Here is a 55,319-nt window from a genome sequence, read left to right as displayed (position 1 = left end):
CCCAGCAGCCGCCCTTGCGCGTCGGCATCCGATACCCAGCGATGCGCATGGCGGGACACCCTGTCCTGGTCCAGAAGCGGACACGACAACGTCGCGAGTTCATACAGCATTTCTGTCCTCCCTTTTTTGCTTGCATATCCCAATCTATTTCCAAACCGGCGGCTGATAAACGCGCCGCACCTTGAAACAGAATCCAGTACCATTGCGCAATGGATCTCCTCAAGGCGATGGCCGTATTCGTCCGTATCGTGGAAACGGGCAGCCTGACGGCGGCGGCGCAAGCGTCCAATCTGTCGCCGACCATGGTCGGCAACTATCTTCAGGCGTTGGAAAGTCGGCTAGGCGCGGTCCTCCTTCACCGCACGACCCGTAAGCAGAAAGTCAGCGCGTTCGGCCATGCTTACTACGAGCGATGCGTCGAAGTCCTCGGTCTGGTCGACGACACGGAACAGCTTGCGCTCGATCACCTCAAGCAGCCACGAGGGCGTTTGCGCGTGACTGCGCCCGTCGTGTTCACGAACGAGTGCCTGATTCCCGCGCTCGCGGACTATTACCGGCGCTACCCCGAGATCAAGCTCGATATCGTCGCAACCGACTCGCTCGCCGATCTGTTCGACGAAGGTTTCGAGGCAGCCATTCGCATCGGCGCGCTCGCCAACCCGGATGTGGTGGCGCGCCCGCTGGCGCCATATCGGCTGGTGCTGTGTGCGTCGCCCGCTTACGTTCGCGAACATGGAGCGCCGACTACGCCGCACGCGCTGGGCGAGCATCAATGCCTGACGTACGCGTATCCGCCCCGTTCGGAATGGCACGCGGCGCAACCTCAATGGATGCTGGAAGGTCCGGATGGGCCGATGAGCATCGCCGTGGACGGCCGACTGAAAATTGACAGCGCGGAAGCGTTGCGCCGAGCGGCATTGAGCGGGCTGGGTATCGCGATGCTTCCTTCCATGTTGATAGACGAGGACATTCGCGAGGCGCGCCTCATCGAGATCATGCCGGACTTTGCCGGCCCCGAACGACCGATGAATCTGCTTTATCTGCAAGAGCGGCGAAAATCACCGAAGCTTCGTAGCTTTACTGAATTCGTGGTCGACCGGTTCGGTGCCGAAACGGCCTACCGGACGTAACGCGGCTGCCGTTCCTGTTCAAAGCCGATCGACTTGCGGGCGCGACCGGATCGGTAACGCCCGAATGCCGCGACACCTCCGGCCTCCATCGCGAACGCCGACGCCACTGGTCAATGCGAAGCACCGAACAATCGAATCACGACACCGCGCAGCCACCGGTTGCCGGCCTCGTGGTGATAGCGCGCATGCCAATGCTGCCGCACCGCAAACCCGTCGACCGGGATCGGGCAAGCATGAACCGCCAAATCGCTGGCCTGGGCCAGCGTCTCGCCGATATGACGAGGTAGCGTCGTGATCAGGTCGGTCGTCTGGACAATCGCCCCCAGACCGAGAAAGCCCGGCAATTCCAGCACCACGTCCCGCTCGATGCGCGCCTGTCGCAGCGCCTGTTCGAGGAGCTGCGCCCCGGTGCCGGCCGTGATGGCGACATGCCCTTCCGAACGATACTGCCTGGCCCCGAGCCGGCCGCGAATCCTCGGGTGATGCCGATTCACCAGACAAATCCAGTCCTGGTCATAAAGCTTCTGCTGATAAATACCGCCACCGAGCCATGGCACATAGCCGATCGCGAGATCGGCTTCGCCGGATTCGAGCGCCCGCTCCGTATTGCCGTCGATCCGTGCGGCTTCCAGCCGGACGCCGGGCGCCTGCGCGCGGACATGGGCCAGTAGCCGCGGCAGCAGCGTGACGTGGCTCGCGTCGGTCATGCAGATGCGAAAGCGTCGCTGGGCGGTCGCGGGATCGAACGCGATCTCCCACGCAGTGAAACGTCGCAGCGATTCGAGAATTTCCCGGCATGGCCCGATCAGCGCGTCGGCCTGCGGTGTCGGCGCCATGCCGCCGGGCGTCCGGATGAAGAGCGGATCGTGCAGGTGCTCCCGCAAGTGCCCGAGCCAGATGCTGACGGTCGGCTGGCTCTGGCCGAGTTGCTCGGCGACGCGCGTGACGCTGCGCACGTCGTACAGGAGATCGAATAGCTGAAGCAGTTTCAGGTCCGGCAGATCGGCGGGCATCGTCGCATTATTGTGCTGGACAATGACGCCATTGTATCCATTGCATTGCCGATATGAGCGGCGGCTCCTATCGTGAGGCCATACGTCAAGGAGACACCGTTGAAAATTGCGATTCTGGGTGCCGGCGCACTGGGCTGTGCGATCGGCGCCACCCTCACCGAAGGCGGTCACGAGACCTGGTTGATCGACCGCTCGCCCGCGCACGTCGATGCGATGCGTCGCGACGGCCTGCGGGTCGACGACGCCGGCGGCTCCCGGCACGTACGCGTCCACGCGACGACGCAGGCCGCCGAAGTCGGCGCGGCCGACCTGGTGGTGGTGCTGGTCAAGTCGTTCCACACCGACGCGGCCATCCGCGGCGCCCGATCGCTGGTGGGGCCCGATACCGTCGTGCTGTCGCTGCAGAACGGCCTCGGGCACGAGGACATCCTGAGCGAGGCCGTCGGCCGCGAGCGCGTACTCGCGGGCAAGACCTACGTCGGCGGCGTGCTTCGCGGGCCGGGCCATATCGAATCCGGCGTCATCGGCAAGGCCACCTACATCGGCGAACTCGACGGCCGAATCACCCCGCGTGTCCGGGCGATCGCCGACGCGTTCGATACCGCCGGCCTCGCGACGACGATCAGCGACAACATCGTCGGCACGATGTGGGACAAGCTGCTGGTGAACGTCGCGACCGGCGCGCTGACCGGCCTCACCGGCCTCACCTACGGTCAGCTTTACGACGAGCCGTTGCTGAAGGCGACGTCGCTCGCGGCCGTCGCCGAGGCGATCGCGGCGGCGCAGGCCGCCGGCGTGACGCTGTCGATGACCGATCCGGAACAGGCATGGGCGCTCGCGGCCGAGGGGCTGCCCGCGGCCTTCAAGACCTCGATGCTGCAAAGCCTGGAGAAAGGCTCGATCACCGAGATCGACTTCATCAACGGTTCGGTCGTGCGCTGCGGGCAGCGCTACGGCGTGCCGACCCCGGTCAATGCCACGCTCGTCGCCTGCATCAAGGGGCTGGAGCGCGCGATGGCCGATCGCGCACGCGAGGAGACTGCCGCATGAACGCCACGAAAGCCTATCTCGAACACGTTGCGATCTGGGTGAAGGACATCCGCTGGCACATCCGTTTCTTCGAGGACGTGCTGGGCATGACGCTGCGCGAAGTGGACGGCACGCTCGACGCACCGCGGCAGTACTGGACGCTCGGCGGCCTGCAGTTCATTCACGCGCCGGAACACGACGGCCCGGAAGGCCGGCTCGCCCATCTCGGCGTGATGTGCGAAGACCTGGAGGCCGCGCTGGCCGCGGCGCGGCGGTTCGACGTGACGGAGATGCCGCAGGGGCGCAACTGGCTTCGCCTGCCCGACGGGCTCGCCGTCGAACTGATTCAGGCCAGGCCGGCTTCCTGTGTCGCACAGGCGTTGGCGATCGACCCGCGCGCGGAGGCATGACCATGACGATCGTCGAGAAATACTGGGACGACGCCCGCGAGGGCGATGCATGCACGAGCCCGAGCTACATCGTGACCAAGGAGCGCATTCTCGCGTATGCCGACCTCACCGGCGACCATACGCCCGTGCACGTGGACGAGGCGTACGCGAACGCCAGCCATTTCGGCTGCCTCGTCGCGCACGGGCTGTTCGGCCTGTCCGTTGCCGACGGCCTGAAGACCCAGAGCGACTATCGCTTTCTGCCGGGCATGTCGCTCGGCTGGACCTGGGATTTTCTGCTGCCGATCAAGGTCGGCGACGTACTGCACGTGACGTTCCGCGTCGGTTCGATGCGGGCCAGCAAGAGCCGTCCGGACTGGGGCATCGTCGTGCTGCCGTCGGAACTGATCAATCAGGACGGGCAAATCGTTCAGCATGGCGAACATCGTCTGATGGTCCCGCGCCGTCCGGAGGCATCGTGATGCAGGCACGTCCCCTCGAAGGCATCCGCGTCGTCGACTACAGCCATTTCCTCGCCGGCCCGTATGTCGGGCGCTGTCTCGCGGCGCTCGGCGCAGAAGTCATCAAGGTCGAGCGTCCCGGCGCCGGCGACGCCGGGCGCCAGCACGCGACCGTGCTCGACGACCAGCAAAGCGGCTACTTCCTGCAGCTCAACATGGGCAAGCGCGGCGTGAGCGTCAACATGAAGGACCCGCGCGGCAAGGCGTTCATGCAGCGGCTGTGCGACTCCGCCGACGTCTTCGTCGAGAACTATCGGCCGGGCGCGCTGGACAAGCTCGGGCTCGGCTATGCCGAACTGTCGGCGCGCAATCCGGGCCTCGTCTACTGCTCGATTTCGGCGTACGGGCACACCGGTCCCGACGCCCATCGCGCGGGCTTCGGGCTGATCGCCGAAGCGAAGAGCGGGATCATGCAGATGGTCGGCACGCCCGGCGAGCGGCCGCCGCTGCTGCGCATTTCGCTCGGCGACATGTACACCGGCATTCATGCGGTCGCGGCGATCAACGCCGCGCTGCTGGGGCGCGTGAAGAGCGGTCGCGGGCAACACGTCGACATGGCGCTGTACGACACGCTGGTGTCGATGCACGAATACGCGGTGCAGTGCTACACGCTGCAGGGCGTGCTGCCCGAGCAGACCGGGCACGACATGCCGACCTCGACCCTCTATGGCGTGTTCCGTGCCGCGGACGGCGATCTCGTGATCGCCGCGCAGGTGGACGACGCGTGGAAGCGCTTCGCAGCACTGATCGCGACGCACGGCGGCCCGGCGGGTTTCGGCGCCGACCCGCGCTTTCACGACGGCACCGGGCGCAACGCGCACCGCGCGGAGATTCTGTCGGTGGTCGAGCCGTGGGTGGCCGCGCGTTCCGTCTCGTCGGTACTGGAATTGCTGGACGGCATCGACGTTCCCTGCGCGAAGGTGCAACGCATCGACGAGGTGTTGAACGATCCGCAGATCCAGGCCAGAGGCATGGTCGTCGAGCAACAGCATCCGCGCTACGGGACGCTGCGTCTGCCCAACCTGCCGTTCCGGTTTTCCGATTGCGATACGACGATTCGCGACGTCGCGCCCGATCTCGGGCAGCACAACGCGGAAGTCGCGCGTTCCCTTGGGTTCGATTCGGCCGAAATCGACGCGATGCAGGCCGACGGCGTCCTCTATTCAAAAGCGAGCCAATGATGACCGACCGATACGCGGTGATCGGCAATCCGATCGGGCATACGAAATCCCCGTTGATTCACGGCCTCTTCGCGCAAGAGACGCGGCAGGACATTCGCTATACGGCGATCGAGGGCCCGCTCGAGCCGGCAGGCGCCTTCGCCGCCGCGGTTCGCGCGTTTTTCGACGGTGGCGGCAAGGGCATCAACGTTACCGCGCCGTTCAAGCTCGATGCGTTCTCGATGTCGGACGAATGCAGCGAGCGTGCGCAGCTCGCGGGCGCGGCCAACGCGCTCAAGTTCGACGGCGGCCGCATCCTGGCGGACAATTTCGACGGAATCGGGCTGGTTCGCGATATCGAAGCGAACCTCAATCTTCCGATGGCCGGCAAGCGTGTCCTGGTGCTCGGCGCGGGCGGCGCGGCACGCGGCGCGCTGTTGCCGTTCCTCGAAGCAGGCCCGGCGGAACTCGTCATCGCGAATCGCGACGTCGACAAGGCGTGCGCCCTGGCCACGCAGGTCGCCGGGCGCGGCCCGCTGGTGGCCGGCAGCTACGCGGACCTCGCGCGGATGGGACGTTTCGACCTGGTCGTCAATGCGACATCGGCCAGCCTGACCGGCGACCTGCCGCCCGTCCCGCCGAGCGTGTTCAGTCCGACGGGAACCGCCTACGAACTCGCCTACGGCAAACGTCTCACGCCGTTTCTCCGGCTCGCGAAAAACGCGGGCGTGCACGGGATCGCGGAGGGCGTCGGCATGCTGGTCGAGCAGGCGGCCGAGGCGTTCGCATGGTGGCGCGGCGTGCGCCCGGCGACCAGTTCGGTGATCGATCGGCTGGCCGTGCCGTTCGACTGAACGCCGGGATCGTTGCGCGGCTAGCCAGCGATCGACGCGGCGGCGCGTTCGGCGCCGCTTCCGCCAGGGCGCTCAACCACGCGTCGTCAAATGAAGCATGGTGTAGTGTTCGTAATGACCCACGCCGTTCTTCACGATCGGATCTTCCGATGTCAGCGCGGAAATATCCTGATCGTCGGCAATCTGGTAGAGCGATACGCCGTAGCCGCCAGCGTCATCGATCACGGGGCCATGAGCGACGATCAGCCCCTTGTCGAGGAGCGCGTTCTGGAAAACTCCGTGCTGCCTCATCCATTCCTTTTCGTCGGCAGACATCGTCGCGAGGAAATTCGCACGCGGCGGAATGAATTTGCAAAGATAATATTTCATCGTTTAATCACCTCATTTATAGAACCGACTGCCATTCCGGAATGAACAACGGCTTTACCAACTGACATCCTTACGTAACGTTTCCGTAAGTTGAAAGATCAATGGCCGCCGGAAGCTTCATTTCGCCGTTCTTACGCTTTTAAGTATCGAACCTTCGAACATTTTTGGCACGTAGTTTTGAAGGAAAAGAATCATGCCCGTCATCTTCCCTACAGGATTGCTGAATTTCGGCTCGTGGGTATTGATCAGCCGGGTAATAGTATTGACGACCGCATCCGGCGCTTCCGCTTCGTCAATGCCTTTTTGCGTCGCGGCCGTTACCTGTTTCCGGTACGCGTCGTAGTCGGCGATGTTGCCGCTGCCCGCCGACACGGCATTGTGGCCAAGATTCGTTTTGAACCAGACCGGCTCCACCATGCTGATCTTGATGTTGAACTGATTCAGTTCGAAACGTAACGACTTGAAGAAACCCTGAACCGCATGCTTGGAAGCAGTGTAATACGACAGGTTCGGCGGACCGATCAGCCCCACGATGGAACTGATGGTAATGATATGCCCGCGCTTCTGCGCCCGGAGCTTCGGCAGCAACGCAGTTGTCACCTTGACCGTGCCCCAGAAGTTGGTCTCGAACTGTTGCCTGCCCAGTTCGATCGGCGTCTCTTCCGCGATGCCGGTGACCATGTAACCCGCATTATTGACCAGTACATCCAGCTGCTTGACGTGTCTGAACAATTCGTCGGCAAACGCCTCGATGGAGCCATCTTCATCGATATTCAGGCGCAGCAGTTTGAACGGCACCTTACCGGCGCATTTTTCCGGCGTACGGCTGGTGCCTATCACGTCGAAACCTTGTTGATGGAGGTGATTGGCAAGCATCAACCCAAAACCCGACGATGCGCCCGTAATCAGGACCGCTTTTTTCATGTGCGCCTTCCAAAAGATGTTGTCACTCATGCAGGCCGGGATGCGCAGTTCGCGTCCGGAGCTGGCAGGATCCGACGACTGCCGCAACAGCCCCGCAAAAGCATCGAACCGACGCACCGCCGTGTCTGCAATGGTGAATAACCGCCTGGCACACGTGAGTTGACGGCACCGCTGGCTTAAGCAGCACTTTGCCGTTGAGCCGCGTCACGCGCACTCGCCGAACGCGCCAATGAAACTGCCGAACGCGCCAAAGATCGCGTACGCTGTTGGCGCGTTCAGCGAGTGCGCTGTCGCTGTCCACCGCGTAAACTTCGCCCATGTCCACAGAACCCAGAATCCCGCTGAATGGCTACCGCGGCTCCCAGTTGATGTATGCCGTGTGGCCCGGTTGGCGGTTACTGATGCATGACGCAGGATTGGCAACGCCGAGCGTGCTGGGCCGCGCACAGCTGCCGGGCGATCTGTTCGCCCGCGAGAACGTGCGGCTGAACTCGGCAGACTTCTTCAAACTTTGGCGGGCCATCGAAGCCGAAGGCCAGGCCGTGCGGGCAGACTGCCCGGCACCGTTGCAGGTCGCGCAGGTGATGTCGTCCGACTGGTTCGACCCCGAACTTTTTGCTGCACTCTGCAGCTCGAACATGGAAGCGGCACTTCACCGCATCGCAAAGTACGTCAGGCTGGTCGCGCCGATCGAGATCAACGTGGCGCGAACCGCGACGCAGTGCACGGTCACCATCGATTTCCTGGACCGCACGGAGTCTGCGCCGAGCGTGTTCCTGGCGTTCAAGCTGGTGTTCTTCGTGCAGCTCGCACGACTCGCCACGCGCAGCCACGTGCGCCCGTTGCGGGCAAGTTGGCCCGTGCCGCAAGGATCGGAGTCGGACCTCCGTGCATACGAGGCGTACTTCGGCGTACCGGTCGACCGCAGCGCATTGGCCACGCTGGTTTTTGCCGCCGCGGACGTTGAACGCCCCTTCCTGACCGAGAACCACAAAATGTGGTCGTATTTCGAGCCTGCCCTGCGCACGCGGCTGGCGGAGTTGGACCGCGCCGCCAGCATGGTGGAGCGCTTGCGCGGCGTGCTACTCGAGGCACTGCCGGCTGGTGAACTGTCGATGGATGCCGTTTGTCGAAAACTCGGCGTCAGCACTCGGACCCTGCAACGCAAGCTGAAGGCTGAAGGTACCGGTTTCCAGGAGACGCTGGACGCCCTGCGCGAGTCGCTCGCCAAGCATTACCTGACGAATTCGTCGATGTCCGGCGCGGAGATCTCGTTTCTGCTCGGCTTTGAGGATCCCAATTCGTTTGCGCGGGCGTTTCAGGTGTGGACGGGGAAGACGCCACAGGCGGCGCGTTTGGCGCTCAAGAAAACCGGCTCCTGAATCGTTTCGCAATCGGTATCAGGTTTTGGCGGCGGCTTGCGCCGCCCTCCCCGGTCACGCCTGACAGGGCTCACCGTGTTGCATCGACGGGCTCGATCGGCTTTGCGCGCCGGTCGGTGCTCGCCGATCACGGTGTCACGCCGACCCTGCCGACGCGCCACCACCTTCATTGCGCGGAGGTTCGCCCGCGGTCACCGACTGGCTCATTGACGCCAGAATCGCGTCGCGGCAAACCGCAAGAATTTCGTCAGCCAGTGGCGAATCGTCCGGACACGCGCGCGACATGACGATGGCCCCGACCGCGTGCGCCAGCATGTCGAGCGACCTGGCTCGCGTCCGGGCGGCGTCCACATCGTCCAACGCACCGCCTTCAGGGCTCAACGCAGCCAGCAGGCTCTCGATACCGGCCGCAAACGTAGCTCGAACCGCTTCCGGCTGACGGGCGGCATCCGCGCCTAGCGCTGCCATCGTACAACCGGTCGCACGGGTGTCGCGGTGCGTGCGAGAAAGGTAATACCGCACGAACTCGGACGCGTTCGCGCCCGCGCTCAGCGCCGCGGTCTGCGCGATGCCGCACGCCGCCGATTCCGCCATCAGATCGGCCTTCGAGCGGAACTGTTTGTAAAAGCCCCCGTGCGTGAAGCCGGCGGCAGCCATCAGATCGGCAACGCCAACCCCATCATAGCCACGCTCCCGAAACAGCTTCGACGCCGTCTCGACGACGTGCTCCCGATTGGCCTGCGCCTGTGCCTTGGTGATCTTCATTTCCTGACGACCGTGAGTGCATGCCTGCGAAGGCTCCATCATACATTGATGTCGATCGTCATCAAAACCTTGACAGATTAGATTACGACCATCATCATTGCTCCGCGTTCCCCACCCCGAAAACCGGCGCAACATGACCGACAAGACGCTTTTCGAGCCTGCGCCCTTGGCCGCGTGACCCTCGCCAATCGCGTTGTCACGACACCGCTGACCCGCAATCGCGCGGGCAGGCACTGGCTGGTACCCAACCTTGAATCTGGAACACCATGAAAGCACTTATCTTCAGACGCTATGGCAAGTCCCCCGAGATCGGGTTCGCCGAAGTGCAGCGACCCGCGCTAAAGCCTGATGAACTGTTGGTCCAGATCCACGCGGCGGGGTTGAATCCGGTCGACAACGTGATTCCGACAGGAACGTTCAAGCCCGTCCTCAAATTCGAATTGCCGGCCACGCTCGGCAGCGATATTTCCGGTGTGGTGACCGAGGTCGGCAGCCGTGTCACGCGTTTCAAGCCGGGTGATGCCGTCTTTGCCAGCCTCTTCGATCTCGGCCGAGGCTCGCTCGCCGAATTCGCGGCAGTGCCGGAGCGCGTTGCGGCGCCGAAGCCGGTCAATCTGGACTTCGTGCAGGCTGCCGCCGTCCCGATGGTCGGGCTTACCTCGTGGCAGGCATTGAAGGAGCGCGCCAATATTCAAGCCGGCCAGAAGGTGTTCATTCCTGCCGGGTCCGGCGGTATCGGCACGTTCGCGATTCAGCTGGCAAAGCACTTCGGCGCGACGGTCGGAACGACCACCAGTACGGGCAACGTCCAACTGGTAACCAGCTTGGGCGCCGACGAAATCGTCGACTACAAGAAGCAGGAATTCGAAAACGTGCTGCGCGGCTACGACGTCGTGCTTGGCACGATCAGAGGCGATGCGATTGAAAAATCCGTAGGCATCCTGAATCCAGGCGGCAAGATCGTATCTCTCGTCGGGCCGCTGGACGCGGCGTTCGCCCGTGCTCGCGGGCTGAACGTCGTGCTGAGGTGGGTATTCGGGCTCATGAGCCGCAAGATCATCCGGCTTGCGGAAACACGAGATGCGACCTATTCGTTTCTCTTCGTACGTCCGGATGGAGCCCAGCTCGCCGAAATTGGCGCACTCCTCGAGTCGGAACACGTTCGTCCCGTGATCGACAAGGTGTTTCCTTTTGACCAGGCGAAGGAAGCGCTCGAATATCTGGCCCAGGGACGCGCCAAGGGCAAGGTCGTCGTGAAAATCAAGTGAGCGGCCAATCCGTTGACGACTGACTGTGCGGGTTCTTGCCCTGGCTTTTGAAGAGGCGCAGCGGCGGCCAGGGCCGGACTCGATGGAAAACCTGAGGGCCGCTTAGGACTACGATTCGCCCAACGGCCATCAACCGATCGTTTCCGCGAACGACTTCAGATACTTCATGCCCGTGTCGCACATGATCGTCACGATCGTGGCGTCCGGGCCAAGCCGTTCGGCGAGTCGCAATGCGCCGGTTACGTTGGCTCCGGTCGACGTACCGCAGAACAGCCCCTCCTCCGCGGCCAGTCGGAACGCCATGGCTCTCGCTTCCTCCGTGGAGACACGCTCGAGTTCGTCGGCGATGCCGTCGTGCCATAGCGGCACGACATAGCCCGCGCCGATTCCGTCGATCTTGTGCGCCCCGGTCGGGCCACCCGACAGCACCGCCGATTCTGCCGGCTCGACGCCGGCGATCCGGATGCGTGCATCGTGTTCGCGCAAGCGCCGCGCAATCCCGCGTAGCGACGCCGCCGTGCCGACGCTCTGGACGAAGCCGTCGAGACGGCCGCCGGTCTGCTCCCAGATCTCGTCGGCCATCTTCGTATAGGCGTCGAACTGATCGGTATTCTCCATCTGCGCGGTGAGGTATGCGCCCGTCTCGCCGACAATTCGATTCGCTTCGCGAATCATGTCTTTCGTCAGCTTCTCGGTTTGCTTGCCGCCGTCGCTCGGGACGATCGTCAGCGTCGCGCCAAGCAGGCGCATGTGATCCAGTTTCTCCTTCGAGAACGCGTCCGACGAAACCAGATGCAGCGGATGCCGCTTGACGGCGCATACCAGCGCGAGCGACACGCCCGTGCTGCCGCCGGTGTACTCGACCACCGCGCCACCCGGCTTCAGACGCCCATCGCGCTCAGGCGCTTCGATCATCGCGAGCGCGATCCGGTCTTTCATGCTGCCGGTCGGATTCTGACTTTCGAGCTTGACGAACAGGCGCGCGCCGTTCTTCGGGACGACGTTTCGCAACGGTACGAGCGACGTGTTGCCGATCGTGTCGAGAATGCTGCCGGGAGTCGATTGCATGTTGACCTCTGAAGTGAGCGAACTGGCAAGACCGGGCGAGTGGCGGTTGGACAAACCCGCCGATGCCGGAAATGCTTCGCAGTCTAGACGCGCGACGAGGCCTTTCACCATAGTCAGAAATGACATTAATAGCGACAATCACGACATCCGTTCTACCGGGAATCCGATGCGTGGGCGGGCGTAGCGCACACGCGCCGCGCGCGCCCACCGAATGCAATCAGGCCGCACGCGACACGAGCTCGCCCAGAACCGTGTCCAGCGCGACGTGGCCGCGCAAGATTTCGTCAGGATGACTTTCGAAATCGATCCAGCCTTCGTTGAAGCCGTCCAGCATGCGCATGCGGGGTAGCGGATGCTTCATGCCCTGCGCGCGAAACAGCGCTTCCCACGTTCGCCTGTCGACGGCTTCCGCGCGCACCTGCCGGCCCAAAACGCGAGCGAAGGCCAGTGCGAGATCGTTGGGGCTCACCCGGCGCGGGCCCTCGAGCTCGACGACACGTACACCGCGCCACGTCTGCTGGAGCAGTTCCGCCGCCACACGGCCTACGTCCGCGGTGGCGACCATCGGCACGGGCTTGTCGAGCGGCTGCAGGTAACTGGCGACGACGCCATCGTCGCGCGCGGACGCGACATCCCACGCGGCGTTCTCCATGAACCAGCCGGGCCGCAGGAACGTCACCGGCATCGGCATCTCGCGCAGCGCGTGCTCCATCAGCGTGAGTTGCGTGAGCAGATTGGTCTCCTCGGCCTGCGCGCCGATCGTCGACAGGCAAACGACCTTTTCGGGGCGCGCCTTCAGAAGCGCGGCGGATACGGCCTCGATCACCTTCCGCGTTTCGGGAAACCCGGGCGCCGGATCGAACACCGGCGGCAGCAGGATGAAAACGCCCGAAGCGCCGGCGAACGCGGCGGCGAGCGACGACGAGTCTTCCATCAACGCGGTCGCCATCTCGCACCCGCGCTCCGCCCACGCCGCTGCCCGCGTCGTGTCGCGTACGACCGCGCGCACCGACCGCCCAGAGGCCAATAGCTCGCGCGCCAGCGCGCCGCCGACCTGACCGGTGATTCCAGTGATTGCATACATTGCTCGTTCTCCATGTGTGAATGCGTGGGTCGCATTCTGGACAAACGCCGATCAAAACAAAACGACATGGATGGCATCAGATAAGTGACAACGTGTCATCAATTCGGCATGATCGATGCAGACGCCCGACCGTGCTGCAGCGTGCGGCGTTCGCGTGTCGGCCTTCAATGGCTCGCACGCAATCCGCCATCCGTATTCACTCGAACAACCATGAGATCCAGTAGCGAGAAACTGTCCGGCGGCATCAGCGTGTTCGCCGCCGTGGTCGATGCCGGGACGTTCGCGGCTGCCGCCGACGTCATAGGCATGACGCCGCCGGGCGTCAGCCGAGCGATTGCCCGGCTGGAAAGAAAGCTGAACATCCGGCTTTTCAACCGAACGACGCGGTCCGTGTCGCTGACCGAAGAGGGCCGCCGCTTTTACGAGCAGGTCATGCCCCATCTCGCCGGGCTGGAGGAAGCCGCCGCGGCGGCTGCGGGCGGCGCCTCAACCGTGCGCGGCAAGCTGCGCATCAATCTGGATCCCGTCGTCTACCGGGCCATTCTCGGGCCGCGGCTCGATGCGTTCATGGACGCACATCCCGAGCTCGAAATCGAACTCATCGCGCGAGACAGCCTGGGCGACCTCGTCATGGACGGCTTCGATCTCGCCGTGCGATTCGGCGAACCGCGAGCATCGAGCCTGATCGCGAGAAAGCTGCTCGATACCGGCGTCGTGACGGTTGCGGCGCCCTCGTACATCGCGCGCCGGGGACGGCCGGCAAAACCCGAGGATCTCGAAAACCCGAGCCACCGCTGCCTGGAATTTCGGAATCCTGAAACAGGCAAGCCGTTCGCGTGGGAATTCCATCGCAAGCGCAAACGCATCGTGGTCGATACCCGGGGACGCCTCACGGTCAACGATCCGGGCGCCCTGCTCAACGCATGCCTCGCCGGTTCCGGAATCGCGCAGATGCTGCTGCTCGGCGCCGAGCCGCTGATCGCCGAAGGCCGGTTGATCGATCTCTTTCCTGAATGGGCCGACGAGCGGTATCCGTTATACGCGTATTACCCATCCCGGCATCACGTGCCGGCGAAGACCCGCGCGTTCCTCGATTTCATGGTCGAACTGACGGGCATTCACGCGGGCGTCGGCACGCGCTAGTGCGGTTCCAGCCGAGCCCACTGAACTCTGTGTCGGCATTCGCGGCGGACGACTGCGCCGCCGTCGACGCAGCGACTGCGTTCGAGCCGGGCCGCTCATCCATACCGAGGACGCTACCGATTGTCGGCACGCAACTCCCGCACCCCACGGCCGAGCCGGCGCCGCAACAAGGCCCGCAACGTCGCCGAATCCGCATAGCCGACCTCGCTTGCGATCGTCTCCAGGTCGTAACCCATCGACACGAGGTTCTGCGCCCGTTCGATTCGGAGATCCTGGAAGAACGCCAACGGCGACTTCCCGAGTACGGCCTCGGTACGGCGCTGCAACGTGCGTGGCCCAACGGCTAATGCGGCTGCCGCCGTCTGAAGCGAGAAACCGAGGGAAAGATTCTCGCGGGCCCAGCGCTCGAATCGCGCGACCAACGGATCGGCGTGTGCAAGGTAATCCGGAATGATGTATTCGGCCTGCGACGAACGCTTGTCGATCAGCATGAAGCGGGCCACCAGCGTGGCCAGTTCGGGACTGGCTTGACGCATCAACCACAGCGCAAGGTCGAGATGGCCCATGGCCGATCCTGCCGTGACCAGACGATCCGCGGCGACGACCATGCGCGAATCGTTCAGATCGACCGTCGGATAACGTTGACGAAAAAAAGGCGAGAGCGACCACGTGGTCGTCGCCTCGCGACGATCCAGAAGCCCGGCTTCGGCCAGCAAGAACGTCCCGATACAGGCGGCGGCAACGCCTATCCCACCGGCATGCCACGCACGAAGATGCGCCATCGCATCGCGCACGTCTCGACGCTCCAGCGTCTTGATCAGGCGCTCCGGCTCCCTGATGCCGGGCGCGGGCACGGCCACCCAGTCCGGGTGGCGTACGCTGCTTGCCGGTTCCACCAGCATCGACAATCCATGCGCGGTTCGGATGCGTTTGCGCACGCCCACCACCGTCACGTCGAAAGGCGGTGCGGCGAAGCCCTGAGCAGCAGCCAGTTCGTTGGCCATCGCGAAGGTATCCAGCAGCACCGTCAGCCCGGTGTCGAACAGACCGTCGAGGGCGAGGATGGTCAGTCTCATGTCGTAAACGTCGCCGTTGATATCATTTACGACTATAGTCCGGTTTCCGAAAAAAGCGCGGAGTGCAAGGCAACGCTGTGAAGAAGCACGTCACGCCGACCTCGCTCGTCCCGCCCTTTGCGAAGGACATTTGCCAAGCAGTTCGATCAGCCGCGTCTCGCATCCGGAAAACGCGTACCCGCGCCGCTGCGAGATCATGAACGTAAGGGGCCGCATGTGCCATGCGCGCCGCCGGAGTTCGACCAGTGTCCCCTTCGCGAGGTCTTCCTCGACCATATGGCGCGGCATGTGCCCCCAGCACAAGCTCCCTCTGAGCAGGTCGTGCTTCGCGCCGAGGTCATTCACCCACCACTGGCGTTCACTGGCGACCCCTTGCTGGGTCTTTTCCGCATCCGGCTGATTGTCGGTGACGACGAGCTGGATGTGCCGGCCGAACTCCTCTCTCGGGATCGGCTTCGCCATTGCGGCTAGCGGATGCGATGGCCCGCATACGGTCACCATTTGCGCATCGAATAGATGATGCCGTTCGATGGTGCCGGGGCTCAGTTCGGGCACGTCCGTGATCGTCACCGCCAACGCGCACGTGCCCTGGAGAACCAGACGCTCGCCACCCTGCATGGTCGTCATGCGCAGATTGATTGCAACCGTCGGAAATTCCGCCTGCAGCGTGCGCAGGCATTCGATCAGGTGCGCACGTGAAAAATAAGTGTCGACGGCGATCGACACTTGCGGGACGCCGGCTTCGGCAATCGCGACCGCACGCATCTTCATTTCCTCGGTGCGCGAGATCACCCCGCGCGCATCGGGCAGGAGGCTGCGCCCGGCGGCCGTGAGCGTCGCCTTGCGCGTGTTGCGCTCGAACAGCACCACGTCGAAAGCGCTCTCGAGCGCGCCGATCGCGTGACTGATCGCCGACTGGGCACGCCTCAGCTCCCTGGCCGCGCCGGAAAAGCTCCCCTGGTCGCACACGGCGACGAACGCGCGAAGTTGATTGATGGTGACGTTGTCCAGCATAGGTATCTAAAAAGTAGATGGCACTTATAGATATTCAGTCAATTGGCTTCATGAATCAAGCACGCCAGAATCGGATTGTCGCTTTTGTTTCGAAGGATGCACGACATGAACAGACTGAATGGAAAGACCGCCGTGATCACCGGCGGCGCAACCGGCATCGGCCGCGCCGCGGCACAGCGCTTCATCGAGGAAGGCGCTTTCGTCTTCCTCTTCGGCCGCCGGCAGGCGGCGCTCGACGCGGCGGTGGCCGACCTTGGGCCCAATGCCCGCGCGGTGAAGGGCTCGGTTTCCGATCCGACCGATCTCGACCGGCTCTACGCGGCGGTAAAAGCGGAGCGCGGCACCCTCGACATCGTCTTCGCCAATGCCGGGACCGGGAGCCCGCTTCCACTCGGCCAGATCACCGCCGAGCACATCGACGACACCTTCGACACCAATGTGAAGGGGACGATCTTCACGGTCCAGAAGGCGCTGCCGCTGATGGGCGCGGGCGGGTCGATCATCCTGACCGGCTCGAGCGCCGGCACCACGGGCGCCCCCGGATTCACGGCCTACAGCGCGAGCAAGGCCGCGGTGCGCAATCTCGCCCGGACCTGGGCGGCAGACCTGAAGGGTACCGGCATCCGGGTCAACGTGCTGTCGCCCGGCGCGACGGCGACCGAACTGGCCAAGGAGGCGCTGGGCGAAGAAGGCCAGAAGGCCTACGGCGCGATGACGCCGCTCCAGCGCATGGCCGAACCGGCAGAGATCGGGGCGGTGGCCGCCTTTCTCGCGTCGCCGGACAGCAGCTTCATGACCGCCAGCGAGGTTGCCGTCGACGGCGGGCTGGCACAACTCTGAGGAGAAGCACATGACCCAATCGCTGAAGGGCAAGACCGCGCTCGTGACCGGCGGATCGCGGGGCATTGGCCGCGCCATCGCCGAACGTCTGGCGAGCGACGGCGCGACAGTGGCGCTGACCTACAACGCCAGTCAATCCGGCGCGGATGAAACGATCGCGGCCATCGAAAAAGCGGGAGGCACCGCGTTCGCGATCCATGCGGATCTCGTCGACCCGGCGAGCGTCCCGGCTTTGTTCGAAAAGCTCGACGACGCACTCATCAGGCGCAACGGCAGCAAAGCCCTCGACATTCTGGTCAACAACGCCGGCAATTCCGGCTGGCTCGGCTTCAAGGACGCGACACCGGAGAGTTGGGACACCCTGATGGCGGTCTACGCCCGCGCGCCCTTCTTCATCATTCAGGCCGCGCTGGATCGCCTCGCCGACGGCGGGCGCATCGTCAACATTTCTTCCGCTGCCGCCACGAAGCCCGTCACGGCGGCGCCCGTCTACTCGATGGCGAAAGCGGCCATCAACACCCTGACCCATACGCTCGCCATCGAGCTGGGGCCGCGCGGCATCACTGCGAACGCCGTCGCGCCGGGCTTCACGCGAACGGATGCGAACGCCGCCTTTCGCGAGAATCCCGAACTCGTCAAGGCGGCCGAGGCGCAAATCGCGCTGGGCCGCTTTGGCGAGCCTTCTGAAATCGCCGCCGTCGTCGCGTTTCTGGCTTCCGATGACGGCCATTGGGTGACCGGCCAGACGATCGAGGCGAGCGGCGGTTACAAGCTCTGACCACATCGGGAAACGAAGGAGAAACATATGCGTTACGCAATCATCGGTTTCGGCAAGATCGGCCACGCGCTTGCCAGGGCGTTCGCCCGCAACGGCATCAACGTGGCCGTTGCAACCACGCGCGATCCGGAAAGCTTTGCGGCGGAGGCGGCCGCGATCGGACCGACGATCACGCCCACGACCCTTGCGGAAGCCGTCAAGGCGGACATCATCTTTTTGGCTGTTCGTTTCGAGTCGCACCCGGCGGTCGCGAAAGCACTGGCCGACTGGAACGGGAAGACCGTCGTCGACGCGATGAACACGCAGGCCCCGCTGGAAGAACTGGACGGTCTGCCGTCCTCGGCCTTCGTCGCGAAAGCGTTCACCGGCGCCCGATTGGTGAAAGGCTTCAATCATCTGGTCGCCGCCGTCCTCGGTCAGGACCCGGCCGTCCACGGCGGCAGGCGAGTCGTGTTTCTGGCGAGCGACGATGACGAGGCCGCGGCGGAGGTCGGTGCGCTTGCGGAAAAACTCGGTTTCGCGCCGATCCGGCTCGGCGGGTTATCGGAAGGTGGATGGCTGGTGCACGCGCGCGGAAAAAGCTGGGGACACCTGATCTTCAAGGACCTGATCAGCTTTGCCTGACGAGGTTCGATTTCCTGCATTTCGCCGAATCGAATGGACCGTTGCCGGGCGCAGCCGACGCCCGAACGGCAACGTGTGCGAATGACCGCTCGCGGCCGAGTGCCGGCCTACCTTGTCTACAGGACGGCCGGATCGATCTCGCGTGCCGTCAGTCCGAATCTCGCCATGCGAGCGCGATGGTCCGACGAGCCGAGATATGAACGAAGTTGCTGATTGACCGCCGTCAACAGATCGCGGTTTTCGCGGTTGAATGAAAACGCACCCAGCGGAGGCGTCCGCTGGGTGCCGTTTACATCCGGCTCGTGCGCGACGTCCTGGATCATCGAGTTGCCTATCCGGCTCGCAACGATTCGATTTCCCAAAGCCGTGCTCGCATAGGCATCGATCACGCCGGAGAGAACGGCCGCAATCGCGTCGGCCTGCTGTTCGAAGACGACGATTTGCCGCCGACTGACGCCTGACGCCATCGCGGAATCATGCTGCACCTGTCCTGCGATGATGCCGAGACGCACATTGGGACGTTCGGCGATCGACGCATAGCTGCGGAGCGCTCTCGGGTTGCCGGGCCGAACCAGAAAGCCGTCCTCGATCCCCCACACCGGCACGCTGAACGCGACGGTATCGGCACGCTTCGGGGTCACGAAGAGCGGCACGTTCATGTCCCAGCGACCTGCTGCGACCCCGGGCAGCAATTCGCTGAACGTCGTCGGGCGATACTCGATGCGAGTGGCGCCTATCTGCCGGAGGATCGTCTCCGCGAGCTCGAGATCGGCACCGGTAGCGGTGCCGTCCGCTTCGGTCCAGCCGAACGGAGGTTCTTCGATGTACGCAATGGTTAACTTCATCGCTTTGCCTCGCAAGCCGAAGGTGGTGCTCAAGTGTGGGGCGGATCGTTGATGATTTTACTCATGCGGACGGACGTGTCTCCTGGCCATGGCACGCCGATCGCGGTTTTTTATCGCGATGGACGAGATGTGACGTCGCTATTCGATGTTTGTCCGCGACGCCCGCCATCCGGATCATATGCGGCTTGACGGCGTCGTCTTCGGCGGTCGCGGTCTCCTTCGGACGAGTCAGCGCTTAGAGCCGCGCCTTCGTCGCGATGAACGCCGGCGTATTGACCTTCAAATTGCGCGGCCGTGGCACCGGCATCGCGATCAGCTGCTGCACCCCGCCCGGATTCGCCTTCAGCATTCCGGGCTACGGCGAAGAGTCGGTTTCGGCAGGTTTCGAAGAGATAGCGTCAGACCGCTGGAAGGACGAAGTCTATCGGCCGGACATCAAGGGCCGCTTGCATACGCTATACAAATGGCCGAAGTCGAGCGCATCGCCGGGTGCCCGGAACGCTTCGAATATGGATCTGCGAAATGCGTCAAGCGACTGAGCCAACGGAACGAGTGCTATCTCCGCTGACGCGTATTCAACGACGCTCCGTAATCGAACCCTCAGCGTCAACTTTCCCAACGGCGCCGACGGCGCCACCAACGGAAATCGGTCCATGTGCTTCCAGATCCCCGTGCACGGTCAGCGGGCCATGCACGGTGAGCGGGCCGTGAAACGTATTTTCTCCCTGACGTCTGCGTATGGCATGACCGTCGGGAGGAATCCGTTCAATCGAGACCGCGTTGATCGGGCCGCGGGCGGAGATGTCACCAGCCACCGTCAGTGAGCCGTCGACAGTAACCGGCCCGAGGACGACGAGCGATCCTTCGACGCTGAGCGGCCCCGTGACGACCGGCTCGGCATGTCCTGACGTGAAGAAGACAGAGGACGCCAGCAGAACCGCGCGCGCCATCGCGCTCTCTGCCCGCCTCGATGCCATGCTCTTTCCTGGCGCCAGATGAAGCATTTCACATGTCCTCCTGCTCGGCGCTACTTACGCGAGCAGCCAGCGGTCCACTGACTCGCGACAGGCGGCTGCCGCTGAAGCACGCCCGGGCGCTATTTATCCAGTCTAGTCGCGGAGTTGACGAGCACAAGCGGCATCGGCGCGATAGCGCGAAGAGCGCGATCTTCGACTGAACGTCTGCAGTGCACCGGGGAAGCGACCGGTCGAGCGTTTGCCGGCGCACGCCGACGAATGACGGATATTGGCCGGAAGTCGCCGGTCGGCGCCCGGTGCGGCCCGACCGGCGACTTCCGACCCATTGCTGACAGTCGAGCAGTCACGGCTACAACGGCAGGAAGCAAAGTGGAACGGACATTCCGCGTGTTTCTCTGTAGATCCATCTTGGGAAAGCCTTATGTCAAAATCGACGTATTCGCCACTTTTCTGCCGAGAGTACAATGTTCCGAATGGATCAAGTTTGCCGATTAATTAATCGAAAATGGTATTAAAGCAAGAACGACGACGTGCTTCACACTGCGTAAAAATTAGTGACTTCTAAATTAACGGGGAAAATAATGGGTGATTTTGTACAACTAGTTCAATCTGAAGGTGTTGACGGCCCGCGTCGGACCAAATTTACAGAAAAAAAGTGGAAAGCCGCATTTGATAGCGTGAAATCGCCTGATATCGCTGACCGGCGTTTATATGATGCCGCTTTGGTGATTCACACGAAGCTTGGGAATATTCGTAGCAGATTAAAGCTTTCGACAACAAAAGATCTCACTACGACAGAAAAAGTACGAGCGTTTGTTGCTGCTGCAAATCACGGCTTTCTTGTCGCGCAAGAAAAGACCCGAGAGGCGTTAATCGCAGTGGGAAGGGAGCTTGCGCAGCGAAACGACGACGGGATCCGTCCTGAGGACATTTTCGCGGAAGTCAAACTTGAACTGCCTGGCGGATTTGAATGGTCGCCCAATGAAATTGTTGAGAGCCTCGTCGAGGGAATTGAAATTCCTATCAAAGTTGCATTGCAAGACGATCCGGATCTGAGCGGAAACCCCCGCATGGCGCAGATTTCGTGGAAAGACATTCTATTGGAACTCAATCTAGGGATCACGTATCGTCACACGGAAGATCTCTGGGATGATTGTCTTTGGAATGGCTATGGCGTAATAGAGGTGAAAAATAGGACGGTGTTTGTTCCGAAGGACATAGATGTGAAGCGGGGTCAGGCCGTCGGCATTGCCAGACGACACACTTTGTGGACCGGATTTTCGCTTCAGGCAAAGATGTTACATCGTGAATACGCTGCTCGGGGCGCAACTATGCGCATTCGAGACATCAAGGCGATACGCAAAGAAGGTAGAAAGCAAGTAATTAGCGTTTCAAGACTAGGCGAAAGCTCAGAGGCGCAAGAGGATCAGGTATTACTGAGAATGCTAGCAAATGAACCGTACTACCAGGAACTACTTGGGAAAGACTTGCCATCTCTAGAGGGTGTGACACTCACTGAGATCCTCGACGCATGGGTCGTTATATCACGTGCAGCTCAAATGCTATTGGCGACCATCTCTGATCATGAACGCGCTGCTAACGATCAAGAGGCTCCCACCCACACTTGGTTGCCGGCGTTTGTTCCCGTATTGCAAACCGAAGCACTGGTTCAGGCAATTTCGTCCGCCGCAGCTATCGCGCCGGCCAAAGGGCGAAAGATCGTCGATTTCTTTACCTTTTATGGGAAGGCCGGGCAGGAGATCTGGGATTCCCCGCTGGTACCCGTCGGTTCAAAGGTAGTCGCACCGATTTTCGCCGCAATTGTTAACCCGAATTTGAGAAGATTGGTTGACATTTGGATGCGGCGCGGCGGGATTGACCTGGAAGTCCGAGGAGATCCCTTCGAAGCGCATGTCAGATCGAAGATGGTAGCAGCCATCAATGCTTCCCCCGTTCTGGCAGGCAAGGCTGTTTGCATTGCAGACAACTATGTGTTTAGTCCGTCGGCAGGTCGATCCGAGCAGATTGATTTGATAATCGTGATCGGTTCGACCGTTCTGGTTGGTGAGAGCAAGTGCATTCTCGAACCTACTGAAGCGAAAGCGCTTGCCATGCACCAACGCACGGTTCTTGGGGCCGCGGATCAGGCCTTGCGAAAATCAAAGGCCTTGACGGATAACCGGGGTGATTTCGTGACTGATGTCGCGCGGCTCGGGATAAAGCTCCACGAGGACTTCAAAGTTGTACCACTTGCCGTCGTCAGCACGTCGACCCATGTTGGTATTCCCGCCAAGGGGGTTTCGGTTGTGGATGAGTACATTCTCGGTAAGTATCTCGAAGGTGAACTCGAAGATGCTGGTCTGGATATGAGTAACCTCGCGGTTGTAAAGCGGATTAAACGGGTTTTTTATTCCGACCTCGCTGAAGCCGAAGCACGTGTGGCGGATTATCTTGCTTCTCCACCTCAGGTTCAAAGGCTGCGAGACGGGGTCAAGGTTCGTCTCGTGCCGCTGCATGCAATCAGTGAAACCGACTGGGAGGGACTGGTACTCACATTGGAGTGCGTTCCCCGGTCTAACGCTATTACTGCCGACGCGAACCTTTGAGGAAACCGGCCGCTGGCACCAAGCCGGTCCAACCGCGGCAAAGGTCGACGACTTTGATGCAGCCTTAGGTTGATAGGATGGCCGTTTGCGGAGTGGAGCGGCCGTCTGAATGTGTCGGCACTGCATAAAACGAAAGTCGCTTTATGGCCGGTAACGGCCCATCGCCATCACCGGCCGCAAGCCAGATGGCGAACCTCAAGCGATCGCATGCGGGCCACTGCGAACTCATCGGCCAAAGCAACTTTTCGCGATCACGTGAGCACGCCCCCGCAGCAGCAGTTTCAACCGCCGCCCCGACGGATGCATCACCACCATCCCACAAGCCCCCGAGTCGAACCGCCCGAAGCCGACGCATCCCCGGCCCACACTCCCCACTTCACGCGCCTCTCGGCAAGCGCACCGTGAACACGGTTTCCCTCTGATCGGACCGCGCGTCGATCCGACCGCGATGCGCCTTGGCAATTTCGTTGGCGATGAACAAGCCGAGTCCCAGGCCGATATCGTCACCCGTTCTTTCCGGATGATCCGCCCCGCGCTGAAGCGGATCGAAGATGCGGTCCAGCGTGAGCCGATCCATGGCCGGGCCGTTGTTGCCGACCTCGATGAGCACTTCCGCGCCGGCCGCCGCGGCCATCACCCGCACCCGTGTCCCGGGCGCTCCATACTTGACCGCATTGCTCACCAGATTGCTCAGCAATTGCTGCATTCGCTGATCGTCCCAATCGCCTCGAAGGTCGCCGCTCATATCGAGCGTAATTTCACGATCGGGATGACCTGCACGCAATTCGTCCACCACGTTGACGAGCACGTGCGCGAGATCGATCGTACGGGGAACGACGTTGATGCCCAGTCCGAGCTGGGTTCGATTGAAATCGCAGAGATCGTCGAGAAGGCCGTGCATGCGTCCACCACTCCTGATCAGGCGCGCGGCTGCTTCCGATACCTCCTCCCCTGCATTGAGCGCGGCGAGATACGACGCCGTGACCTGGATCGTCTGCAGCGGCGTGCGCATGTCGTGGCCGAGCATGCCGAGGAGCAAGTTGCGAGCCTGCTCGGCCTGTTCGGTAAAAAAGGCGACGGATTCCGCCAGCGCTTGATCGACCGCCTCGTTGAAGCGCATGACGTCGTCCAGATCAGGCACGCTCGGCTGACACTCGTCGATCCACAAGCGCAGCACACTGGCGCGCAGCGCCCGATACTCGGCTGCCAGTTGATTGATGTTGAAGCCCCGCCGGGCGCGCAGGACGGCATGCGTCTGGGCGGCCGTCTCTGCGGCATTCACCGGCTCGGGCGCGCGCCCCAACGATTTTTCATGTTGCGCTTTCCTCGTTTGCGGCGTCGCGATGTCCTTGGCGACGGCGGTCAGGATCTCACGCGCGTGGTCGCGCAGCCCGAGCGAGTTCATGTTCCTCGCGGCTGGTAACAGGGTAGCGGCGAACGCTTCCCACTGCACCAGGATCGGTTCCATGTTCCGTACGATGAAATCGGCAAGCCGCATGTCGCCCCTCACAACGGAATGATCGGTGGACACTTCAGTCGAACCGCACGATATCACGCGAATATCGACGTCAGCCGGCGATTCAATCGCCGTCGTCGTTTCCGGCTGCGCGGGCGATGAGCACCGAGCGGCAGCGTCGATCGACCTAGCCCTGGCCAGGCATTCGGAGCCCTTGAACGATACGCGACTGAATTTGCGGTCGCGACGGGGCCGAAGCGAACGTCGATTCGCACGCACGTCACGTCGGGCGGCTAGCATCGCCGATAATCGGTGCGACGCTGTCCGATTGCCGCGGCGCCGGCAGCACGAACCTTGCGCCGCGCTCGTTCGTCTTTCATCCCGACGCCGGATTCGGCCGCATTTTCCTGCCACGGCCGGCCGCCGGCACGCAACTGCACATGCCCAGGAAAAAATCCAGCCTCTGGCTGCGGCCTCTCGACCTGTTTTCCATCGCGACCGGCACACGCCCGAAGAAGCAGGCCGGCAGATCGCGGCCGGCCGTCAAAAAGGCCAGCAAAAAGGTGGCCCAACGGGCCGTCAAGCCGGCCGCCACCGTCCGTACCGCGAGACGGACCGGGTCCGCGCACGGAGCCCGCATCCCATCGGCCCGACCACCCGGCACGTGGCTCCGCTCGTTTCATTCCGCCGGCCCGAGCGCCGGCCGGTTCGTGAACCATCTTGCGTACGCGCTGTATCTTCCCGCCTCCCCGGCCATAACAGCGGGTATGCCGGCCGTCGTCATGCTGCACGGCTGCAAGCAGACCGCGGAATCGTTCGCCGCGGGCACGCGCATGTGCCGTCTCGCGGAGCGGTCGGGATTCGCCGTGCTGTTTCCCGAGCAGGCCAAGACGGCCCATGCGCACCGCTGCTGGCACTGGCACGGCGACGCGACCGAATCCGAAGCCGCGGCCGTCGCGTCGCTGGTCGACGCCATCGTGCAACGCCACGGCTTCGATCGCGACCGGATCTACGTGGCCGGCATGTCCGCCGGCGCCGGGCTCGCCGCGGCGCTGGCGATACGGTATCCCGACCGCTTCGCGGCGGTCGGCCTGCACTCGGGCCCGGCCATCGCGCCGCCGTCGTCGACGATGGCCGCGATGAGCCTGATGCGTCGCGGCATCCGCGACGATCCGATCCATGTGCTCGACGCGTGCACCGACGTCGCGTCCTATCCCGGCATGCCGGCGCTCGTCGTGCACGGCGCGCTCGATACGGTCGTGACCGACCGGAACGCGGCGCAGCTCGGCATCGCGTTCGCGCGACTCAACCGGCTCGTCGACGAACACGGTGCGATCCGCGTCGGCGAGCAACGCAGCTACACGCAGGACGATGCGGACTACGTCGATTATCTAAAGCGTGGACGGCTGGTCGTCAGGGTTTGTGTCGTTCGCGGGCTGCGGCATGCATGGAGCGGCGGAGATCCGAGCGAGCCGTTCCATTCCGCCACCGGGCCGGACGCGACCTCGATGTTCTGGCATTTCTTTCGTCGTCAGCGCCGCAAGCGATCGACATGACGCACGACGCTCGCGCCCCCGCCGTCATGTCGTCATGCCCGTTGCTCCAGCGCGACCGCGTTCGCGCGGTCGCCGGCACGCCGCACCGGCAACCGTATCCGGAAGGTCGTGCCGCGCCCCGGTTCGCTGGTCACGTCGATGGTGCCGCGATGACGCTCGATGATGCCGTGCGATACCGACAGCCCGAGCCCCGTGCCCTGCCCGACCGGCTTCGTGGTGAAGAACGGATCGAAGATCCGCCGGACGACGTCGGGCGTCATGCCGGCGCCGGTATCGCTGATCGCGACCGACACTTGATCGCCGTCGCTCGACGTGCGGATCGTGATCACGCCGCGCTCCGGAATCGCCTGCGCCGCGTTGACCAGCAGGTTCATGAAAACCTGGTTCAACTGCGACGGCAGGCATTCGACGTGCGGGACATCGCCGTAATCGCGCACGATGTCGGCCTTGTACTTGAGTTCGTTGTGGACGACGTTGAGCGTGCTCTCGAGGCCCGCATGGAGATCGACCACGCTCCATTCGTCGCTGGCCGGACGCGAGAAATCGCGCAGGTCCTGCACGATGCGCCGCACGCGCAGCGCGCCGTCGATCGACTCGTCGATCAGCATCGCGATCTCGTCCCGGACATAGTCGAGATCGGCCGCGCGGTGCACGGCCGTCAACGTGTCGCGAGTGGCTGGATCGAGCTGCGGCAGCGCGGCTTCATGTGCCGCGACCACATCGATCAGGCTGCGCACCCACGTCTTCAACGTATTGAGGTTCGCGCTGACGAAGCCGATCGGATTGTTGATCTCGTGCGCGACGCCGGCCGCGAGCTGGCCGATCGATGCGAGCTTTTCCGACTGCAGCAACTGCTCGTGCGTTTCCTCGAGCGCATGCAACAGGCGCCGCTGTTCGTCCTTCTCCCGTTCGAGCAGCGCATGCGCGGCCTTGCGCTCGTCGATCTCGGCCGCCATGTTCTCGCGCGTGCGTTGCAGCATCCGCGTCGTCTGTTCGTAGCTATGCAGCGCGCGTTCGAGTTCGCTGGTTCTCACCCGCACGAGCCGTTCGAGCGTGTCGGTCATCCCGCGCAGGAAAGTTGTGCGCGCATCGAAACGGCACACCAGCAGCGTGACGACCAGCGTCGCCATCGTGAACAACGCGACCGTCGTCGCGAGCCACGGTGCGTCGACCCCGTTCGCGGCGCCGCACCGCGCATCCGGCGCGAAATGCGCGGCCGCCATCGCCGTGTAGTGCATGCCGGTAATCGCGATGCCCATGATGACGGCCGCGCCGATGCGTTGCGCGGTCGCGTGGCGCGCCTGTTGCATGCGCAACGCCTGCGCGATCCACAGCGCGGCCGTCGACGCGATCACCGCGATGCCGATCGACGCGGCGAACAGTGCGGCATCGTAGCGAATGCCGGGCTGCATGTGCATCGCGGCCATCCCCGTGTAATGCATGCCGGCGATCCCGCCGCCCATCAGCACGCCGCCCGCGCACAGCCGCCACCAGGCCAACCGTGCGCGCGTGACGACGTTCAGCGCGAAATACGATACGAGCACCGCGATCGCCAGCGACGCGCCGGTTTCCTGCCATGCATAGCCGAGCGACACCGGCAACGAAAACGCGAGCATGCCGACGAAATGCATCGACCAGATTCCGGTGCCCATCGCCGCCGCACCGCCGCCCAGCCATGCGCGCTTGAGCTTCGGATTGTCGAGCAGCGAGATGAACGCGGCGAGGTCGAGCGTCGTATAGGAAGCCAGCGTCGCGATCGCGAGCGACAGCAGGACGAGCGGAAGGTTGTAGGTGCCATGCATGATCGGACGCCCCGGAACGGGTTGAATGCATCGCCGCGGTGCGCGCGGTCGCGCACACCGCGGCCGTCAGGCCGACGTGTCGACGTCAGGCCGCCGGCGCACCTGCGTTGGGCGCGTGCGCCTGCCCGGCCGGACGGGCCAGCACGAGAATGTCGAACGGCGTGCCCTCCCGTGTCTCGAAGCGGCGCACGAGCTCGATCTGGTGCGCGGACATCACGCTGCCTTTCGTCATCAACAACACGCCGCGATGCGTGCGCAGATCGTCGGCGAGCTGCATCCCCTCGCGCAGTTGCGCCGACCGAATTTCCGCGACGGACGCCGCGATGCCGAGACTTGCCGGATCCCGCATCAACTCGATGAAGCGCGCGACCAGTTGCGGGTCGTAACGCACGCTCGCCTGCGAGCGCAACACGTCGATTGCCTGTTCGATCGAATGCGGCGCACCGATTTCGCCGTTGCGCAACCCTTCGAAATCGCGCGCGATCGCGACGATCCGCGACCCGATCGGGATCGCGTCGCCGACCAGGCCGTCCGGTGTGCCACGGCCGTTGAAGCGCTCGTACTGGTGCAACACGATCGATGCGACCTTGTGCAACTGGGCGACCGGCGTGAGCACCATCTGCGCACGCAACGGATGCTCCTGGAACACGCGGTGCTCGTCCGTCGTCATCCGCGCGAGCGGCTTGTGCAGCAATTCGTCCGGCAGCGACAGCTTGCCGATGCCGTGCAACAGCCCCGCGAAATAGACGTCCTGCGCGTGCAGTTCGCTCATCCCGGCCGCCAGCGCGAGCCGCCGCGCGATCTCGCCGACCCGCATCGCATGCCCGCTCGCGGCCCCGCAGCGCAGCTCGATCATGCTCGCGCACACCTGAACCATCGCCGTGAAACTGCTTTTCAGGTCGCGTTGCGCCGCTTCGAGAAACATCACCGTCTGGCCAAGCTCTTCGGTGCGCGCGCGAACCTGCGTTTCGAGGTCCGTATTGAAACGGCGCAGCGCTTCGTTCTGCGCCTCCGTCAGCGCCGCCAGCCGCGCCGCTTCGCGACGCAGACGGCGCTGCTCCAGCGCCTGCTCGATGGTCAACAGCAGGTCGTGGTCGTCCCACGGCTTGTTCAGGTAGCGATACACGCCGCCTTCGTTGACGGCCTGCATGACCGACGCGATCTCCGCATAGCCGGTCAGCAAAATGCGCATCGTGTCCGGGTACAGCCCCCGCGCGCGCGCCAGGAATTCCGCGCCGCTCATGTGCGGCATGCGCATGTCGGACACGATCAGGTCGATTTCCGTCGACGCCAGGATGTCGAGCGCGGCCTCGCCGCTGTCGGCGATCACGATGTCGTAGCCGGTGGGCCGGAACACGCGCCTGAGCGCCGACAGCACGTTCGGTTCGTCGTCGACCAGCAGGATCGACGGTACGCGGGCCGCCTCGCCGGATGCCGCCGCATTGTCGGACGTTTCGGGCGGCACGGCATTCACGTCGTTTGTTGCAGATGTGGTCATAATCGGCCTCGGATCAATTATTTACGCCCTCTCTGCAACATCGGCCGGGTCCGCATTTTCCACATTGGTGGAAACGCTAATGTGCGCGTGTCGATTCCCACCGGCATGCATCGCACGAACGCTATGTCGTTGACGCGCCGGGTTCGCGCCGGTAGTAGATGTCCCATTCCGCTTCGTCGGTTCGCACGAAACCGTGCCGTTCGTAGAAGCGGTTCGAGTCGCTGCCGCGCAGTGCGCCGACGCGAACGGGCATCCGGTGTGCGTCGGCTTGGGCAAGGATCTCGCGGCGCACGGCGGCGCCGATGCCCTTCCCCTGATGCGCGGGCACGATGTACAGGTGGTCGAGCAGCCAGTGATCCGCCATCGGGCGAAGCGTGTAGAAGCCCGCACGCGAATGGTCGACTTCGATGAAACGGCATAGCGCCGGGTCGAACGACACGAGAAACCGGTCGCGCGCACGCCGAGGATCGAAACGGCCGATGCGCTCGAGGCTGTCGCGCATCGCGGCAATGCGGATCGCGACGAGGGTTTCGGCGTCGGCGTGCGTGACGGGGAGGAAGGTCGGGGTCACTGTCATTGGGCTGGCGGGATGCAGGGGAAAGCGAACGCTCGGTTTGGCGGTGCGGCCCCCCAGCATCGAGGCGAGTGATCGCCTCAGGGCGGCTTGACGCCTTGCGCCCGCGTGAACCGACTTCTGACATCTTCGCTCGAAGGAGACTTCAGCGCGGCGCGCCGCTCCTTGATCGGAGGGCGCGCGGCAAACGAACCGATTCAATCGGCTCAATGAATAAAAAGCGCTGGCCGGTGAACCGGCCAGCAAATTGGTCCTGGCGATCCGAGGTTGAGGTGTGCCAGGACCACATGCATTAAATGGCGGACGCGTGCAGACGGCCCGGTATGTCAAACGATTGGCTCCTCCGAGCCTGCGCGGCGATCTGTGATCGCAGTTTAGGCCGGGCTAACCGATGCGATCAAGTCCGCGCGCACGCCCGTCAACCTGAATGCATCGACGGGCTTCGGCACTTCCCATGTTGCGATCGCCGCTTCAGTCGGCAGATAGTCAGGATCGGCCGACGCGACCCCAGCCCACACGCCTCGCGACACCTGTCTGCCATGGAGATAAAAATGCAACTCCCGGCCCGCGCGGTCGCAAATACATCTGATTCTCTCCACCGACCGGCCCAGTCCTCTAATCTGTGCGATCTGGTTGCGATCCAGTTCGAACACGGCGCTCACCACCCCATCGCAATCGACCATGCCGATCATGTTGCTGTCATCGGTGAATGTCCACGACGGATGCGGCGTGCCTAGGCGCAGCATGAAAAAATCCGCAGATTCTGAACCAACCATCACGTTTCTCCTGCAATGATACGTCGTTCTACTAACTGCAACTTGATGAATACGCTTGCTCATCCAACCGTGCCTCCTCGCCGTGCGTGGATGCTCGGGTGAACGTACGCCAGCGCCTTGCAATGGGCGCGCGCAACGTTGAAGCGCGCAGCGCCCGGCGCTTTCGAAGCACCTACACACTCGCCTGACCCGTCACGGTATCTGCGGCCATACTGTCCGAACCGGAAAGCCTCACCGCGACAGCCGCTGCCGCCGTGCTTCCGTAGACGTTGAGGGCGGTTCTCCCCATGTCGAAAAAGGCGTCGACGCCCAACAGCAGCAGCACCGCATCGGCCGGCAAGCCGATCGACGTGAGAACGATGGTGATGGCCACGATCGCCCCGGAGGGCACATTGGCTGCACCGTCGATGGTGACGACCGTCAAAATCAAAATCGTGATCACCAGCGGCCAGGACCAGACAAGGTGATATGCGTCGGCCAGATAACCGACCGCGAGGGCCGTATAGAGAACCGCGCCGTCGCGATTGAAAATATAGGCCAGAGGCAAAATCGTGGACGCCACGCCGTAAGGCACGCCCAATTCAACCAGCTTCTTCAGGTGCAACGGATAGGTAATTTCGGACGAACGCGTCGTGAAGCCGAGGATCAGTGGCTCCCTCACTTTCCTGAGCACGGCGAGCGGCGACTGACCGGCGACGCGAATGACGATGGTGAGTACGACCGCCAGAACCGCCATGCCGAGATAGGCCACGCCAAGAAGCTCGACAAGCGAGTGCGCGCCCGCAAAGCCCTTGGCCGACAACAACTGCGCGATCGCGGCGAAGATCGCGAGCGGCGACCATGCGATCACCCACTGGATCATCTTGAACAGCCCCGACAGCAACGCCTCGAAAACGGCAATCGCGGGCTCGGCACGCTCCGGGGCAGCCGACAATGCCGCGCCGAAAATGACGCCGAAAACGAGCACCGGCAGAGAATTCCCTGCGGAAAGCGCGGCGACGATGTTGGCGGGAATCAAATCAACGAGAAATTTCGTCCAGTCGATGCTGGACGCGAGCGCTGCGGGCATCGATCCAGAGTGAGCCGCGCTCGCGCCAAGACCCGGTCGAAATACGAAGTTGAGCAAGAGGCCGAACGATGCAGCCAAGCCAGTCATCAACACGAAGAAGCCGATACTGGACAGTGCGACCTTTCCAAGCCGCTCGCGAAGTCTGCCCGCACGAAAGACCCCGACCGTGACCGACAGGAAGATCAACGGCATGACGACCATCTTGATCGCGTGGCCGAACATCGTGCTCAGAAAGCCCAGCTTCGCGGCAAAGCCCGGAGCAAACACGCCGCAAGCGACGCCCAGGACAAGCCCGCCAAGCATTTGCATCGGAAGGGAAAGCCCTTTATTTTTCGTGTTCATGCCTCGCCTTTAGCAGTTTTATCCGTGCGGGCGTACCGTCAACGATGTGATTCCACATATGCTGACGCGCAAGCTCGCCGTCGTTCGCTTCGATTGCGTGAAAGATGTGCAGGTGCTCGATCGTGCCGCGCCGAACGGTTTCAGCGTCGCCGCGCGGGAGTTCGTTCAGGGCCAAGGTCTGGGCCCGCAATAGACCATACGCCGATGAGATTCGTACGTTCCGTGCGGCAGCAAACAACTCTTGATGAAACACCCAACCGATACGTTGCTCGAGCATGATGTCCGAGACGTCTCGGTCAACCAGTTCCTGCATTTTTGCCGCCGCGTCGCAAAGGCCTGCCGTTACTCCCGATCTCGCTGCAAGAAACGCTGCGGTACTCTCCAGGGCCAGCCGCATTTCAAAAATTTCGCGAAGATCGCTGGTAGTCGGCGACGCGACATATGTGCCACTCTTTTCGATCACGACGACCAACCCTTCGGACTCGAGCAAATGCAATGCGCTGCGCACCGGCATTTGGCCGAAACCCAGTTCGTCCGACAGGCCTCGGTGCGATACTTTCTGCCCAGGCGCAAGGCGGCCGTCAAAAATCCTCGACCGGATCTCGTCGTAGGCCAGCTCTGCATCTGTCGAGACTTTCGACGTCATCTGTGATCGCAGTTAGCGTATGATTCAAAAAAGAAAGTGATAGGAAATTACCCTTACTCGCCATGTCCGGCAACTGCTAATTTTGCGAGTGAGTATGCCGAAAGAGAATTGGAAGAAAAATCTGCGTCACGAAGAGAGCCGATAATTATATGACTTCACAAGATGTGCGCTTTACCATCTGTGCCGTCCGCGCGGAAGAAACCTATCCCCTCAGGGCCGCGGTCTTGATGGCTGGAGATGAAGAGGGAAGCGCTCTACACGGAGATCACGCCCCAACGACAATCCACTTTGCCGTTCGTGACAACGACAATATCGTTGCCGTGGCATCGGTGTGTAAAGAAGGACAATCCGGCGTTTCGAATGCCGAAGCGTGGCGCCTTCGCGGCATGGCCGTCCATCCGTCGGTACGCGGCCTGGGGTTCGGACGCCTGCTGGTCAATCTTTCCATTCGCCATGTCCGCGAACAGCGCGGCACCCTGCTCTGGTGTACGGCGCGCGAATCAGCCTACCCATTCTACGAAATGCTCGGCTTTGATCGCGATCCGATACCGATTTCAATGCATGGCCGCGACGACATGAAATTCTATCTAATGCAGCGCCAAATCGTGGGCTGATTCCATCTGCGACCGACGTTCGATCGCAATCGCGGGCCGATACCAGGCGCTGGCTGCCGGCCCGAAAACACCGGTTCGCCCAGCGTCCGCATTAGCTGGTTCGCCCGCGCGAAGATCAAGATCGTGTGCGACGACGATTGTCGCAATACCTGCATCATCCAGCGCGCCGCCGAACGGTAGCGCCATTCGCTTGTCTCGCGAGTTTCCGGTCAAGACGGTTGAATATTCAACAATCGTCTTTACCGTTTCGATTGTTGCAATCCCAGAGAAAATGGAACGGTTACCAAGAACGAACCTTGGCGACCGATTTTCGGCGAGGGCTCTACGCTTGTTGAACGACCGAATTTGACCCGGTGCGGCGATCAATGCGACCTGCCAACCGCGGTACGTTCCTCTCCGATTGTTGCTCCCCGTGGCTGCCCCTTGCAGCCCGCTATCGCCCTCACATCACCTCGCCCGCATTCGCTTGCCGTTGTCGAGATCGTCAGCGTGATGGCGCGCAGGCCTCGATAACCCTTCGTCCTGATGCCGGCGCCTCTAAGGGAAACTCCGGAAGGCGCCAGGCCATCAAACGAGATTAACTTATATCAAACTAATTTTGACGGGAATTTATGTTCCTGATATGGTTTTTACGCTTGCAAAGTGCGACCACGCTGTATTGGCGCCGGGCGAAAAGATTGGCGCACGTCGCCGTGGCTGAACCGGCCGCCTGGTCAGTCCGCGAGGATCGCCGATATTTCCAGCGCGTCTTTTGTCGCTAGTGGAGCAGCCTCTGGTCTCGCCGTCGCCGACTTCGCTCGCAGGCATTGCACGAGCGTGGAGTGCGACGGTCGAGCAGCGTGACGTTCCCCATGCCATTTTATAAGGACCACGAAATGAGCGAACTCGATATGCCGACTTGGCGAATGTGACGCCGCCCGATTCGACCGATACGACGCGCAGACCGCGAATACGACCAAAGCCGTTTCAACCCATCCCGAAACCACTCCTGACCGTGAAATGCAGATGAAAAACAAAAAAATCAACATCAGCGTTATCGCTGTTGCCGCCTTCGCCGCATCGTCGGCAGCAATGGCACAGTCGTCGATCACCCTGTACGGCATGCTCGATGCCGGTATCGGCTATACGTCGAACATCAATGGCCACAGCAGGTTCGGCCTCGATGGCGGCGCCTCGGGTTCGAACAAGTGGGGCCTCAGAGGGCAAGAGGATCTTGGGGGCGGCCTCCAGGCGGTATTCAAGATCGAGAATGGTTTCAACATCGCTACGGGTGGGATAGGCGGCCAGGGGCCCATCGGTTCCACGCGTTCGCTGTTCAACCGTCAGGCCTACGTGGGCCTCGCGTCCGAACAGTACGGTGCGCTGCGCATGGGACGCCAGCTCGACGCCGTGACGGAAATGGTTCAGGTTCTCACCGGTGACGCCATTTCGGCGTCGACGTTCTCGACACCGGGCGACGTCGACAACAACGACAACACGACGAACCAGAACAATGCGGTGAAGTACATTTCGCCGATCATCCACGGCTTCCAGGCGGAAGGCGCGTACTCGTTCGGCGGCGTGGCCGGTGCAACGGGTTCCGGTCAATCGTGGTCGGCGGCGGCGACTTACGCTCAAGGTGGCCTGACGGTCGCCGGCGGCTACTTTCACGCGGCAAACCAGGGCGAGAACGGATGGGTGAACGCAACCGCACAACCGAGCTTCGGTGGCGCGCTGGGCTATCCGAGTTCGGGCTACTACGGCGGCAATGCGTTCAAGAGTGCGGGCATCGCGCAAATCGCCGCTCAATACCAGGTGGGTCCGTACACGGCCGGCTTGCGCTACTCGAACGCTCAGTACAAGGGGAACGATGGCCAGCCGTCGATCCACTTCAACGTGCTGGGTGCGCTCCTGCAGTACCGGGTCACGCCGGCGCTGTCGCTGGCGACGGGCTACACGTATGTATACGGTTCCGCAGCCACGCCGACGCAAGCTGCCGAGGGCCGCACGATGGCCTCGATCAGCCAGGTGTCGCTGGGTGCGACGTACTCGCTGTCGAAGAGCACCGCGCTGTACGCGATGGGGGCCTATGTCCACGCCAAGGGCGCGCAGGCTTCGGCTGCCGACTTCGGCAACACCTCATCGGGCGGCAACCAGGTTCAGGTCAACATCGGCATGTTCCACGGCTTCTGATCGCCGACTCGCAAGTCCGGGGTAGTGGCCGCACTACTCCGGCGAAGCAGACTTGCGTGGGTAATACCGATGTCCCGTTCCGAACCCCACGATCGGGAAACCTGAAAGGCCATGGGGTTTCATTCGCTCGCGGCGCAGCCTCACCGCCCGCTCCAGTCCGCGAACCTAGCCACCCTCCTGATTCGCCATGCCTTCCATCCACGCCTCGAACGCGGACACGGCCGCATCGTCGGCGCGATCGGCGTTCGTCACCAGCATGTAATCGTCGGCACGCCATACCGGCGATGCGATCGGACACACGAGGCGCCCCTCGGCAAGATCGCGCCCGATCAGCGGCAGCGACGCCAGCGCCACACCGAGCCCCTCGATGGCCGCGCCAAGCTGAAGATTCACGTGATCGAATTCGACATGGCGGGCGGCTCGCAGATCGGAAGCACCCGCTTCCTTCAACCAGTGCGACCAGGCGGAGCGCGTCGTGGCCGAATGCAGCAGCGTGTGATGGCGCAGGTCGGTCACGCTCTGTATCGGATGCTGGCGCAGCAATGCGGGATTGCAGGCCGGTACGCGCAAGTCGGGCATCAACGGGCGCGACACGACGCCCGCGCCTTGCTCCGGACCGGAGCGAACACCGATATCGAAAGCGTCGGCGACATAGCGCAGCTTGCGCGATGTCGTCGACACCCTGACATCGACGTCGGGGTACCGCGAATGGAAATCGGCGAGCCGCGGCAACAGCCAGCAAAGCGCAAAGCTCATCGGCACATTCACCCGCACGACGCCCGAGATCCGGTGCGCGAACGGGTTGTGGCGCAGCCGTACCACCGCGGTACCGAGACGCTCGAACGCGTGACTGACGTCATTCAGCAACGCGGCGCCTTCGTCGGTCAGCACGACGCCGCGAGGACGACGATCGAACAACGGCAGGCCGAACCAGTCTTCCAGCAATCGGATCTGTTTTCCGACGGCCCAGTGGGTAACGTGCAGTTCCGCCGCGGCACCCGCGAAGCTGCCGTGCCGCGCGACCGCGTCGAAAGCGCGCAGCGCATTGAGCGGGGGCAACTCGTCCCGGTGCTTCGCAGCACCTCGGCTTTCGTTCATGACGTGACTTTTTCTCTCCGTTGACGGGATTTTAGCTCAATTGAAATGACCGGTATCCCGGTCATAAAATTTACACGTCGAGCCTGAAAACCACACCACGAGCGCCTTTCATCCACCGCTCGTACGGAGAGAATGACGATGCGCTTGCCGGTTTTTTCCCCTTCCGTCGTGCGGGAAACTGCGCCATCGCGGCCGCGCGTGCTATGGCTATCGTGCATTGCCCACGCGATGCACGACGGCTATACGGACATGATCTACGCGCTGCTACCCGTGTGGCAGTCGGAATTCGGACTCGACTTTGCGGCCCTGGCTATCCTGCGCGGCGTCTATGCGGGCACGATGGCGACGCTGCAGTTGTCCGCCGGGCGTCTCGCACAACGTCTGGGCAGCCGAGCGACGCTCGCACTCGGTACGCTGCTCGCCGCGCTCGGCTATGCGATCGCGGGCATGTCGGGCGGCCTGCTCGGCTTGGGCGTCGCGCTGGCGATTTCGGGCGGCGGCTCCAGCACGCAGCATCCGATCGCATCGGGCGCCGTCTCCCGCGTCTACGGGCGCGACGCGAGAGGCCCGCTGAGCATCTACAACTTTTCCGGCGATCTGGGGAAATCCGCACTGCCGGCCGCCATTTCGCTGCTCGTGACGATGATGCCGTGGCGTCATGCGCTATGGATCGTCGCCGGGCTGGGCTGCGTCGTGGCCGCCGTCATCGCGCTCTGGTTTCCCGCCGTGCCGCGCGGCGCCGGAAAAGCGCCGGCAAAAGAACAAGCGTCCGCTCAACGCGGCGGCACGGGAAAAAGCGGATTCTCCGCGCTGTTTTCCATCGGCGTGCTCGATACGGCCGTACGCATGGGACTGCTTACCTTTCTGCCGTTCCTGCTCCAGGCGAAGGGTGTCTCGCCTCCACTGCTGGGCACGGCCCTTGCGCTCGTTTTCATCGGGGGCGCGGCCGGCAAATTCATGTGCGGCTGGCTCGGCGCGCGCATGGGTACGGTGACGACGGTGCTGCTCACGGAGGGCGGCACGGCTGTGTGCATCATCGCGGTGATGTATCTCCCGTTGGCGCTTACCATGGTGTCGCTGCCGATTCTGGGCATGATGCTCAACGGCACTTCGTCGGTGCTGTACGGAACCGTCCCGGAGATGTCCGCGCCCGAGCGCACCGAGCGCGCATTCGCGATTTTCTATACCGGGACGATCGCATCGGGCGCGCTATCGCCGGTTCTCTACGGTTTCCTGGGCGACAGGATCGGTGTGCACGGCGCCACGTATGCGACGGCGTTGACCGCGCTGGCGATTTTTCCGCTCGCCCTCGCACTGCGCCCGCATCTGGCGGATAACTTTCGACAGGATGAACCCCATGATGAAGTCTGACTACCCGAGCGTCGCCCTCGTCGGTCCCGGCGCAATCGGAACGACCGTCGCCGCGGCCCTTCATGAAGCCGGCCGCACGCCGGTGATCTGCGGCCGCTCGGCGCACGAACAACTGAAGTTGCGCTTCGATGGCGGCGAGATCGTCGTACCCGGGCCCGTACTGACCGATCCGCAAGCGATCAAGGAAAGGGTCGATGTCGTGTTCGTCGCGGTCAAGTCGACGCAGGTGGCGAGCGCGGCACCCTGGCTCGCCGCGCTATGCGATGCGAATACCGTCGTCTGCGTGCTGCAAAACGGCGTCGAGCAGAAAGCCGCGTTCGCACCGCATGCGGCCGGCGCCGAGGTCGTGCCATCGGTCGTCTGGTTTCCGGCGCAGCGCGAATCGGGTGCGTCGGTGTGGCTGCGGGGCAAGCCGCGGCTCACCCTGCCCGATACGCCGGCGAGCAACGTGGTGGTCTCGGCTTTGCGCGGCACGCGATGCTCGCCCGAGGTGGCGGAGGATTTCGTCTCGCTCGCGTGGCGAAAGCTGTTGCAGAACGCGGTGGCGGGACTCATGGTGCTGACCGGTCGCCGCGCCGGCATGTTCTCGCGAAGCGACATCACCGAACTGTCGCTTGCCTACCTGCGGGAATGTCTCGAGGTCGCGCGTGCGGAGGGCGCGAAGCTCGGCGATGAAGTGCCGCTGGAAATCGTCGAGGGATTCCATGGCTTTCCGCCTGATTTAGGTACGTCGATTCTTGCCGACCGGCAAGGCAACCGCCCCCTCGAATGGGACTGCCGAAACGGCGTCGTGCAGCGATACGGGCGAACTCATGGCATTCCGACGCCGATCAGCGATCTGGTCGTGCCGCTTCTCGCGGCCGCCAGCGACGGGCCGGGCTGATAGCGAGAAACGCTCTATCCAGTCGGACCAGTGTGAGTTCGATGAAACGGGCAATGAGCCAGGGACAAGCGACCCTGTCGATTTTCGGACGTCGTCGCGTAATCCATTGCATGGCGGCCTCCACGGTCAGTGATGCAACAGCGGGTACACGATCAGGCCCATCACGGCGGCCCCGCCGACGACCACCGGCTCCGACAGCTTCCTGAACCTGACCAACAGCACGATCGTCGCGAGCGCTATCAACGCAGTCGGCACGTCGACGATCGAACGTCGGGCCAGCACGATCACCGACCCCGTGATCGCGCCGACGGCCGCGGCCGTCACCCCGTCGACGAATGCCAGAATCGCCGGCAGCCTGCCGTACTTCTTGAAGTACGGGGCCGGCACCACCGTGAACAAGTAGCACGGCAGGAACGTGCCGGCTGCCGCGACGCACGCGCCGGGCAACCCCGCCACCAGATAGCCGATGAAGCCCACCGTGATGACGACCGGACCCGGCGTGATCATCGCGACCGCCACGGCGTCGACGAACTGCTTCTCGTTGAGCCAATGGTGCTCGGTGACCACGCCGCCATAGAGGAACGGCACGATCGCGAGCCCCGAGCCGAACACGAAGGCGCCGGCCTTCGCAAAGAAGACGGCGAGTTGCGCGAGCTGCGGCCAGGCCACGATACCGAACCACGTGCCGGCGGCCGAGACGGGCAATGCCACGACCGCATTGACGCGCCGCTGGCGCAACCACCTGGGCGGCGAGCGCGTGAACCAGACGAGCAGGCCCGCCGCGAGAAACAGCCACGCCGCTTCCGATTCGGTGATCACTGTCACGGCTACCAGCGCGAGATAGATCGCCCACAGCAGTTTGTCGTGACCGATGCTTTTCGCGGTCAGCTTGCGCGCGCTGATCGCGATGATGCCGATCACCGCCGCGCCGACGCCATAGAACACCGACTGCATCCACGTCAGCCCGCCGAATCGCGTGTATGCATAGCCGAGCAGCACCACCATCAGAAACGACGGCAGCACGAACGCGATCCCGACCATCGTGGCGCCGACGATACGGTAGTGCACATAGCCGAGATAGATCGCCAGTTGCGCGGCAAGCGGGCCCGGGGCGAGTTGCGCGAGCGCCAGGCCTTCCTTGTAGTCCGCGTCCGCGATCCATCGGCGCGTGTCCACGAGATCCCGATGCATGTAGCCGGCAAGCGCGACTGGCCCGCCGAAACCCGTCGCGCCGAGCCACGCGAAGTACAGGATCAGTTGCCACAGCGTATAGGCCGGGCGGTCGCGATGTGTATCCATGTTGCGGGCGGGTAACAAGGTCAGGATTGTCGGTTGCCGCTGAAATGCACGTACAACGAATCGAGTACGGCGCCGATCTCGATCAGCAACGCATCGTCGTCGGCAAGACGCTTGCGGGCGCCCGCGAGAATGGCCTCGAATCCGCCGGCTTCCGGTACGGCGGCGCCGCCCACATCCAGCGCATGCACCATGGCGCCCAACCGGACGAGTCCGTCGTCGTCGCCGAATCCGAAGCTCGCGACCAGCACCTCGAACGACACGCGATCGCCCACATGCGTGAACGGAGCGCCGTCGAAATCGAAGCCGAGCGCATCGACCGGACAATCGGCGAGGTTGTCCAGCCACACGAAGCGCGCATGCGGATCGATGAAACGCCGAATCAACCACGCGCTGGCGACGCGATCCACCCACAGGTGACGGCGCGTCGCCCACAGCCTGCCCTGATACTGCGCACGGTCGCGACGTGGGATGCCGCGTTGGGCCGCATGCGGCTCGCCGGGGGAGCGCAACGCCTCGACCGCGGCGGTGAAATCCCGCCATTGCGCAAGCGCGCGCAGCGAGGTTTCGCCGGGAAAGAAATCGATGCTTCGAATGGCCTCGTACGTGCGAGCGTGACGGCGTTGCAGGCGATTGAGATCGGCCACCGCCAGATCGGGCAGCGTCTTGCGGGCTTCCGAAAGCTCGGCGAGCCAGTCCGCGTAATCTCCCGCGCGATCGAACAGCGACTCGTACGCGCTTTCGTCAGCCGGATCGTCCGCACGGACATCCAGCACCCACGCATGCCCTTCGCCGTTACGCGCGTCGTCGGCCAGCTCGCGCAACTGCGCCGCCTGCTCGGCATGCGCCGGCAACAGGTATGCGCCGTCCCGCAGCGCGCCGCAGCCGAGCGCCTTGACGGTGCGCCAGATGCGCATGCGGGCAGTCGCGCCGGAGTTCGGCAGACTGACGATCAACAGGAGCCAGGAAGTCGGGGCGGCATTCATGATGGGCAGCATAATTTGCCGTCACGAACACTGCAATTCGGTAGATATCGCTACAACGTTTCGGCAGCAGGCAGCTCCGCTCGACGTGTGGAGCAGGAACGCCAAAATAACGATCGTCGACAACACCCGCGCCATCCGGATCGACATATCGACGAAATGGACAGAACGTCCGGTATCACGTAATAAACGCCGAAGCCGCGCGCGACGACATCGGAACATGCGTATCGTGTCCTGATCGAGTGCGCGCCACCCGACGGCCGATCGCGTCGTCGCTGAGCCGCAACCCCAATCGAAACCGGATACGCGCTCGACGCCGCCGGACATCGTGACGATATTCTGCGAATCGAGCGGTTCAACGCATAAACTGTCAGTATGCCACGGCGAACTCCCGTCGATCCATCGCCCGCTTGCCCCGACACCGTTCCGAATGCAGCTGGACGGCAAACGCAGCCCCGCACATGAAACCGCCCCAATGACAATCGATCCCGGCTCCATTCCTTACTATCTCGTCCTTCGGGCCGGCTGGCCGCCCTATGTGCTGAATTCGGATCGTCAAGTGCTCCGCCGCCAAGCGAGCCCGCTATTGCTGGCATTCGCGCGCACGCGCGGAGCGATCGCACGTGTCGACGACAGCGCGTGGAACGTCTTTTCCGACAACGAAGGGCTCACGGTAGTCGAACGTCGCGAGACCGGGTTCTTTTCGTTGGTCGCGGGAAACGAGACCGAACGTCAGTTGCAGTTGCTGACGACGCTCTGACGTCATCGCCGGAACCGCGCATCGCACGGCGCGACGTGCATGCGGCAAGCGATTGGCCGCAGCCCGAAGAAGCGTCACGCTTCTGGCCCCGAGGCCGAAAGCGCTTGACACATTTCCTGCCGACGCGTACTGTCGGCCGCAGAAGTATTCAAGAAGCGCGATTGCTGCTCATCATCGACCGCAGCCTGCGGTATTCGTTGTCCTCTCCCTCCTTGATTCTTTTCCCCTCGTCCATTCGGGGCACATTCGCTCGTTCATTTTCAGGAGATCTAATATGGATACCGGTACCGTCAAGTGGTTCAACGACAGCAAAGGCTTTGGCTTCATCACCCCCGACAAGGGCGGCGACGATCTGTTCGCCCACTTCTCCGAGATTCGCAGCGACGGCTTCAAGACCCTCGCGGAAGGTCAGAAGGTCAGCTTCGAAACGAAGAACGGCCCCAAAGGCCTGCAAGCATCGAACATCACCCCGCTGTAATCGCTGAACCGGCAGTCCCGTTCACGAAGCGGCACATCGCTGCCGCTTCACGTGCCACGCCCTCCGTCGCAGGCAATGCGATTCGACGCAGGCTCGGCGCGGCGGTCCGCTTCGCATCCGGCCATCGTCCCTGTGCGTATACCGGTACCCGAACATCGATCGCCGCGCGCACGTTCAATCGCACGAGCGCGGTCGGCGCACGTCGTGCTCACCGACCCGCGCAAGCGGCGCAGCAGGAGAATCCGCATGACCCGAAGCCAGCCTCGCAGCAACAAGGTGCCTCCGCGTGCCAAGCAAGCCATGGCCCTGCCGAAGCTGGGCACCGCATTGAACTGGGTGCCGCCCGAGCCGCCCGCCGCCACGAAATCGCGCGCGAAGAAACGCCCGCTTGCTGCGCAATAACGCGCGCGGAACCGCGCGGCGTCCTCGATGAAGTCCTTCCCGACGGCAGATTCCGCGTGACACCGGAAACGGCGTGACGGTCGACGCGTACGGATCGGGATGCACGCGCCGGCACCGTGTCCACGATCCGGCCACCCGCACCGTGTGAAGGTGCGTGCTTGCGCCCACCCGGAATAAAGTGGGCGTTCGACAAACGATGCGCGTATGATGGGTTCATTCGAGCGATCAGCCATCCTTTGACCGTTCGCCCCTCCACCCGCCCGCTTGCTGCATCGCCCCTCCTTCGCGCTGCAACGTTGTCCCCTTCACCCACTGGCCCGCCCCGCAACGGGAATACCGGCCGGATGTGTTCGCCCATGCGACTCGTCATGGCTGAACGCCAGGAGTTTCTCATGAGCATGCATGTCTACCGTGGATTCGAAATTTATCCACTGATTTACCCCCATGTGCCGGCGCTGAATGGCTGCCCGCATAACTACGACGCCGGATTCGACGCGGCAGTCAAGATTTGCCTTCGCGATGCCACCGATACGCTGACGCAGAGCCAGACGTTCCGATTGGGCGACGCATCCCCATTCGACAACGCCGGTGACGCCCGTCGTGCATCGGTGCGCTACGCCGAGAACATCATCGACGACAATCGCGACAAGCAGGGGTTCTTTTCCATCCCGCGCTGAAGCGGCTCGGCAGTGCAACATCATTTTTTCGGCATTCTGGAGGGCGAAATGATCATCGACGAACTGCTCGGCTTGATCGGACGACGTGAAGTGACCCGGCTCGACACCGCCGTCCCCGCCGGAATCGCCGATTCAGCGATGTGCCACCAACCGGAGCTGCACATGTTCATGGCGGTACGTGCGTTATCGATCGGAGCAGGATATTCGGAATTCGAATCCGACGAGATAGCGAGCGCCGTCATGACACGGCTCGGCTAGCTTTCCGTTCAAATCTTTCCGACAGGATCTACATGACGACAATCACGCTGAAGCTCAACGAACCGATCGATGTCGCGCTGCGACGATTCCGGCGCAGCATCGAGAAAACCGGGCTGATTCGCGAATTGCGCAGTCGCACCGGCTACGAGAAGCCGACGACGGAGCGCAAGCGGAAAAAGGCCAGCGCCGTTTCCAGACAGCGCTTGAGGGCGAAGCGCATGTTGCCGCCCCGAAAAATGTACTAGGAGAACATCGTGCACAACATGCCGGCCGAGGCGCCTCCGTTCTTCCCCCTGACGAAATGCGAAGTCGATTTCGATCAGCAGAGCGACATGGTGACGCTGCTGCCGAGCTTCTATGCATTCGGGTGCGAGTACACCAGCCGCGGGTTGCTGATCGGGCGCAGCGATGCGTTCAAACTGATTGCCGCGATCGAGAAGGCGCTCAGCGTTCAACGGTGAGCCGGCACCGGCGCAATCGCAAGTATCGACAATCACAAGACGGACTATGCGCGGCCGGACCAAGTACGTAGATTTGCTCTACTTCCTCGTTGTCATGCAACTCGTCACCCGCAGGCAGACGCGCGAGTGGCTTTCACCGTTCCAGCTCGTCGAATCGCTGCAAGCGTGGCTGGTTATCCATCGCGCGAAATGCGAGTGGCGCGACCGCGTCTGGATAGGCCACGCTTCCCTTCAGATCGCGAAATCGGCCCGCCCGGCCGACAGCACCGCATTCGCGGAACCGCTCGCGAATGCCGAACCGGCCCCGACGCCCGCATCGCCGGACGCCCTGGGAGATCGGTCGAGCCTGCGGATGAAATGCGTCCGCTACCTTCGCGAGCATGTCTGACCTCGATTCCGCTGCGCCGTAAGGCAGAACGTTCGAGTTCGACCCCGTGGATTCCCCCCGTACGTACCCTCGCGATCTCCCGGCGTGGCTTCGGCGTAGACAATGACGCGAGCACGGAGCGCCGGTAGCGCAAATTGCGGCATCTATCTGCATCGCATGCATCGATCGATGCGGGTGACGTGACACGCGGAAGGCGCCCGGCTCGACGTTTCGACGCCGGCACGCCTACGCGCCTACACGCCTACACGCCTACACGCCTACAACACGCGATACCCGACGTTCGGGTGATAAGCTCGACATCGACGCGCCGTCGCGCGTCCCGTCACCCTATCGACCCTACGCCTCCCGCGAGTCCGCTCATGCCCATCGCTCCTGCTGTCGTCTCCGCCTTCACCCCCACCGGCAAGCTCCGCGCATCGATCAACCTCGGCAACCCGATCCTCGCGAACCGCGACCCGGCCACGGGCGAACCGTTCGGCGTATCGATCGATCTCGCCCGTGCATTCGCCGAGCGCCTGTCGGCCGACCTGGAACTCGTGGTGTTCGACGCCGCCGGCAAATCGGTGCAGGCGCTGACAGAAGAGCGCGCCGATTTCGGCTTCTTCGCGGTCGATCCGCTGCGCGGCGAAACGGTCGCGTTCACCGCGCCGTACGTGCTGATCGAAGGCTTCTATCTCGTGCCGGACGCGTCGCCGATCCGCGCCAACGCGGACGTCGACCAGCCGCACCAACGCGTGGCCGTCGGCAAGGGCAGCGCGTACGACCTGTTCCTCACCCGCGAACTGAAAGCGGCGCAGATCGTGCGCGCGCCGACGTCGCAAGCCGTCGTGCCGACGTTCGTCGAGCAAAAGCTGGAGGTGGCGGCCGGCGTGAAGCAGCAGCTCGAAACCGACGCCGCGAAAACGCCCGGCCTGCGCCTGCTCGACGAGCGCTTCATGGTGATCCGGCAGGCGATGGGCGTGCCGAAGAGTCGCGGCGACGCGGCCGCCGCGGCACTGAACGCATTCGTCGAGGAAATGAAGGCGTCGGGCTTCGTCGCCGATTCGCTGCGCCGGCACGGCATCACGGGCGCATCGGTCGCGCCGGCAGCCTGATCGAAAATCGCGCCGGAGGCGACACGGCCCGGACGATCCGGGCCGAGTCGTCGATCAGCGTTGCGTCGCGAGCGCTTCGGTTATCGCGAGGAATCGCGCGATATCGTCCGGCGCGTGACAATGGAGCGGCGAGATCCGCACCGCGCCGGCGAGCCCGAACGATTTCAGCATCCGGCCCGAATACAGGCTCGATGCGACGCGCTCATACACGATCACACCGCGCTGCTCGTATTCCCGCACCGCCTGCGTCGGTTCGAGATGCGCGAAGCCGATCCCGACGATGAGGTCGCGCTTCGTCAGATCGTCATGATCCCAGTAGACGTCGACGCCGTCGAGCGTGCGCAAACCGTCGAGCAACGCGGCGAGCAGCGCGCGTTCGTGCAATTCGATCCGGCGCATGCCCTCGACGAACAGCGTGCGCCGGTCGTCCGAATCGATGAAATACCGGCCGATCCAGGCCACGTAATCGACGATCGACGACACGACCGCAAACTGCGCGGGTGCCGGGCTGCCGAGTTCCCATACGCCGTTCTCCTTCGCGGCGAGCCGGTGATGCGGCAAGGCCGCCGCCCGCGGCGACAGCCACGACATGCCCGAGCCGCGGCAGCCGAAAAACTTGTACGGTGCGAAATTGATCCCGTCGACCGGCGTGCGCTGCAGGTCGATGATCCCGTGCGGCGCATGCTGGACCGCGTCGACGACGATGAACAGATCGGGTTTCTTCTCGCGCGCACGCGCGACGATCGTCTCGATATCGAATTTCGCGCCGGAGATGTTCGACGCAGCCATTACGTTGAGCAGCGCGGTATCCGCGTCGACCAGCGACACGATCGCGTCGACGTCCACGCCGCCGGTCTCCGGATTGCTCGGCGCGATGCGCAGCGTCTTGCCGGTACGTTCGGCGTAATACGTCATCGCATCGTAGGACGACGGATGCTCGAGCACGGTCGTCACCGCATTGGTGCCAGGCACGTTCTCCATGATCGCGCGCACCATGTCGAACATCGCCCCCGATGCGGTCAGCGACGCATACACGGTGCCGCCCTGCGCGTTCAGGATCGTGCGAACGTCGTCCTCGCCATGCGACTGGACCGCCTGCAGATCGAGCGCGCGCGCATGGATGCGCTCTGGGCAATCGGGCAGCGCATCGACCCGTGCGTACGCGTCGACCGCCGCCTTCAATCGGAACGACCCGCCCGCGTTGTCGAAGAACAGCCGCTCCCGGCCGTCGACGTCGCGATCGACGTGATGAAAGCGCGACTTGATCTGCTGCATCAACGCGTCGGGAAAAAGTGCTCCACGGGGACTGCTCATCTTCGATGCTCCTGTTTGCTTCGGAATGTTGTGCGATGCATGCATGGCGGCATTCAGCCGCGCAGCGATTCGACGTACGCGCGGCCCTTTTCCGCGTCGTACCGGCCTTCCCATTTCGCGATGACGAGCGGCGCAAGCGCGTTGCCGACGACGTTCAGCGCGGTGCGGCCCATGTCCATGATCCGGTCGACGCCGGCAATGAACGCGAGCCCTTCGAGCGGCAACCCGGCGCTCGCGAGCGTCGCTAGCATGATCACGAACATGAAGCCCGGCACACCGGCCGCGCCCTTCGACGTGACGACCATGGTCAGCGTCAGCAGCACCTGCTGCTGCCAGCCGAGGTGCACGCCGTAGAGCTGCGCGACGAACAGCGTGCCGATGCCGAGATAGATCGACGCGCCGTCGAGGTTGAACGTGTAGCCGGTCGGCACCACGAACGTCGTGATGCTCTTCGGCACGCCGTAGTCCTCCATCTTCTTCATCAGCTGCGGCAGCACGGTCGCGGAGCTGCAGGTCGAGAACGCGATGATCAGCTCGTCCTTGATCACGCGCAGCAGCGTCAGGATGCGGAACCCGAACAGCCGTGCGATCACGCCGAGCACGGCGATCGCGAACAGCAGGATCGCGAAGTAAGTGACGGCGACCAGCTTCAGCAGCGGCAGCAGCGATCCGAAGCCGAAGCTCGCGACGGTCACCGCGATCAGCGCACACACGCCGACAGGCGCATAGCGCATCACCATGTTCGTCACCTTGAACATCGCATCGGCGACGCCCTTGAGCATCGCGAGCACCGGCTTGCGATGTTCTTCCGGCACCGACTGCAGCCCGAGCCCGAACAGCAGCGAAAAGAAGATCACCGGCAGCAGGTCGCCCTTCGCCATCGACGCGACGATGTTGTCCGGGATGATGCCGAGCACCAGCGCCATCAGCCCGTGGTGCGCCTGCTGCACCTGTTGCGTGGCCTGCTGGTAACGGGAAATGTCGGTGTGCCCGAGTTGCGACATGTCGGTGCCGACGCCCGGTTGCAGCACGTTGCCGATCACGAGGCCGAGCACGATCGCGATCGTCGTGACCACCTCGAAATAGAGCAGCGTCTTGATGCCGAGACGGCCGAGCGACTTGCCGTCGCCCACGCCGGCGATGCCGATCACCATGCTCGTGAACACGATCGGCACGACGATCATCCGCACCAGCTTGATGAAGATGTCGCCGGCCGGCTGCAGCAACCCGGACACGGCCGTGTCGCGCAATTGAGGAAACCGGTTCAGCACGAGCCCGGTCGCGATGCCGATGACGAGGCCGATGACGATCTGCCACGCAAGACCGACGCGCGGCTTGCGGGCCGCGCCGACGGAGGGCGGGGAATCGATGACGGTGTCCATGCAGTCTCCAAGAATGGGGGTTCGATTGAACGATGGGCGCGACGCGGTGCGTTTTCTGGTGAACGCACTCGCCCGGCGACGCAACGGGAGCACCTTAAACAGCCGAAATAGGTAAAAAAAGCGATTTTTTGACATGAGAACATATCGCTTTTTCTCATCTATCGAGTGACACGCGATGCTGACGTTCAAGCAGATGGAAGCGCTGTACTGGATCGTGCGGCTCGGCTCGTTCGACGCGGCCGCGACGCGCCTCAACACGACGCAGTCGGCCGTATCGAAGCGGATCCAGGAACTCGAACGCGCGTTCGACCTGACCGTGTTCGATCGCGCGCATCGCAGCGCGCGGCTCACCGACAAGGGCGCGGAGCTGTTCGACCATGCGAAGGAATTGCTCGAGCAGCGCGACCGCGTGGTCGAGCGGATGAGTTCGAAGGAAGCGCTGGTGCGGCATGTGCGGATCGGCGTGACCGAGCTGACCGCGCTGACGTGGCTGCCGCGCCTGATCGCGGCGATCCAGGCCGCGTATCCGCGCGTGCACGTGGAGGCCGAGGTGGACCTGACCGCGACGCTGCGCGACCGGCTCGCGGCCGACACGATCGATCTGATCGTGGTCCCGCAGATTCATGCGACGGACGCGTTCACGGCGACGGTGGTCGGCGAGGTCGACAACGCGTGGATGTGCGCGGCCGGATTCGTGCCGACGTCCCGGGCCGCCCTTGCGTTGACGGACCTCGCGCGGTTTCCGCTGATCCTGCAGGGGAACCTGTCGGGCACCGGACACCTGTACACGCGCTTTCTGCAGGAACACGGCGTCGCGATTCAGCGTGTGCTGTCGAGCAACAGCCTGCTCGCGCAGATCGGCCTGACGCTGTCGGGCCTCGGCATCAGCTATCTGCCGAAGGCGTGCGTCGCGCACCTCGTCGCTTGCGACGCGCTGGAGATCGTGCGCACGCAACCGGCGCTGCCGCCGGTTCGCTACGTCGCGCTGCATCGCGCCGAACGCGCCCAGTCGTTGACCGCCGAGATCGTCCGGCTCGCCGCGCAGGCATGCGATTTCAGTACGAGCCTGCTGGATCCGCGGGCGCATGACTAGGGCGAATGGCGCGGCGCGGCCCATCGCCCATCGCCATTCTGCGGCCGCCGAACCGGCGATCCGCTGCACCGCACCAATCAATCCGTATCCGGTTGCGCCGGCCGCAGGCACGAAGCGCCACCGGCGCAAGCGCCGTCGCCCAATCGGCCGCGACCGGCGCTAGCGCAAACCCGAACCCGGTTGCACTGTTCATCGCCATTCTGGTCCTGTATTGTCCTCCCATCCCCGATTGCGAAACCGCTGCATGGGAGGCGCACGATGCGAAAAAAGAATGCTGCAGCCGTCTGGATCCTGATCGCGATGGCGGTAGGCATCGTGATCGGCTACATGATCTTCACGAGCTTTCCGGACAAGAAGGCCGCCGCCGAAATCGCCGGCTACATCTCGCTCGTCTCCGACGTGTTCCTGCGTCTGATCAAGATGGTGATCGGGCCGCTCGTCTTTTCCACGCTCGTCGTCGGCATCGCGCACATGGGCGACGCGGCATCGGTCGGACGCGTGTTCGCGAAATCGATCGGCTGGTTCGTCACCGCGTCGCTGGTCTCGCTGCTGCTCGGGTTGCTGATGGCGAACGTGCTGCGGCCCGGCGACAATCTCGGCTTGCCGCTGCCGGACATCGGCGCATCCGCGAACCTCGCGACGTCCAAGTTCACGCTGAAGGATTTCGTCGGCCACATGGTGCCGAGGTCGATCGCCGAGGCGATGGCGAACAACGAGATCCTGCAGATCGTCGTGTTCTCGATGTTCTTCGGCGTCGCGCTCGCTGCACTCGGCGAGCGCGGCAAGATCCTCATCGCCGCGATCGACCAGTTGTCGCACGTGATGCTGAAGATCACCGGCTACGTGATGAAGCTCGCGCCGCTCGCGGTGATGGCCGCGATGGCCGCCACCGTCGCGGTCAACGGGCTGTCGGTACTGCTGAAGTTCGCGGTGTTCATGGGCGACTTCTACCTCAGCCTGTTCCTGCTCTGGGCATTGCTCGTGTGTGCCGGGCTGCTGTTCCTCGGCCGCCGCGTGTTCAAGCTGCTCGTGCTGATCAAGGAAGCGTTCATGCTGTCGTTCGCGACGGCCAGCTCCGAAGCCGCGTACCCGAAGATCCTCGACGCACTCGACCGTTTCGGCGTGCGCCGCAAGATCTCGAGCTTCGTGATGCCGATGGGCTATTCGTTCAACCTCGACGGCTCGATGATGTACTGCACGTTCGCGTCGCTGTTCATCGCGCAGGCGTACAACATGCACCTGTCGCTCGGCACGCAGATCACGATGCTGCTGGTGCTGATGCTGACGTCGAAAGGGATGGCCGGCGTGCCGCGTGCGTCGCTCGTCGTGATCGCCGCCACGCTGCACCAGTTCGGGCTTCCGGAAGCCGGGCTGCTGCTGATTCTCGGCGTCGACACGTTCCTCGACATGGGCCGCTCGGCCACCAATGCGGTGGGCAACTCGATCGCCAGCGCGGTGGTCGCGAAATGGGAAGGCCAGCTCCTGTCGGAAGCGGAAGCCGACGCCAACGCGGCGCGCATCGAAGCGGAACAGGAAGCGACGATCGCACATCCGACGGAAGTCTGACGGAGGCCCGGCGATGAAGATGCAGCGATTCTGGCGTGCGCTCGCGCTCGTGGGCCTGCTCGCCACGGGCGCGGCCGCGCGCGCGGAAGATGCACCCTCGACGCAGCCGCGCGTCGAGCCGTTCGCGCCGGCCCAACTGACCGGCACGCTCGCGAAGGTGCGCGGCAGCGGCACGATCGCGCTCGGCTATCGCGACGCGTCGATACCGTTCTCGTACCTGAACGCGCGCAACCAGCCGATCGGCTATTCGATCGAACTATGCAAGGCGCTCGTGTCGTCGATCGAGGATGCGATCAACCGGAGCCTGACGATCCAGTGGGTGCCGGTCACGTCCGACAACCGCATCGACGCGGTGGTCGGCGGGAAGGTCGATCTGGAATGCGGCTCCACGACCAGCAACCTCGAGCGCCAGAAGCGCGTGGCGTTCTCGCCGATCATCTTCGTGGCCGGCACGAAGGTAATGGTGAAACGAGGTGCCCCGATCCGCTCGTTCCGCGATCTCTCGGGCAAGAAAGTCGCGGTGACGGCCGGCACGACCAACGAGAAGGCGCTGCGCGACCTGAACGAGCGGTTCAGGCTCGGGATCCAGCTACAGGTGGTGCCGGACCATGCGCAGGGCTTCGCGCTCGTCGCGAACGGCGGCGCCGACGCGTTCGCGACGGACGACGTGCTGCTGTACGGGCTGATCGCCGAGAATGCGGGCAAGGGCGGCCAGTACGACGTGGTGGGCGATTTTCTCTCGTACGACCCGTACGGCATCATGTTCCGCAGGGACGATCCGCAGCTCGCCCAGCTCGTGAAAAGCACGTTCCAGGAGCTGGCCGCCGACGGCGAGATCGCGCGCCAGTACAAGCGCTGGTTCCTGCGCCCGCTGCCGTCGGGCTTGAGTCTCAACCTACCGATGAGCCCGCAACTGGAGACCATCATCGAGACGATCGGCGTCAACGGGAATTGAGCGGCGTCGGCATGAACGACGAATGACGAAACAAGAGCGGCCCCGATGCCTCGCCAGGCACCGGGGCCGCTCGCCGGATGCAACGCGTTCAGCCGACCCGCGCCGCGCCCTGCTGCTCCGCTTCGGCGCCTTCGGTGGCCGTTCGCGCCAGCACCGGCTTCAGCGCCTGCCCCGTATGGCTCGCGCTCACCTTCGCGAGCGCTTCCGGCGGAGCCGCCGCGACGATCGTGCCGCCACCGACCCCGCCTTCCGGCCCGAGATCGATGATCCAGTCGGCTTCCGCGATCACGTCGAGGTCGTGCTCGATCACGACGACGCTATGCCCTGCGTCCACCAACCGGTGCAGCACGCGAATCAGCTTCGCGACGTCCGCCATGTGCAGGCCGACCGTCGGTTCGTCGAGCACGTACAGCGTGTGCGGCGCCTTCTGGCCGCGTCGCGTGACGTCGTCGCGCACCTTCGTCAGCTCGGTGACGAGCTTGATGCGCTGCGCTTCGCCTCCGGACAGTGTCGGTGACGGCTGGCCGAGCGTCAGATAGCCGAGCCCGACATCCTTCATCAACTGCAGCGGATGCGCGATGTTCGAGATCGGCGCGAAAAATTCCACCGCCTCGTCGATCTCCATCGTCAGCACGTCGCCGATGTTCCGGCCGCGCCACGTGACGGCAAGCGTTTCCGGATTGAAGCGCTGCCCATGACACACGTCGCACGGCACCTTCACGTCGGGCAGGAAGCTCATGCCGATCGTGCGCACGCCTTGCCCTTCGCACGCGGGGCAGCGCCCGTCGCCGGTATTGAACGAGAAACGCGACGCCGTATAGCCGCGGGCGCGCGCTTCGAGCGTATCGGCGAACAGCTTGCGAATCGTGTCCCACACGCCGATATAGGTGGCCGGGCACGAGCGCGGGGTCTTGCCGATCGGCGTCTGATCGACTTCGAGCACGCGATCGATCTGCTCCCAGCCACTGAGCGACTCGCAGCCCTGCCACGCATGCGTGACGTTCAGCGACGGCCGCGGCGCGCTGCGCGCGAGCACGCTCGAGCGGCGGTTGGCGGCCGGCGCGTCCTGCTGCGCGGCCTTGCGCGCACGCCGCGTGGCCGGCGACGACAGCACCGAGCGGCCGACCGCGTCGAGCAGGTTCGTCATCAGCACGTCGCGCGCGAGCGTCGACTTGCCCGACCCGCTGACGCCCGTCACCGCGACGAGCCGCGCGAGCGGAATGCCGACCGTGACGTCGCGCAGGTTGTGCAATTTGGCGCCATGCACGGTCAGCCAGGCGTCCGGCACCGCCGCACCGCCCTTCTTGCCCGGCAAACTCACGCCGCGGCGCGGCTGCAGCGGGTGCAGCATCGGCTGGGCGAGCAGGCGCCCCGTCACCGATTCGGCCTGCGCGGCCAGATCGGCGACCGCGCCTTGCGCGACCAGCGTGCCGCCGCGCTTGCCGGCGCCCGGGCCGACGTCGATGATGTGATCGGCACGGCGGATCGTGTCCTCGTCGTGCTCGACGACGACGAGCGTATTGCCCTTGTCGCCGAGCTTGCGCAATGCGTCCAGCAGGATCTGGTTGTCGCGCGGATGCAGGCCGATGGTCGGCTCGTCGAGCACGTAGCAGACGCCCTGCAGGTTGCTGCCGAGTTGCGCGGCCAGCCGGATACGCTGCGCTTCGCCGCCCGACAGGCTCGGCGCCGCGCGGTCGAGGCTCAGGTAGCCGAGCCCGACTTCCTCGAGGAACGCGAGGCGGCTGCCGATCTCGCTGACGATGTCGCGCGCGATCTGCGCGTCGCGCCCGGTGAGTTCCAGCGCGTCGATCCAGCGCCGCGTGTCCGACACCGTCCATTGCGCGACCTCGACGATCGGATGCGCGTCGAACGTGACCGCACGCGCGGACGGGTTCAGCCGCGTACCGCCGCAATCCGGGCACGGCTCGTTGCCGACGCCTTCCGGCTCCTGCTCGTCCGACGGCAGCGTCTGTTCGCGGCCGCGGCCGTCCTCGGCGAGCACCGTGTCGTCGTACGCGGCTCGCTGTTCGCGCGTGAGCGTGACGCCGGTGCCGACGCAGGTCGTGCACCAGCCGTGCTTGCTGTTGTACGAGAACATCCGCGGGTCGAGCTCCGGATAGCTCGTGCCGCACACCGGGCACGCGCGCTTGACCGACAGCACCTTGACCGCGCCGACCCGGGCGGTCGAATGATCGTTGCGCATCGCATCGTGCAGCCCGTCGAGCGGCGCGAGCAGATGCATCACGCCCTTGCCGAGTTCGAGCGTCTCGTCGAGCCTGCGCCGCAACTCGGCCTCGTTGTCCGGCGACACGATGATGTCGGCAACCGGTAGTTCGATCGTGTGCTCGCGGAAGCGGTCGAGTTTCGGCCACGCGTCGACCGCGACGAACTCGCCGTCGACGCGCAGATGCGTGCTGCCGCGCGCCTTCGCCCACTTCGCGAGATCCGTATATACGCCCTTGCGATTGACGACGAGCGGCGCGAGCAGCCCGACGTGTTCGCCGCGATGATCGCGCAACAGTTGCGCGGCGATCGATTCGACGGATTGCGACGTGACCGGCGTGCCGTCGTGGATGCAGTGCTGCAGGCCGAGCTTCACATACAGCAGCCGCAGGAAGTGCCACACTTCGGACGTGGTCGCGACCGTGCTCTTGCGCCCGCCGCGCGACAGCCGCTGCTCGATCGCGACGGTCGGCGGAATGCCGTACACCGCGTCAACCTCGGGTCGGCCGGCCGGCTGCACGATCGAGCGCGCATACGCGTTCAGCGATTCGAGATAGCGGCGCTGGCCTTCGTGGAACAGGATGTCGAACGCGAGCGTCGACTTGCCGGACCCCGACACGCCGGTGATCACGTTGAACTTGCCGTGCGGGATGTCGACGTCGAGCGACTTCAGGTTGTGCTCGCGCGCGTTGACGATCCGCACGACGTCCTCGCCCTCGATCGCACGGCGCGCGCGCGCCGCGTTGAGCGCGGCCTGCAGCGGCACGCCTTCGTCGGCCACCGCCGCCCGGCCATCCATCGCGCGGTCGTACTGCAGCAGCGCCACGCCGGTATGCGATCCGGCGCAGGCCTTCACGTCGTCGGGCGTGCCCGCGCACAGCACGAGGCCGCCGCCGTCGCCGCCTTCCGGGCCGAGATCGATCAGCCAGTCGGCCGCGCGGATCACGTCGAGATTGTGCTCGATCACGATCAGCGAATGGCCGGCCGCGAGCAGCTTGCCGAACGCCTGCATCAGCTTCGCGATGTCGTCGAAGTGCAGCCCGGTGGTCGGCTCGTCGAACATGAACAGCTTCGCGCGCGCGATGCGCGCCTCTTCCGTCGCGACCCGGCGCCCGTTGGCCGCCGCCGCCGACTCGGCGAGGAAGCCGGCGAGCTTCAGGCGCTGCGCTTCGCCGCCCGACAGCGTTGGCACCGGCTGGCCGAGCTTCACGTATTCGAGGCCGACGTCGACGATCGGCTGCAGCACGCGCAGTACCTCGGCGTCGGTCGCGAA

The 55,319-nt window shown here is 63.7% G+C and carries 56 protein-coding genes and 1 pseudogene (2 of these 57 only partly in view); 31 read left to right on the top strand and 26 right to left on the bottom strand.

The features are described from left to right. On the bottom strand, nucleotides 1-110 hold the start of the coding sequence (locus tag CFB46_RS33580) for an NIPSNAP family protein (protein WP_027786525.1). It extends 505 nt beyond the left edge of the window; the window shows 110 of its 615 coding nt (coding positions 1-110); it begins with the start codon at nucleotides 108-110; its stop codon lies beyond the left edge, outside the window. A gap of 99 nt (nucleotides 111-209) precedes the next feature. On the opposite strand from CFB46_RS33580, the gene CFB46_RS33575 reads away from it, so the two are divergent. After that, nucleotides 210-1,130 (top strand): LysR family transcriptional regulator, encoded by a 921-nt coding sequence (locus CFB46_RS33575; protein ID WP_027786524.1) that lies wholly within the window; start codon nucleotides 210-212, stop codon nucleotides 1,128-1,130. Nucleotides 1,131-1,240: 110 nt separating this feature from the next. On the opposite strand, the gene CFB46_RS33570 is transcribed toward CFB46_RS33575, so the two are convergent. Further along, nucleotides 1,241-2,143: a LysR family transcriptional regulator gene (locus CFB46_RS33570; RefSeq protein ID WP_027786523.1), complete on the bottom strand. Its 903-nt coding sequence runs from the start codon at nucleotides 2,141-2,143 to the stop codon at nucleotides 1,241-1,243. 99 nt (nucleotides 2,144-2,242) lie between these two features. On the opposite strand from CFB46_RS33570, the gene CFB46_RS33565 reads away from it, so the two are divergent. From CFB46_RS33565 to aroE, 5 genes are read left to right on the top strand one after another with little or no spacing between them, the layout of a single operon-like run. After that, nucleotides 2,243-3,193, top strand: a complete 951-nt coding sequence (locus CFB46_RS33565) for a ketopantoate reductase family protein (RefSeq protein WP_027786522.1) — start codon at nucleotides 2,243-2,245, stop codon at nucleotides 3,191-3,193. Beyond that, the gene (locus CFB46_RS33560) at nucleotides 3,190-3,582 is read left to right on the top strand and encodes a VOC family protein (protein WP_027786521.1); all 393 of its coding nucleotides are present in this window, start codon (nucleotides 3,190-3,192) and stop codon (nucleotides 3,580-3,582) included. The genes CFB46_RS33565 and CFB46_RS33560 overlap by 4 nt, the downstream gene beginning before the upstream one ends. Before the next feature lie 2 nt (nucleotides 3,583-3,584). Beyond that, nucleotides 3,585-4,043 (top strand): MaoC family dehydratase, encoded by a 459-nt coding sequence (locus tag CFB46_RS33555; protein WP_027786520.1) that lies wholly within the window; start codon nucleotides 3,585-3,587, stop codon nucleotides 4,041-4,043. Then, nucleotides 4,043-5,263 carry a CaiB/BaiF CoA transferase family protein gene (locus CFB46_RS33550; RefSeq protein WP_027786519.1) on the top strand — a complete coding sequence of 407 codons (1,221 nt, stop codon included), beginning with the start codon at nucleotides 4,043-4,045 and terminating at the stop codon, nucleotides 5,261-5,263. Before CFB46_RS33555 ends, CFB46_RS33550 begins: the two co-directional genes overlap by 1 nt. After that, nucleotides 5,263-6,096 carry a shikimate dehydrogenase gene (gene aroE, locus CFB46_RS33545; RefSeq protein WP_027786518.1) on the top strand — a complete coding sequence of 278 codons (834 nt, stop codon included), beginning with the start codon at nucleotides 5,263-5,265 and terminating at the stop codon, nucleotides 6,094-6,096. The genes CFB46_RS33550 and aroE overlap by 1 nt, the downstream gene beginning before the upstream one ends. A gap of 72 nt (nucleotides 6,097-6,168) precedes the next feature. On the opposite strand, the gene CFB46_RS33540 is transcribed toward aroE, so the two are convergent. Together CFB46_RS33540 and CFB46_RS33535 are read right to left on the bottom strand one after the other, a co-directional pair. Continuing rightward, nucleotides 6,169-6,465 (bottom strand): YciI family protein, encoded by a 297-nt coding sequence (locus CFB46_RS33540; RefSeq protein ID WP_027786517.1) that lies wholly within the window; start codon nucleotides 6,463-6,465, stop codon nucleotides 6,169-6,171. 117 nt (nucleotides 6,466-6,582) lie between these two features. Then, nucleotides 6,583-7,506, bottom strand: coding sequence for an SDR family NAD(P)-dependent oxidoreductase (locus CFB46_RS33535; protein WP_230469158.1), 924 nt, complete (start codon nucleotides 7,504-7,506; stop codon nucleotides 6,583-6,585). A 200-nt stretch (nucleotides 7,507-7,706) separates the two neighbouring features. Here CFB46_RS33535 and CFB46_RS33530 point away from each other — a divergent pair, with 200 nt between their 5' ends. Next, nucleotides 7,707-8,771, top strand: a complete 1,065-nt coding sequence (locus CFB46_RS33530; RefSeq protein WP_034185525.1) for an AraC family transcriptional regulator — start codon at nucleotides 7,707-7,709, stop codon at nucleotides 8,769-8,771. A gap of 135 nt (nucleotides 8,772-8,906) precedes the next feature. On the opposite strand, the gene CFB46_RS33525 is transcribed toward CFB46_RS33530, so the two are convergent. Beyond that, complete coding sequence (locus tag CFB46_RS33525; RefSeq protein WP_027786514.1) at nucleotides 8,907-9,536, bottom strand: TetR/AcrR family transcriptional regulator; 630 nt, start codon at nucleotides 9,534-9,536, stop codon at nucleotides 8,907-8,909. Between the two features lie 266 nt (nucleotides 9,537-9,802). On the opposite strand from CFB46_RS33525, the gene CFB46_RS33520 reads away from it, so the two are divergent. After that, nucleotides 9,803-10,804 carry an NADP-dependent oxidoreductase gene (locus tag CFB46_RS33520; protein WP_027786513.1) on the top strand — a complete coding sequence of 334 codons (1,002 nt, stop codon included), beginning with the start codon at nucleotides 9,803-9,805 and terminating at the stop codon, nucleotides 10,802-10,804. 129 nt (nucleotides 10,805-10,933) lie between these two features. Here CFB46_RS33520 and CFB46_RS33515 read toward each other — a convergent pair whose 3' ends face one another. Together CFB46_RS33515 and CFB46_RS33510 are read right to left on the bottom strand one after the other, a co-directional pair. Continuing rightward, nucleotides 10,934-11,872 (bottom strand): PLP-dependent cysteine synthase family protein, encoded by a 939-nt coding sequence (locus tag CFB46_RS33515; protein ID WP_027786512.1) that lies wholly within the window; start codon nucleotides 11,870-11,872, stop codon nucleotides 10,934-10,936. 217 nt (nucleotides 11,873-12,089) lie between these two features. Continuing rightward, on the bottom strand, nucleotides 12,090-12,956 hold the full coding sequence (locus CFB46_RS33510) for an NmrA family NAD(P)-binding protein (RefSeq protein ID WP_027786511.1): 867 nt from the start codon (nucleotides 12,954-12,956) through the stop codon (nucleotides 12,090-12,092). A gap of 210 nt (nucleotides 12,957-13,166) precedes the next feature. On the opposite strand from CFB46_RS33510, the gene CFB46_RS33505 reads away from it, so the two are divergent. After that, nucleotides 13,167-14,099 carry a LysR family transcriptional regulator gene (locus tag CFB46_RS33505; protein ID WP_027786510.1) on the top strand — a complete coding sequence of 311 codons (933 nt, stop codon included), beginning with the start codon at nucleotides 13,167-13,169 and terminating at the stop codon, nucleotides 14,097-14,099. A 113-nt stretch (nucleotides 14,100-14,212) separates the two neighbouring features. Here the strand turns inward: CFB46_RS33505 and CFB46_RS33500 are convergent, their stop codons facing one another. Together CFB46_RS33500 and CFB46_RS33495 are read right to left on the bottom strand one after the other, a co-directional pair. Then, nucleotides 14,213-15,175, bottom strand: coding sequence for a GlxA family transcriptional regulator (locus CFB46_RS33500; RefSeq protein ID WP_027786509.1), 963 nt, complete (start codon nucleotides 15,173-15,175; stop codon nucleotides 14,213-14,215). 90 nt (nucleotides 15,176-15,265) lie between these two features. Beyond that, nucleotides 15,266-16,189: a LysR family transcriptional regulator gene (locus CFB46_RS33495; protein WP_027786508.1), complete on the bottom strand. Its 924-nt coding sequence runs from the start codon at nucleotides 16,187-16,189 to the stop codon at nucleotides 15,266-15,268. A gap of 105 nt (nucleotides 16,190-16,294) precedes the next feature. Here CFB46_RS33495 and CFB46_RS33490 point away from each other — a divergent pair, with 105 nt between their 5' ends. The 3 genes from CFB46_RS33490 to CFB46_RS33480 are packed head-to-tail and all read left to right on the top strand — an operon-like array spanning nucleotide 16,295 to nucleotide 18,431. Continuing rightward, on the top strand, nucleotides 16,295-17,029 hold the full coding sequence (locus CFB46_RS33490) for an SDR family NAD(P)-dependent oxidoreductase (protein ID WP_027786507.1): 735 nt from the start codon (nucleotides 16,295-16,297) through the stop codon (nucleotides 17,027-17,029). A 10-nt stretch (nucleotides 17,030-17,039) separates the two neighbouring features. Further along, entirely contained in the window at nucleotides 17,040-17,807 is a 768-nt protein-coding gene (locus CFB46_RS33485) for an SDR family NAD(P)-dependent oxidoreductase (RefSeq protein ID WP_027786506.1), read from the top strand. Between the two features lie 27 nt (nucleotides 17,808-17,834). Continuing rightward, the gene (locus CFB46_RS33480; RefSeq protein ID WP_027786505.1) at nucleotides 17,835-18,431 is read left to right on the top strand and encodes an NADPH-dependent F420 reductase; all 597 of its coding nucleotides are present in this window, start codon (nucleotides 17,835-17,837) and stop codon (nucleotides 18,429-18,431) included. A gap of 116 nt (nucleotides 18,432-18,547) precedes the next feature. Here the strand turns inward: CFB46_RS33480 and CFB46_RS33475 are convergent, their stop codons facing one another. Further along, complete coding sequence (locus CFB46_RS33475; RefSeq protein ID WP_027786504.1) at nucleotides 18,548-19,276, bottom strand: transporter substrate-binding domain-containing protein; 729 nt, start codon at nucleotides 19,274-19,276, stop codon at nucleotides 18,548-18,550. Nucleotides 19,277-19,533: 257 nt separating this feature from the next. Between CFB46_RS33475 and CFB46_RS36735 the strand changes: the two genes are divergently transcribed. Continuing rightward, entirely contained in the window at nucleotides 19,534-19,815 is a 282-nt protein-coding gene (locus CFB46_RS36735) for a hypothetical protein (RefSeq protein ID WP_227789468.1), read from the top strand. Nucleotides 19,816-19,851: 36 nt separating this feature from the next. Here the strand turns inward: CFB46_RS36735 and CFB46_RS33460 are convergent, their stop codons facing one another. Next, nucleotides 19,852-20,280 (bottom strand): hypothetical protein, encoded by a 429-nt coding sequence (locus tag CFB46_RS33460; RefSeq protein WP_227789469.1) that lies wholly within the window; start codon nucleotides 20,278-20,280, stop codon nucleotides 19,852-19,854. A 554-nt stretch (nucleotides 20,281-20,834) separates the two neighbouring features. Here CFB46_RS33460 and CFB46_RS35690 point away from each other — a divergent pair. Further along, nucleotides 20,835-22,859 carry a hypothetical protein gene (locus CFB46_RS35690; protein ID WP_143751688.1) on the top strand — a complete coding sequence of 675 codons (2,025 nt, stop codon included), beginning with the start codon at nucleotides 20,835-20,837 and terminating at the stop codon, nucleotides 22,857-22,859. 376 nt (nucleotides 22,860-23,235) lie between these two features. Here the strand turns inward: CFB46_RS35690 and CFB46_RS33450 are convergent, their stop codons facing one another. Further along, nucleotides 23,236-24,357, bottom strand: coding sequence for a sensor histidine kinase (locus tag CFB46_RS33450; RefSeq protein WP_027786502.1), 1,122 nt, complete (start codon nucleotides 24,355-24,357; stop codon nucleotides 23,236-23,238). 398 nt (nucleotides 24,358-24,755) lie between these two features. On the opposite strand from CFB46_RS33450, the gene CFB46_RS33445 reads away from it, so the two are divergent. Next, on the top strand, nucleotides 24,756-25,871 hold the full coding sequence (locus CFB46_RS33445; protein WP_027786501.1) for an extracellular catalytic domain type 1 short-chain-length polyhydroxyalkanoate depolymerase: 1,116 nt from the start codon (nucleotides 24,756-24,758) through the stop codon (nucleotides 25,869-25,871). A gap of 32 nt (nucleotides 25,872-25,903) precedes the next feature. On the opposite strand, the gene CFB46_RS33440 is transcribed toward CFB46_RS33445, so the two are convergent. The 6 genes from CFB46_RS33440 to CFB46_RS33415 form a co-directional block, all read right to left on the bottom strand. Then, nucleotides 25,904-27,673 carry a histidine kinase gene (locus CFB46_RS33440; RefSeq protein ID WP_027786500.1) on the bottom strand — a complete coding sequence of 590 codons (1,770 nt, stop codon included), beginning with the start codon at nucleotides 27,671-27,673 and terminating at the stop codon, nucleotides 25,904-25,906. A gap of 85 nt (nucleotides 27,674-27,758) precedes the next feature. Then, nucleotides 27,759-29,171: an HD domain-containing phosphohydrolase gene (locus tag CFB46_RS33435; RefSeq protein ID WP_027786499.1), complete on the bottom strand. Its 1,413-nt coding sequence runs from the start codon at nucleotides 29,169-29,171 to the stop codon at nucleotides 27,759-27,761. Nucleotides 29,172-29,292: 121 nt separating this feature from the next. Further along, the gene (locus CFB46_RS33430; protein ID WP_089502463.1) at nucleotides 29,293-29,748 is read right to left on the bottom strand and encodes a GNAT family N-acetyltransferase; all 456 of its coding nucleotides are present in this window, start codon (nucleotides 29,746-29,748) and stop codon (nucleotides 29,293-29,295) included. Nucleotides 29,749-30,119: 371 nt separating this feature from the next. Further along, nucleotides 30,120-30,521, bottom strand: a complete 402-nt coding sequence (locus tag CFB46_RS33425; RefSeq protein ID WP_152777264.1) for a hypothetical protein — start codon at nucleotides 30,519-30,521, stop codon at nucleotides 30,120-30,122. 172 nt (nucleotides 30,522-30,693) lie between these two features. Then, nucleotides 30,694-31,932, bottom strand: coding sequence for a dicarboxylate/amino acid:cation symporter (locus CFB46_RS33420; RefSeq protein ID WP_027786496.1), 1,239 nt, complete (start codon nucleotides 31,930-31,932; stop codon nucleotides 30,694-30,696). Then, complete coding sequence (locus CFB46_RS33415; protein WP_027786495.1) at nucleotides 31,916-32,578, bottom strand: GntR family transcriptional regulator; 663 nt, start codon at nucleotides 32,576-32,578, stop codon at nucleotides 31,916-31,918. Before CFB46_RS33415 ends, CFB46_RS33420 begins: the two co-directional genes overlap by 17 nt. Nucleotides 32,579-32,727: 149 nt before the next feature. Here CFB46_RS33415 and CFB46_RS33410 point away from each other — a divergent pair, with 149 nt between their 5' ends. Beyond that, complete coding sequence (locus CFB46_RS33410) at nucleotides 32,728-33,192, top strand: GNAT family N-acetyltransferase (RefSeq protein ID WP_027786494.1); 465 nt, start codon at nucleotides 32,728-32,730, stop codon at nucleotides 33,190-33,192. Here the strand turns inward: CFB46_RS33410 and CFB46_RS35685 are convergent. Continuing rightward, a complete protein-coding gene (locus CFB46_RS35685) occupies nucleotides 33,166-33,558 on the bottom strand; it encodes a hypothetical protein (RefSeq protein ID WP_143751687.1) in 393 nt (130 codons plus the stop codon). The genes CFB46_RS33410 and CFB46_RS35685 overlap by 27 nt on opposite strands. Nucleotides 33,559-34,197: 639 nt before the next feature. Here CFB46_RS35685 and CFB46_RS33405 point away from each other — a divergent pair. After that, the gene (locus tag CFB46_RS33405) at nucleotides 34,198-35,364 is read left to right on the top strand and encodes a porin (RefSeq protein WP_027786493.1); all 1,167 of its coding nucleotides are present in this window, start codon (nucleotides 34,198-34,200) and stop codon (nucleotides 35,362-35,364) included. 165 nt (nucleotides 35,365-35,529) lie between these two features. Here the strand turns inward: CFB46_RS33405 and gcvA are convergent, their stop codons facing one another. Next, on the bottom strand, nucleotides 35,530-36,462 hold the full coding sequence (gene gcvA / locus CFB46_RS33400) for a transcriptional regulator GcvA (protein ID WP_027786492.1): 933 nt from the start codon (nucleotides 36,460-36,462) through the stop codon (nucleotides 35,530-35,532). Nucleotides 36,463-36,600: 138 nt separating this feature from the next. Here gcvA and CFB46_RS33395 point away from each other — a divergent pair, with 138 nt between their 5' ends. Next, nucleotides 36,601-37,833 carry an MFS transporter gene (locus CFB46_RS33395; protein WP_027786491.1) on the top strand — a complete coding sequence of 411 codons (1,233 nt, stop codon included), beginning with the start codon at nucleotides 36,601-36,603 and terminating at the stop codon, nucleotides 37,831-37,833. Beyond that, nucleotides 37,820-38,716 carry an oxidoreductase gene (locus CFB46_RS33390; protein ID WP_027786490.1) on the top strand — a complete coding sequence of 299 codons (897 nt, stop codon included), beginning with the start codon at nucleotides 37,820-37,822 and terminating at the stop codon, nucleotides 38,714-38,716. The genes CFB46_RS33395 and CFB46_RS33390 overlap by 14 nt, the downstream gene beginning before the upstream one ends. Nucleotides 38,717-38,753: 37 nt before the next feature. Here CFB46_RS33390 and CFB46_RS33385 read toward each other — a convergent pair. The 3 genes and pseudogenes from CFB46_RS33385 to CFB46_RS33375 form a co-directional block, all read right to left on the bottom strand. Continuing rightward, nucleotides 38,754-38,828, bottom strand: a pseudogene (locus CFB46_RS33385) (chromate resistance protein ChrB domain-containing protein); the annotation flags it as partial. Nucleotides 38,829-38,842: 14 nt separating this feature from the next. Next, complete coding sequence (locus tag CFB46_RS33380) at nucleotides 38,843-40,015, bottom strand: chromate transporter (RefSeq protein ID WP_027786489.1); 1,173 nt, start codon at nucleotides 40,013-40,015, stop codon at nucleotides 38,843-38,845. Nucleotides 40,016-40,035: 20 nt separating this feature from the next. Continuing rightward, the gene (locus tag CFB46_RS33375) at nucleotides 40,036-40,998 is read right to left on the bottom strand and encodes a chromate resistance protein ChrB domain-containing protein (protein ID WP_027786488.1); all 963 of its coding nucleotides are present in this window, start codon (nucleotides 40,996-40,998) and stop codon (nucleotides 40,036-40,038) included. A gap of 472 nt (nucleotides 40,999-41,470) precedes the next feature. Between CFB46_RS33375 and CFB46_RS33370 the strand changes: the two genes are divergently transcribed. From CFB46_RS33370 to CFB46_RS33335, 9 genes are all read left to right on the top strand, one after another. Next, nucleotides 41,471-41,755 carry a hypothetical protein gene (locus tag CFB46_RS33370; RefSeq protein ID WP_027786487.1) on the top strand — a complete coding sequence of 95 codons (285 nt, stop codon included), beginning with the start codon at nucleotides 41,471-41,473 and terminating at the stop codon, nucleotides 41,753-41,755. 274 nt (nucleotides 41,756-42,029) lie between these two features. After that, complete coding sequence (locus CFB46_RS33365; RefSeq protein ID WP_027786486.1) at nucleotides 42,030-42,233, top strand: cold-shock protein; 204 nt, start codon at nucleotides 42,030-42,032, stop codon at nucleotides 42,231-42,233. 246 nt (nucleotides 42,234-42,479) lie between these two features. Then, the gene (locus CFB46_RS36185) at nucleotides 42,480-42,635 is read left to right on the top strand and encodes a hypothetical protein (RefSeq protein WP_175888565.1); all 156 of its coding nucleotides are present in this window, start codon (nucleotides 42,480-42,482) and stop codon (nucleotides 42,633-42,635) included. A gap of 392 nt (nucleotides 42,636-43,027) precedes the next feature. Further along, a complete protein-coding gene (locus tag CFB46_RS33360) occupies nucleotides 43,028-43,312 on the top strand; it encodes a hypothetical protein (RefSeq protein WP_027786485.1) in 285 nt (94 codons plus the stop codon). 48 nt (nucleotides 43,313-43,360) lie between these two features. Then, nucleotides 43,361-43,570, top strand: a complete 210-nt coding sequence (locus tag CFB46_RS33355; protein ID WP_027786484.1) for a hypothetical protein — start codon at nucleotides 43,361-43,363, stop codon at nucleotides 43,568-43,570. Nucleotides 43,571-43,602: 32 nt separating this feature from the next. After that, entirely contained in the window at nucleotides 43,603-43,815 is a 213-nt protein-coding gene (gene rpsU, locus CFB46_RS33350) for a 30S ribosomal protein S21 (protein WP_027786483.1), read from the top strand. Between the two features lie 9 nt (nucleotides 43,816-43,824). Beyond that, the gene (locus CFB46_RS33345; RefSeq protein WP_027786482.1) at nucleotides 43,825-44,031 is read left to right on the top strand and encodes a hypothetical protein; all 207 of its coding nucleotides are present in this window, start codon (nucleotides 43,825-43,827) and stop codon (nucleotides 44,029-44,031) included. Between the two features lie 94 nt (nucleotides 44,032-44,125). After that, nucleotides 44,126-44,419 carry a hypothetical protein gene (locus tag CFB46_RS33340; protein ID WP_155257386.1) on the top strand — a complete coding sequence of 98 codons (294 nt, stop codon included), beginning with the start codon at nucleotides 44,126-44,128 and terminating at the stop codon, nucleotides 44,417-44,419. Between the two features lie 359 nt (nucleotides 44,420-44,778). Continuing rightward, on the top strand, nucleotides 44,779-45,513 hold the full coding sequence (locus CFB46_RS33335; protein WP_027786481.1) for an ABC transporter substrate-binding protein: 735 nt from the start codon (nucleotides 44,779-44,781) through the stop codon (nucleotides 45,511-45,513). A 54-nt stretch (nucleotides 45,514-45,567) separates the two neighbouring features. On the opposite strand, the gene CFB46_RS33330 is transcribed toward CFB46_RS33335, so the two are convergent. Then, nucleotides 45,568-46,827 carry an aminotransferase class V-fold PLP-dependent enzyme gene (locus CFB46_RS33330; RefSeq protein WP_027786480.1) on the bottom strand — a complete coding sequence of 420 codons (1,260 nt, stop codon included), beginning with the start codon at nucleotides 46,825-46,827 and terminating at the stop codon, nucleotides 45,568-45,570. 53 nt (nucleotides 46,828-46,880) lie between these two features. Continuing rightward, nucleotides 46,881-48,209, bottom strand: a complete 1,329-nt coding sequence (gltP, locus tag CFB46_RS33325; RefSeq protein ID WP_034185523.1) for a glutamate/aspartate:proton symporter GltP — start codon at nucleotides 48,207-48,209, stop codon at nucleotides 46,881-46,883. Between the two features lie 175 nt (nucleotides 48,210-48,384). Here gltP and CFB46_RS33320 point away from each other — a divergent pair, with 175 nt between their 5' ends. The 3 genes from CFB46_RS33320 (at nucleotide 48,385) to CFB46_RS33310 (ending at nucleotide 51,823) form a co-directional block, all read left to right on the top strand. Next, entirely contained in the window at nucleotides 48,385-49,302 is a 918-nt protein-coding gene (locus tag CFB46_RS33320; protein ID WP_027786478.1) for a LysR family transcriptional regulator, read from the top strand. A 258-nt stretch (nucleotides 49,303-49,560) separates the two neighbouring features. After that, the gene (locus CFB46_RS33315) at nucleotides 49,561-50,868 is read left to right on the top strand and encodes a dicarboxylate/amino acid:cation symporter (protein ID WP_027786477.1); all 1,308 of its coding nucleotides are present in this window, start codon (nucleotides 49,561-49,563) and stop codon (nucleotides 50,866-50,868) included. Between the two features lie 13 nt (nucleotides 50,869-50,881). Next, nucleotides 50,882-51,823 carry an amino acid ABC transporter substrate-binding protein gene (locus CFB46_RS33310; RefSeq protein ID WP_027786476.1) on the top strand — a complete coding sequence of 314 codons (942 nt, stop codon included), beginning with the start codon at nucleotides 50,882-50,884 and terminating at the stop codon, nucleotides 51,821-51,823. 88 nt (nucleotides 51,824-51,911) lie between these two features. Here the strand turns inward: CFB46_RS33310 and uvrA are convergent, their stop codons facing one another. Beyond that, nucleotides 51,912-55,319: the 3' portion of an excinuclease ABC subunit UvrA gene (gene uvrA, locus CFB46_RS33305; protein WP_027786475.1), read on the bottom strand. It continues 2,487 nt past the right edge of the window; only the last 3,408 of its 5,895 coding nucleotides appear in the window; its start codon lies off the right edge, out of view — the gene reads right to left on this strand; it ends in the stop codon at nucleotides 51,912-51,914.

Source organism: Burkholderia sp. HI2761 (assembly GCF_002223355.1).
Taxonomy (GTDB): Bacteria; Pseudomonadota; Gammaproteobacteria; order Burkholderiales; family Burkholderiaceae; genus Burkholderia.
The sequence above is the reverse complement of the archived record's forward strand: the minus strand, read 5'-3'. Positions and strand labels throughout refer to the sequence as shown.

Bases quoted from the DNA above. Each gene is read 5' to 3' on its own strand.
- CFB46_RS33575 (WP_027786524.1), top strand. From the start codon at position 210: ATGGATCTCCTCAAGGCGATGGCCGTATTCGTCCGTATCGTGGAAACG.
- CFB46_RS33570 (WP_027786523.1), bottom strand. From the start codon at position 2,143: ATGCCCGCCGATCTGCCGGACCTGAAACTGCTTCAGCTATTCGATCTC.
- CFB46_RS33560 (WP_027786521.1), top strand. From the start codon at position 3,190: ATGAACGCCACGAAAGCCTATCTCGAACACGTTGCGATCTGGGTGAAG.
- CFB46_RS33555 (WP_027786520.1), top strand. From the start codon at position 3,585: ATGACGATCGTCGAGAAATACTGGGACGACGCCCGCGAGGGCGATGCA.
- CFB46_RS33550 (WP_027786519.1), top strand. From the start codon at position 4,043: ATGCAGGCACGTCCCCTCGAAGGCATCCGCGTCGTCGACTACAGCCAT.
- aroE (WP_027786518.1), top strand. From the start codon at position 5,263: ATGACCGACCGATACGCGGTGATCGGCAATCCGATCGGGCATACGAAA.
- CFB46_RS33540 (WP_027786517.1), bottom strand. From the start codon at position 6,465: ATGAAATATTATCTTTGCAAATTCATTCCGCCGCGTGCGAATTTCCTC.
- CFB46_RS33530 (WP_034185525.1), top strand. From the start codon at position 7,707: ATGTCCACAGAACCCAGAATCCCGCTGAATGGCTACCGCGGCTCCCAG.
- CFB46_RS33525 (WP_027786514.1), bottom strand. From the start codon at position 9,536: ATGAAGATCACCAAGGCACAGGCGCAGGCCAATCGGGAGCACGTCGTC.
- CFB46_RS33520 (WP_027786513.1), top strand. From the start codon at position 9,803: ATGAAAGCACTTATCTTCAGACGCTATGGCAAGTCCCCCGAGATCGGG.
- CFB46_RS33515 (WP_027786512.1), bottom strand. From the start codon at position 11,872: ATGCAATCGACTCCCGGCAGCATTCTCGACACGATCGGCAACACGTCG.
- CFB46_RS33510 (WP_027786511.1), bottom strand. From the start codon at position 12,956: ATGTATGCAATCACTGGAATCACCGGTCAGGTCGGCGGCGCGCTGGCG.
- CFB46_RS33505 (WP_027786510.1), top strand. From the start codon at position 13,167: ATGAGATCCAGTAGCGAGAAACTGTCCGGCGGCATCAGCGTGTTCGCC.
- CFB46_RS33500 (WP_027786509.1), bottom strand. From the start codon at position 15,175: ATGAGACTGACCATCCTCGCCCTCGACGGTCTGTTCGACACCGGGCTG.
- CFB46_RS33495 (WP_027786508.1), bottom strand. From the start codon at position 16,189: ATGCTGGACAACGTCACCATCAATCAACTTCGCGCGTTCGTCGCCGTG.
- CFB46_RS33490 (WP_027786507.1), top strand. From the start codon at position 16,295: ATGAACAGACTGAATGGAAAGACCGCCGTGATCACCGGCGGCGCAACC.
- CFB46_RS33485 (WP_027786506.1), top strand. From the start codon at position 17,040: ATGACCCAATCGCTGAAGGGCAAGACCGCGCTCGTGACCGGCGGATCG.
- CFB46_RS33480 (WP_027786505.1), top strand. From the start codon at position 17,835: ATGCGTTACGCAATCATCGGTTTCGGCAAGATCGGCCACGCGCTTGCC.
- CFB46_RS33475 (WP_027786504.1), bottom strand. From the start codon at position 19,276: ATGAAGTTAACCATTGCGTACATCGAAGAACCTCCGTTCGGCTGGACC.
- CFB46_RS36735 (WP_227789468.1), top strand. From the start codon at position 19,534: ATGAACGCCGGCGTATTGACCTTCAAATTGCGCGGCCGTGGCACCGGC.
- CFB46_RS33460 (WP_227789469.1), bottom strand. From the start codon at position 20,280: ATGCTTCATCTGGCGCCAGGAAAGAGCATGGCATCGAGGCGGGCAGAG.
- CFB46_RS35690 (WP_143751688.1), top strand. From the start codon at position 20,835: ATGGGTGATTTTGTACAACTAGTTCAATCTGAAGGTGTTGACGGCCCG.
- CFB46_RS33450 (WP_027786502.1), bottom strand. From the start codon at position 24,357: ATGCGGCTTGCCGATTTCATCGTACGGAACATGGAACCGATCCTGGTG.
- CFB46_RS33445 (WP_027786501.1), top strand. From the start codon at position 24,756: ATGCCCAGGAAAAAATCCAGCCTCTGGCTGCGGCCTCTCGACCTGTTT.
- CFB46_RS33440 (WP_027786500.1), bottom strand. From the start codon at position 27,673: ATGCATGGCACCTACAACCTTCCGCTCGTCCTGCTGTCGCTCGCGATC.
- CFB46_RS33435 (WP_027786499.1), bottom strand. From the start codon at position 29,171: ATGACCACATCTGCAACAAACGACGTGAATGCCGTGCCGCCCGAAACG.
- CFB46_RS33430 (WP_089502463.1), bottom strand. From the start codon at position 29,748: ATGACAGTGACCCCGACCTTCCTCCCCGTCACGCACGCCGACGCCGAA.
- CFB46_RS33425 (WP_152777264.1), bottom strand. From the start codon at position 30,521: ATGGTTGGTTCAGAATCTGCGGATTTTTTCATGCTGCGCCTAGGCACG.
- CFB46_RS33420 (WP_027786496.1), bottom strand. From the start codon at position 31,932: ATGAACACGAAAAATAAAGGGCTTTCCCTTCCGATGCAAATGCTTGGC.
- CFB46_RS33415 (WP_027786495.1), bottom strand. From the start codon at position 32,578: ATGACGTCGAAAGTCTCGACAGATGCAGAGCTGGCCTACGACGAGATC.
- CFB46_RS33410 (WP_027786494.1), top strand. From the start codon at position 32,728: ATGACTTCACAAGATGTGCGCTTTACCATCTGTGCCGTCCGCGCGGAA.
- CFB46_RS33405 (WP_027786493.1), top strand. From the start codon at position 34,198: ATGAAAAACAAAAAAATCAACATCAGCGTTATCGCTGTTGCCGCCTTC.
- gcvA (WP_027786492.1), bottom strand. From the start codon at position 36,462: ATGAACGAAAGCCGAGGTGCTGCGAAGCACCGGGACGAGTTGCCCCCG.
- CFB46_RS33395 (WP_027786491.1), top strand. From the start codon at position 36,601: ATGCGCTTGCCGGTTTTTTCCCCTTCCGTCGTGCGGGAAACTGCGCCA.
- CFB46_RS33390 (WP_027786490.1), top strand. From the start codon at position 37,820: ATGATGAAGTCTGACTACCCGAGCGTCGCCCTCGTCGGTCCCGGCGCA.
- CFB46_RS33380 (WP_027786489.1), bottom strand. From the start codon at position 40,015: ATGGATACACATCGCGACCGCCCGGCCTATACGCTGTGGCAACTGATC.
- CFB46_RS33375 (WP_027786488.1), bottom strand. From the start codon at position 40,998: ATGAATGCCGCCCCGACTTCCTGGCTCCTGTTGATCGTCAGTCTGCCG.
- CFB46_RS33370 (WP_027786487.1), top strand. From the start codon at position 41,471: ATGACAATCGATCCCGGCTCCATTCCTTACTATCTCGTCCTTCGGGCC.
- CFB46_RS33365 (WP_027786486.1), top strand. From the start codon at position 42,030: ATGGATACCGGTACCGTCAAGTGGTTCAACGACAGCAAAGGCTTTGGC.
- CFB46_RS36185 (WP_175888565.1), top strand. From the start codon at position 42,480: ATGACCCGAAGCCAGCCTCGCAGCAACAAGGTGCCTCCGCGTGCCAAG.
- CFB46_RS33360 (WP_027786485.1), top strand. From the start codon at position 43,028: ATGAGCATGCATGTCTACCGTGGATTCGAAATTTATCCACTGATTTAC.
- CFB46_RS33355 (WP_027786484.1), top strand. From the start codon at position 43,361: ATGATCATCGACGAACTGCTCGGCTTGATCGGACGACGTGAAGTGACC.
- rpsU (WP_027786483.1), top strand. From the start codon at position 43,603: ATGACGACAATCACGCTGAAGCTCAACGAACCGATCGATGTCGCGCTG.
- CFB46_RS33340 (WP_155257386.1), top strand. From the start codon at position 44,126: ATGCAACTCGTCACCCGCAGGCAGACGCGCGAGTGGCTTTCACCGTTC.
- CFB46_RS33335 (WP_027786481.1), top strand. From the start codon at position 44,779: ATGCCCATCGCTCCTGCTGTCGTCTCCGCCTTCACCCCCACCGGCAAG.
- CFB46_RS33330 (WP_027786480.1), bottom strand. From the start codon at position 46,827: ATGAGCAGTCCCCGTGGAGCACTTTTTCCCGACGCGTTGATGCAGCAG.
- gltP (WP_034185523.1), bottom strand. From the start codon at position 48,209: ATGGACACCGTCATCGATTCCCCGCCCTCCGTCGGCGCGGCCCGCAAG.
- CFB46_RS33320 (WP_027786478.1), top strand. From the start codon at position 48,385: ATGCTGACGTTCAAGCAGATGGAAGCGCTGTACTGGATCGTGCGGCTC.
- CFB46_RS33315 (WP_027786477.1), top strand. From the start codon at position 49,561: ATGCGAAAAAAGAATGCTGCAGCCGTCTGGATCCTGATCGCGATGGCG.
- CFB46_RS33310 (WP_027786476.1), top strand. From the start codon at position 50,882: ATGAAGATGCAGCGATTCTGGCGTGCGCTCGCGCTCGTGGGCCTGCTC.